The organism is Paenibacillus periandrae (genome assembly GCF_022458865.1).
In the GTDB taxonomy this organism is placed as follows: Bacteria; Bacillota; Bacilli; order Paenibacillales; family NBRC-103111; genus Paenibacillus_S; species Paenibacillus_S periandrae.
This window is the reverse complement of record NZ_JAJNMU010000029.1, coordinates 1-57,671: the sequence shown is the minus strand read 5'-3', so window position 1 is coordinate 57,671 and position 57,671 is coordinate 1. Positions and strand designations below refer to the sequence as shown.

At 45.8% G+C, this 57,671-nt stretch carries 52 protein-coding genes and 3 pseudogenes; 47 read left to right on the top strand and 8 right to left on the bottom strand.

From position 1 onward, the window contains the following. Positions 1-16 precede the first annotated feature (16 nt). A complete protein-coding gene (locus LRL21_RS36485; RefSeq protein WP_240420725.1) occupies positions 17-508 on the bottom strand; it encodes a ferritin family protein in 492 nt (163 codons plus the stop codon). A 191-nt stretch (positions 509-699) separates the two neighbouring features. Between LRL21_RS36485 and LRL21_RS36480 the strand changes: the two genes are divergently transcribed. Then, positions 700-1,197 carry a CYTH domain-containing protein gene (locus tag LRL21_RS36480; RefSeq protein WP_240420724.1) on the top strand — a complete coding sequence of 166 codons (498 nt, stop codon included), beginning with the start codon at positions 700-702 and terminating at the stop codon, positions 1,195-1,197. Between the two features lie 60 nt (positions 1,198-1,257). Beyond that, complete coding sequence (locus LRL21_RS36475; protein WP_240420723.1) at positions 1,258-2,214, top strand: 3'-5' exoribonuclease YhaM family protein; 957 nt, start codon at positions 1,258-1,260, stop codon at positions 2,212-2,214. A gap of 200 nt (positions 2,215-2,414) precedes the next feature. Here the strand turns inward: LRL21_RS36475 and LRL21_RS36470 are convergent, their stop codons facing one another. From LRL21_RS36470 to LRL21_RS36460, 3 genes are read right to left on the bottom strand one after another with little or no spacing between them, the layout of a single operon-like run. After that, the gene (locus LRL21_RS36470; RefSeq protein WP_240420722.1) at positions 2,415-5,462 is read right to left on the bottom strand and encodes an efflux RND transporter permease subunit; all 3,048 of its coding nucleotides are present in this window, start codon (positions 5,460-5,462) and stop codon (positions 2,415-2,417) included. Between the two features lie 56 nt (positions 5,463-5,518). Continuing rightward, a complete protein-coding gene (locus LRL21_RS36465) occupies positions 5,519-6,196 on the bottom strand; it encodes a zf-HC2 domain-containing protein (RefSeq protein WP_240420721.1) in 678 nt (225 codons plus the stop codon). Then, a complete protein-coding gene (locus LRL21_RS36460) occupies positions 6,181-6,681 on the bottom strand; it encodes an RNA polymerase sigma factor (protein ID WP_240420720.1) in 501 nt (166 codons plus the stop codon). Before LRL21_RS36460 ends, LRL21_RS36465 begins: the two co-directional genes overlap by 16 nt. A 122-nt stretch (positions 6,682-6,803) precedes the next feature. On the opposite strand from LRL21_RS36460, the gene LRL21_RS36455 reads away from it, so the two are divergent. Then, a complete protein-coding gene (locus LRL21_RS36455; RefSeq protein WP_240420719.1) occupies positions 6,804-7,037 on the top strand; it encodes a hypothetical protein in 234 nt (77 codons plus the stop codon). A 5-nt stretch (positions 7,038-7,042) separates the two neighbouring features. Here the strand turns inward: LRL21_RS36455 and LRL21_RS36450 are convergent, their stop codons facing one another. Next, entirely contained in the window at positions 7,043-7,378 is a 336-nt protein-coding gene (locus LRL21_RS36450) for an ArsR/SmtB family transcription factor (RefSeq protein ID WP_240420718.1), read from the bottom strand. A gap of 112 nt (positions 7,379-7,490) precedes the next feature. Here LRL21_RS36450 and LRL21_RS36445 point away from each other — a divergent pair, with 112 nt between their 5' ends. Continuing rightward, complete coding sequence (locus tag LRL21_RS36445) at positions 7,491-8,870, top strand: MFS transporter (protein WP_240420717.1); 1,380 nt, start codon at positions 7,491-7,493, stop codon at positions 8,868-8,870. Positions 8,871-9,016: 146 nt separating this feature from the next. Here the strand turns inward: LRL21_RS36445 and LRL21_RS36440 are convergent, their stop codons facing one another. Beyond that, positions 9,017-9,628 carry a nitroreductase family protein gene (locus tag LRL21_RS36440; protein WP_240420716.1) on the bottom strand — a complete coding sequence of 204 codons (612 nt, stop codon included), beginning with the start codon at positions 9,626-9,628 and terminating at the stop codon, positions 9,017-9,019. 343 nt (positions 9,629-9,971) lie between these two features. On the opposite strand from LRL21_RS36440, the gene LRL21_RS36435 reads away from it, so the two are divergent. The 24 genes and pseudogenes from LRL21_RS36435 (at position 9,972) to LRL21_RS36315 (ending at position 35,171) form a co-directional block, all read left to right on the top strand. Next, positions 9,972-10,745 (top strand): alpha/beta hydrolase family protein, encoded by a 774-nt coding sequence (locus LRL21_RS36435; RefSeq protein ID WP_240420715.1) that lies wholly within the window; start codon positions 9,972-9,974, stop codon positions 10,743-10,745. A gap of 102 nt (positions 10,746-10,847) precedes the next feature. Further along, positions 10,848-11,063, top strand: coding sequence for a hypothetical protein (locus tag LRL21_RS36430; protein WP_240420714.1), 216 nt, complete (start codon positions 10,848-10,850; stop codon positions 11,061-11,063). A 257-nt stretch (positions 11,064-11,320) separates the two neighbouring features. Next, positions 11,321-13,159 carry a UbiD family decarboxylase gene (locus tag LRL21_RS36425; protein ID WP_240420713.1) on the top strand — a complete coding sequence of 613 codons (1,839 nt, stop codon included), beginning with the start codon at positions 11,321-11,323 and terminating at the stop codon, positions 13,157-13,159. A gap of 151 nt (positions 13,160-13,310) precedes the next feature. After that, a complete protein-coding gene (locus tag LRL21_RS36420; protein ID WP_076234095.1) occupies positions 13,311-14,174 on the top strand; it encodes an aldo/keto reductase in 864 nt (287 codons plus the stop codon). Positions 14,175-14,342: 168 nt separating this feature from the next. Next, a complete protein-coding gene (gene bacA, locus LRL21_RS36415) occupies positions 14,343-15,143 on the top strand; it encodes an undecaprenyl-diphosphate phosphatase (protein WP_240420778.1) in 801 nt (266 codons plus the stop codon). Positions 15,144-15,298: 155 nt separating this feature from the next. Then, on the top strand, positions 15,299-16,306 hold the full coding sequence (locus tag LRL21_RS36410; RefSeq protein ID WP_240420712.1) for an acetylxylan esterase: 1,008 nt from the start codon (positions 15,299-15,301) through the stop codon (positions 16,304-16,306). 134 nt (positions 16,307-16,440) lie between these two features. Beyond that, positions 16,441-17,106: a GntR family transcriptional regulator gene (locus tag LRL21_RS36405; RefSeq protein ID WP_240420711.1), complete on the top strand. Its 666-nt coding sequence runs from the start codon at positions 16,441-16,443 to the stop codon at positions 17,104-17,106. Positions 17,107-17,126: 20 nt separating this feature from the next. Then, a complete protein-coding gene (gene ilvD, locus LRL21_RS36400; RefSeq protein WP_240420710.1) occupies positions 17,127-18,818 on the top strand; it encodes a dihydroxy-acid dehydratase in 1,692 nt (563 codons plus the stop codon). Positions 18,819-18,980: 162 nt separating this feature from the next. Beyond that, on the top strand, positions 18,981-19,229 hold the full coding sequence (locus tag LRL21_RS36395; protein ID WP_240420709.1) for a TetR family transcriptional regulator: 249 nt from the start codon (positions 18,981-18,983) through the stop codon (positions 19,227-19,229). Between the two features lie 133 nt (positions 19,230-19,362). Next, positions 19,363-19,842, top strand: coding sequence for an NUDIX hydrolase (locus tag LRL21_RS36390; RefSeq protein ID WP_240420708.1), 480 nt, complete (start codon positions 19,363-19,365; stop codon positions 19,840-19,842). Between the two features lie 666 nt (positions 19,843-20,508). Continuing rightward, a pseudogene (locus tag LRL21_RS36385) lies at positions 20,509-20,781 on the top strand (dihydroxy-acid dehydratase); the annotation flags it as partial. Between the two features lie 162 nt (positions 20,782-20,943). Then, positions 20,944-21,540 (top strand): TetR/AcrR family transcriptional regulator, encoded by a 597-nt coding sequence (locus LRL21_RS36380; protein WP_240420707.1) that lies wholly within the window; start codon positions 20,944-20,946, stop codon positions 21,538-21,540. A gap of 162 nt (positions 21,541-21,702) precedes the next feature. Then, positions 21,703-23,079, top strand: a complete 1,377-nt coding sequence (locus LRL21_RS36375) for an LLM class flavin-dependent oxidoreductase (RefSeq protein ID WP_240420706.1) — start codon at positions 21,703-21,705, stop codon at positions 23,077-23,079. A 155-nt stretch (positions 23,080-23,234) separates the two neighbouring features. After that, complete coding sequence (locus tag LRL21_RS36370) at positions 23,235-24,569, top strand: LLM class flavin-dependent oxidoreductase (RefSeq protein WP_240420705.1); 1,335 nt, start codon at positions 23,235-23,237, stop codon at positions 24,567-24,569. A 41-nt stretch (positions 24,570-24,610) separates the two neighbouring features. Further along, positions 24,611-25,906, top strand: a complete 1,296-nt coding sequence (locus LRL21_RS36365; protein WP_240420704.1) for a homocysteine synthase — start codon at positions 24,611-24,613, stop codon at positions 25,904-25,906. Positions 25,907-25,986: 80 nt separating this feature from the next. Further along, entirely contained in the window at positions 25,987-26,754 is a 768-nt protein-coding gene (locus LRL21_RS36360; protein ID WP_240420703.1) for an ABC transporter ATP-binding protein, read from the top strand. Positions 26,755-26,777: 23 nt separating this feature from the next. Further along, a complete protein-coding gene (locus LRL21_RS36355; protein ID WP_240420702.1) occupies positions 26,778-27,566 on the top strand; it encodes an ABC transporter permease in 789 nt (262 codons plus the stop codon). A gap of 26 nt (positions 27,567-27,592) precedes the next feature. After that, complete coding sequence (locus LRL21_RS36350) at positions 27,593-28,669, top strand: ABC transporter substrate-binding protein (RefSeq protein WP_240420701.1); 1,077 nt, start codon at positions 27,593-27,595, stop codon at positions 28,667-28,669. 20 nt (positions 28,670-28,689) lie between these two features. Continuing rightward, on the top strand, positions 28,690-30,063 hold the full coding sequence (locus LRL21_RS36345; protein WP_240420700.1) for an LLM class flavin-dependent oxidoreductase: 1,374 nt from the start codon (positions 28,690-28,692) through the stop codon (positions 30,061-30,063). Positions 30,064-30,108: 45 nt separating this feature from the next. After that, entirely contained in the window at positions 30,109-30,693 is a 585-nt protein-coding gene (locus tag LRL21_RS46475; RefSeq protein ID WP_338044728.1) for a rhodanese-like domain-containing protein, read from the top strand. Between the two features lie 59 nt (positions 30,694-30,752). Further along, positions 30,753-32,123, top strand: a complete 1,371-nt coding sequence (locus LRL21_RS36330; RefSeq protein ID WP_240420699.1) for an LLM class flavin-dependent oxidoreductase — start codon at positions 30,753-30,755, stop codon at positions 32,121-32,123. Between the two features lie 50 nt (positions 32,124-32,173). Continuing rightward, complete coding sequence (locus LRL21_RS36325; protein ID WP_240420698.1) at positions 32,174-32,455, top strand: YciI family protein; 282 nt, start codon at positions 32,174-32,176, stop codon at positions 32,453-32,455. Between the two features lie 26 nt (positions 32,456-32,481). Beyond that, positions 32,482-33,852, top strand: coding sequence for an LLM class flavin-dependent oxidoreductase (locus LRL21_RS36320; RefSeq protein WP_240420697.1), 1,371 nt, complete (start codon positions 32,482-32,484; stop codon positions 33,850-33,852). Then, positions 33,849-35,171: an amidohydrolase family protein gene (locus tag LRL21_RS36315; RefSeq protein ID WP_240420696.1), complete on the top strand. Its 1,323-nt coding sequence runs from the start codon at positions 33,849-33,851 to the stop codon at positions 35,169-35,171. Before LRL21_RS36320 ends, LRL21_RS36315 begins: the two co-directional genes overlap by 4 nt. 13 nt (positions 35,172-35,184) lie before the next feature. Here the strand turns inward: LRL21_RS36315 and LRL21_RS36310 are convergent, their stop codons facing one another. After that, positions 35,185-36,261, bottom strand: coding sequence for a glycosyltransferase (locus tag LRL21_RS36310; protein ID WP_240420695.1), 1,077 nt, complete (start codon positions 36,259-36,261; stop codon positions 35,185-35,187). A 24-nt stretch (positions 36,262-36,285) separates the two neighbouring features. Beyond that, positions 36,286-37,587: an FkbM family methyltransferase gene (locus tag LRL21_RS36305; RefSeq protein WP_240420694.1), complete on the bottom strand. Its 1,302-nt coding sequence runs from the start codon at positions 37,585-37,587 to the stop codon at positions 36,286-36,288. A gap of 278 nt (positions 37,588-37,865) precedes the next feature. On the opposite strand from LRL21_RS36305, the gene LRL21_RS36300 reads away from it, so the two are divergent. The 19 genes and pseudogenes from LRL21_RS36300 to LRL21_RS36215 all read left to right on the top strand — a co-directional run. After that, the gene (locus LRL21_RS36300; RefSeq protein ID WP_240420776.1) at positions 37,866-38,798 is read left to right on the top strand and encodes a hypothetical protein; all 933 of its coding nucleotides are present in this window, start codon (positions 37,866-37,868) and stop codon (positions 38,796-38,798) included. A 2-nt stretch (positions 38,799-38,800) separates the two neighbouring features. Beyond that, entirely contained in the window at positions 38,801-40,588 is a 1,788-nt protein-coding gene (locus LRL21_RS36295; RefSeq protein ID WP_240420693.1) for a sensor histidine kinase, read from the top strand. Then, on the top strand, positions 40,585-42,144 hold the full coding sequence (locus LRL21_RS36290) for a response regulator transcription factor (RefSeq protein ID WP_240420692.1): 1,560 nt from the start codon (positions 40,585-40,587) through the stop codon (positions 42,142-42,144). Before LRL21_RS36295 ends, LRL21_RS36290 begins: the two co-directional genes overlap by 4 nt. Positions 42,145-42,362: 218 nt before the next feature. Next, the gene (locus LRL21_RS36285) at positions 42,363-43,724 is read left to right on the top strand and encodes an ABC transporter substrate-binding protein (RefSeq protein ID WP_240420691.1); all 1,362 of its coding nucleotides are present in this window, start codon (positions 42,363-42,365) and stop codon (positions 43,722-43,724) included. 63 nt (positions 43,725-43,787) lie between these two features. After that, positions 43,788-44,654, top strand: coding sequence for a carbohydrate ABC transporter permease (locus LRL21_RS36280; RefSeq protein ID WP_240420690.1), 867 nt, complete (start codon positions 43,788-43,790; stop codon positions 44,652-44,654). 62 nt (positions 44,655-44,716) lie between these two features. Then, complete coding sequence (locus tag LRL21_RS36275) at positions 44,717-45,547, top strand: carbohydrate ABC transporter permease (protein WP_240420689.1); 831 nt, start codon at positions 44,717-44,719, stop codon at positions 45,545-45,547. 28 nt (positions 45,548-45,575) lie between these two features. Continuing rightward, the gene (locus LRL21_RS36270) at positions 45,576-46,355 is read left to right on the top strand and encodes an SDR family NAD(P)-dependent oxidoreductase (protein ID WP_240420688.1); all 780 of its coding nucleotides are present in this window, start codon (positions 45,576-45,578) and stop codon (positions 46,353-46,355) included. A gap of 75 nt (positions 46,356-46,430) precedes the next feature. Beyond that, positions 46,431-47,777 (top strand): family 4 glycosyl hydrolase, encoded by a 1,347-nt coding sequence (locus LRL21_RS36265; protein WP_240420687.1) that lies wholly within the window; start codon positions 46,431-46,433, stop codon positions 47,775-47,777. A 17-nt stretch (positions 47,778-47,794) separates the two neighbouring features. Further along, positions 47,795-48,772: an aldose 1-epimerase gene (locus LRL21_RS36260; RefSeq protein ID WP_240420686.1), complete on the top strand. Its 978-nt coding sequence runs from the start codon at positions 47,795-47,797 to the stop codon at positions 48,770-48,772. A 5-nt stretch (positions 48,773-48,777) separates the two neighbouring features. After that, complete coding sequence (locus tag LRL21_RS36255) at positions 48,778-50,502, top strand: dihydroxy-acid dehydratase (protein WP_240420685.1); 1,725 nt, start codon at positions 48,778-48,780, stop codon at positions 50,500-50,502. Positions 50,503-50,594: 92 nt separating this feature from the next. Then, positions 50,595-51,377, top strand: coding sequence for an IclR family transcriptional regulator (locus tag LRL21_RS36250; protein WP_240420684.1), 783 nt, complete (start codon positions 50,595-50,597; stop codon positions 51,375-51,377). A 31-nt stretch (positions 51,378-51,408) separates the two neighbouring features. Beyond that, positions 51,409-52,215 carry an HpcH/HpaI aldolase family protein gene (locus tag LRL21_RS36245; protein ID WP_240420683.1) on the top strand — a complete coding sequence of 269 codons (807 nt, stop codon included), beginning with the start codon at positions 51,409-51,411 and terminating at the stop codon, positions 52,213-52,215. Positions 52,216-52,239: 24 nt separating this feature from the next. Then, a complete protein-coding gene (locus tag LRL21_RS45900) occupies positions 52,240-52,365 on the top strand; it encodes a hypothetical protein (RefSeq protein WP_275901082.1) in 126 nt (41 codons plus the stop codon). 50 nt (positions 52,366-52,415) lie between these two features. Next, positions 52,416-52,988 carry a hypothetical protein gene (locus LRL21_RS36240; protein WP_240420682.1) on the top strand — a complete coding sequence of 191 codons (573 nt, stop codon included), beginning with the start codon at positions 52,416-52,418 and terminating at the stop codon, positions 52,986-52,988. A gap of 262 nt (positions 52,989-53,250) precedes the next feature. After that, positions 53,251-53,501, top strand: a pseudogene (locus LRL21_RS36235) (RrF2 family transcriptional regulator); the annotation flags it as partial. A 69-nt stretch (positions 53,502-53,570) separates the two neighbouring features. Then, positions 53,571-54,497 carry an NAD(P)/FAD-dependent oxidoreductase gene (locus LRL21_RS36230; protein ID WP_240420681.1) on the top strand — a complete coding sequence of 309 codons (927 nt, stop codon included), beginning with the start codon at positions 53,571-53,573 and terminating at the stop codon, positions 54,495-54,497. A 111-nt stretch (positions 54,498-54,608) separates the two neighbouring features. Next, positions 54,609-56,009: an MDR family MFS transporter gene (locus LRL21_RS36225; protein ID WP_420832531.1), complete on the top strand. Its 1,401-nt coding sequence runs from the start codon at positions 54,609-54,611 to the stop codon at positions 56,007-56,009. A 2-nt stretch (positions 56,010-56,011) separates the two neighbouring features. Continuing rightward, the gene (locus tag LRL21_RS36220; RefSeq protein WP_240420679.1) at positions 56,012-56,905 is read left to right on the top strand and encodes a class I SAM-dependent methyltransferase; all 894 of its coding nucleotides are present in this window, start codon (positions 56,012-56,014) and stop codon (positions 56,903-56,905) included. Between the two features lie 186 nt (positions 56,906-57,091). Next, a pseudogene (locus LRL21_RS36215) lies at positions 57,092-57,547 on the top strand (SF0329 family protein); the annotation flags it as partial. Positions 57,548-57,671: the final 124 nt, after the last annotated feature.

Sequence of the window (57,671 nt, the reverse complement as noted above, 5' to 3'; positions counted from 1 at the left end):
CAGGGGTTTTTGTTTGCTATGCTTTATTATTAACGGAACGGTTCGTTTGATTCAAAGTAAACAAATAATTGTATAGACTTGCATGCTTCAATTCATCTAAGATGATCCCAAATGCGGTGTCTCGATAAATACCAGGAGGCAGGCCGAACCATATTTTTCGATATTTCTCAACTGCAGCCAATTCACCTCGAAGAGCTCTCTGTAATCCTTCGATATAGGATTCTACCCGCTCATATTTTTCATTACTGATGCCTGTTATTTCATGACCGGTTATCTCTTTATACATGCCTCGGAACATACGATTATGACCGCGTTCATCATCACGTATTGAAGCAATTATCGATGATTGCTCTGAGTTTGGGGCCATTTTGATAAGTTCATCGTAAAATAACTCATCATTTCGCTCACCTTGGACGGCTTCTCTTATTAAATTTAATGCTTGCGAGGTAGATACGGACCATACTGGCTTAAACGTGGATCTATTCCAATAAGGATTGATCACATACATACAAAAAACCTCCAGCTGTTCATTTTATGATTGATAACAGACTATGTGCAAATGCCTAATTGAGTTACAGGTCTCTCGCTATGCAATTCCATTGTCAGCAATTAAGAGTCATGCCAGTCAATCAGTATCGACAACCACAGGTTTTAAATCTATAATGTAATTCGTGCATAATGAGAAAAGGGGGGTCGCTAATGGGTATCGAGATCGAAAAAAAGTTTTTATTACCAGCGTTCCCGCAGGCTGAGCTGGATCAGGCGAATGTTACGTTGATTTCAAAGCAAACGATTTATCAAACTTACCTAGCTTTTTCCAAGGATGAGGAAATCAGGGTTCGCCAGCTGATAGATGTTGACGGAACCTGCCACTATACGCATACATTCAAGTCAGGACATGGCATGGTTAGAGAGGAAATCGAATATACCATTTCAGAGACTATTTATCAGCAATTATTGTCTCGTTCAGGGTTGGTTCCATTGGAAAAAGTGCGTACTTCGGTGGATCATCAAGGTACTTTATATGAAATAGACGAATACAAGCAAATCGCGCTTGTGGTCGTTGAGGTCGAGTTTCCCGATCTCCATGCTGCGCAAAGGTTCGAGGCACCGGATTGGTTCGGCAAGGAGCTTGGGCAAGAGGAAGAATTCCGCAACAAAACGCTGTGGATACAGCTTCAGACAGCATCCATCTAAGGATTAATCTGATTATCCAGAAGTTGACTTTTCTATGAAAAGTCCTGAGGAGGAATAAACATGTCTTTAATCAAAACCTTAAATTCACAAGATGAATTCGTTGGGTTTTATCTCATCAAGGAGCTTGAAATCAAACAAACCAATTCCACGCCCGCGAAGGACTATCTGGATATTGTTCTGTGTGATGCAACAGGACAGCTTCCGGCAAAGTACTGGGATGCCAGTGCGACAGATAAGGAAACTTTTTTTCCTATGGGACTGGTTCGTGTTCAGGGATTAGTTCAAACCTATAGAGAAAAGCTGCAGATCAAAATCATCAAAATACGCAAAGCGACCGATGATGACGGTGTATCCTTGACTGATTTTATTCGTTCGGCACCGATCCGTCCCGTCGATCTGATTTATACGATCAAGCAAGCGATGGATAGCATTCAAGACAAGGAAATGCATGCAATAGTTTCATTCTGTGTAAAAAAGGTTGAAGATAGACTGATGCATTATCCGGCTGCCAAAACGCACCACCACGCCTATTATGCGGGTTTGGCCTACCATATGGTTCGGATGCTCGAGCTTGGACAATTTATTTGCAGGCAGCGGCCATTTTTGAACCCGGATCTGTTGACGGCTGGCATTATTCTGCATGACATTGCCAAGCCGGAGGAGATGACTGCCCAACTTGGGATCGTATCCGAATACAGTGTCCATGGAAAGCTGCTGGGTCATATTTCAATGGCTTCGAACTGGATAACAGAAGCAGCCATTCTTTGTAATATAGATCTAAATTCGGATCGTGTTCTGGCGCTTCAGCATATGGTTCTATCACATCATAATTCAGGTGAATGGGGCAGTCCTGTACAACCACAAATTCCGGAAGCGATTGCTCTTCATCACATTGACACCATAGATGCCAAGCTCCAGATGGTAGAGGATGCATTGGATACAACACCAGAAGCCGAGAATTGGACCCAATCGATCCGCGGGCTTGAAAATAAGGCCATTTACAGGATGAAATTGTAAAAATCTTATTCAGTCTGCAAAAGAATAATCCACTCACCAATAAGATTACATAACAATTATTATGTAAACTAAATAAATGGACTCTATAATTATCATCGATATAAATATCTGAATTATCCTCCATAATACGTAAATAGCAGCCCTTGAAGGCTGCTATTTGGGGTTGTACCTGCCCGCAAGCGTATGGGATATAATGTAAATTACATGCGAGTCCACTTTGAAGAGGCTCTTTTTTTTATCATGGAATGGAGTAGCTCATACATAATCGGCACAACGACCAGCGTCAGCAGCGTGGAAGTAGTTAAACCTCCAATAACGACAACTGCCAATCCTTTCGAGACGAGAGCACCTTTGGAAAAACCCAGAGCCAGCGGCAGTAAGGCCATAACGGTTGCGCTTGCGGTCATAAGGATCGGCTTTAGGCGTGTCATTCCCGCCTCAATCAACGATTCGCGAATGGAGAGACCTTGCCGGATAAGCTGTTGAGCCCTGTCTATAAGCACAATGGCATTGGTAACGACGATGCCAATCAGCATCAGAAATCCGATCAAGGAAGTGACATTCACAGACTCGCCAGTCACCAAGAGTCCCAGCAAGCCCCCGATTGCTGCCAACGGCAAGGTAAACAGAATCGCCAACGGAGCGCTTGTGTTCCCGAAAGTCAGCACCATGATAAGATAAACGAATAAGATCGAAGCCGCCATAGCCAGAAACATTTCTTTGAAGCTTTTATTAATCTCGCCTGCGACACCTTTGATTTCCCGGCTTACGCCTAAAGGCAGCTCCAACTTGGCAAGCTCAGCCGAAAGCTTATTGCTAACGCCACCCTTGTCATTGCTGTTGATTTTAGCCGTAACGTACAGCACCTGCGATTGCATTTCCCGGTTGATGATGGCTGGAGCGTCAATTTGTTTGAGCCAAGCGATATCATTGATTTGAACACGCTTTCCATCGGCTGCTTCAAGAAGGATGGAACCGAGTTTATCCAGCGAATTTTTATATTTGTTATCGAGCATCACCTTGGTTGTATAGGTTACCTGATCGAATTTGAGATCGCCCAGCTCATCTTCTTTTAACCAGCTTTTCACCGTTTCAAGCACTTGAGATACCGTGAAGCCGTACAGCCTCGCCTTATTCTGGTCAACAGTAACCTCGACTTCGGTCCTCGTGTCGCTTAAACCGTTTTTAATCTCGTGAAGCTCGGGAAACGTTTGCATAATAGCCTCAACCTGTTTGGCTGCCTGCTGCAAATACAATGGGTCGTCCCCGGTTAGCAGGTACGCGAAATCGACTCCCTCACTGCCGGCGCCATCAACCGCAAAAACTTTGCCGTTCACTTTATAATCCTGGGGAAGCTGTTTTTTTATCTTTTCCCGGTATTCTTTGAAAACCTTCAGCGTATCCAGCTTAGGGTCCGCTTCCGTATAAATGTCCGCCCAGCCGTGTCCAATGATCGGTTCGTTGTATTTAAAAATCGGACTGCCTGCAGCATCCTTGGCTTCTTTCAATAAGCTTTCGATTTCTCGGGATACGGCATTTGTCAGTTCCAGTGATGCTTCATAAGGCATTCTTACGTTAAACACCATCTGTTTCTCGGAAACGTTGGTCGGCATGAAAGAGATCGCCAAATTGGGGATGGCCAGTACAATGGATAGCACGAACAGGATGGCGGAAAACAACAGTGTCTTCATACGATTATTTAACGACCATAAAAGCGCTTTACGGTAATCACTCAGATAAAGGCCAGCTTTGGTTTCAACAAGCGGAGAGAGGGAATTCCCCTTCAGCACCATCAGCTTCACAAGCAACGGAATGACCGTCAAGGCAACCAGCAGGGAAGCCAGCAGCGCGCAAATTAAGGTCAGTGCAAACGGCCGGAATACTTCTCCGACAACGCCGCTCACTAAGCCTATAGGCGCGAACACACCAACCGTTGTTAGAGTTGAAGAAGTGATGGCAGAAGCCACCTGCCGTGTTGCCAGCCTGATGACCGACTCGTTCTGTTCCTGAGCCTTTTGCAGCTGGCTGTAGATACTTTCAATAACGACTATGCTGTCATCTACAACCCGTCCAATCGCAATTGCCATACCACCCAACGTCATCATGTTCAATGAGACACCCAGCGGATTCATAAGCAGCAGCGTAATCAGAATCGACAGCGGTATCGATACAAGCACGATCAAGGTCATGCGCCAATTTCGTATGTATAAAAGAATCATCAAGGAAGCCATAACCGCACCCAGCACGCTTTCCTGGATCATCCCGTGTACAGACTCATTAACGGATGCCGCACCGTTCAGCACGGTATGGATTTTGAACCCCTTCGACGATGTTTCCCACCCGGCGATCAGCTTGGTTAACGAGGCGGCGAATTGTACAGTATTTGCCTCTTTGGTTTTATACAGCAATACACCGATAGCCGGCTTGCTGTCCAATCTGACTATGGTTGGAAGCTCGTTGGTTACCTCCACCTTGGCGATTTGCTTAAGCAGGAGCGTATCTCCACCTGGCGCTGGAATCTTCATATTTTCTAGATTATATATGGAGTCCAATTGTCCTTTGACGCGAACCATCTGGTTATTTCCGTCAAAATCCACCTTACCTGCCGAGCTGGATACGAGTCCTTCTCGAATCAGATCGGATACCCGCGGCGGCGTAAGACCGTAGCTGTTGATCGCCCAAGCGTCCAATTTAATTGCTAGTGCGGCTTCTTGAGTGCCGAACGAATCCGCATGATCGAAACCGTTCAGTCCTTCAAATGCCGGAAGGATGGTAGCTTTATACGCGGCATCCAACTCAGCCTGACCCGTTCCCTCTTCACCGTATACCGCCAAATAATAGACGGGATCGGAAGCAATGCTGCGCGTTAGCACGGCTGGTTTCTCAGCACCGAGTGGAAGCTTGACGTTCGCGATCAGACGCTCCACCTCCACACGGACATTTTCGGATATTTTGTTCGGCTCCAGCCGGATATCAATTTGAGAATAGCCATCCTGCGAAACCGAAGAGAGGCTGGTGAGTCCTTCAAGCCTAGCGACGGATTTCTCCAGCGGCTTAGTCACTAGCTCTAATACATCCTTGGGCGGGGCTGTGTACGGTGTGGCGATAGTAACAACCGGGAAAGAGATGTCAGGCATATTTTCTACCTTCAATGTAGTAGCGGAATAACCGCCACCGGCGATCAGCAGCAGGACAATAATAAAAATAGCCGAAGCATTTTTCATAGAAAAATCCGTTAATGTGTTCATGCCGTCCTCCCGCATCAGCGCCGTGCCGACAATGTATATGATTCTAACATTTGGGCCTAACGGTTCTTTGTACGAGTCGTTTGATAGTGCGCTTCTTGCTCTGCATTGGCCTTAGGAAGCTCCATTCCTTTTTTCCAAATGAGGATCCTGTCGCTTTGGCCATTACCTTCATAGTAAATGGCTGTTTTCTCCTGAGCTGAATTAGAATTGCTCAACGGCGACCATTTCTCGGGAATTAAGATGATGTTTTTGCCATCGGAGGAATTAAGCCGTCTGTGCTCATAAATCCGGATGATTTCCGACTCTCCGTCGCTTTGGGAGGACGTGTTGCTAACATAGCCGTTCACATTGGCAGAGATGCTGTAGTGAATGGAACCGTCCTTCATTTGATAAACGTCTCCTATGGTAATATCACGGCCTGAAACGGGAAAGTCTCTGGTGCCGATGAAATAAAATACGCATAGCAAAACGATGACTGATACCAACACGCTCATGCCGGCTACTTTCCACTGTCTAAGTTTGATTTTTTTCAGAAAGTTGATCTGTTTCGGCGGAACGACCTTCATTCCATTCGTTTCTTCCATCTCACTTGTCATGTTTTCCAGTGCTTTTCTGCAATCTGCGCAAGAAGCAAGGTGATCTTGAATGGCCTTGTTCGTAATGTCGCTGGTCAGGCCCTCAATATAGTTGGGCAGGATATCCTGTATGATGCTGCAATTTAATTTTGAATCCATTCCGATCGTCCCTTCATTATTTTTTGTTTGCCGCGATAAAACGTTACCCGGGCCCAAGCCTCGCTTTGACCTAAAATTTCTCCGATTTCGGAAAAACTCAATTCCCCGGAAAGACGTAAATACATGACTTCTTTTGTTTTCAAGTCCAATTGGTGCAGCAGACGGAAGAGCGAAAGCTTCTCCTCCTTGTGCAGAACATCTTTCTCCACATAATTCCCGGCTTGAAAGGTGATATCCAACTCATCCATAGAAACGGAATTCGTTTTTTTTCTTTTGTTGAGCTCCTTATACCAGCAATGCTTAGCGATCTGACACAACCAGACAGAGATTTTACATTCGCCCCGGAAGGAATGAATGGATTTCATCGCTTGGTAAAACGTTTCCTGTGTGAGTTCCTCCGACAAATCGGCATTTTGCGTAATGCTGAATAAATATCGGTAAACCGTCTGAGCATAGGTTTCATAAAGCTGCTCAATGCTTTCCATTTATACACCTCCCACTACATAAGTCCAAAAAAACGGGATTTCGTTACAGCCTTATAGAAAAATACTTGTGATCTTGTCTCTTTACGGTTTGGGAACGAATACCTGTTTAAAGGTGAGCTGGCATGATTGAAAAACGCATATCCGCAAAAAAGAAAGCCCGGGAACTGGCGAAGTATGTTCGCGCAGAACGACCGGACTATGCTTATTTAATAAGTTTAAGAATCGAGCTGGAAATTAAGGTTCAAAATCATCAAAGGTGCCCGAGTTTAATTAGCATTAAACTTGTATACAAAGATTGTCATTACTGTCAGATCGGACAGTGGAACCCGAAAGATTTTGGCGAAATATTCAGATAAGACTATCAGTTTGTAGCAACTGGAATGTAATCTCCAGAGGTTCGATGAGCTTGAAGTATGGAGGCAAGCAGTCCAGGAAAACGGGCTTCGAGATCTTCAGTGCGAATCGAGAGGAAGCGCTGTGTTCCTTGCACACGGACATGTACAATCCCGGCTTCACGCAGTGTACGGGCATGATGGGAAACCGTTGACTTCACGACGGGCACATCAATATCGCCGCAGGTCCTTTCGCCGGATTTATATATCGTATCGACAAGATAAAGACGGATTGGATCACTCAGGGCATAAAGGACGGAAGACAGATGGATATCGGCTCGGTCTGGATGAAATAATATTTTCATGTGTGATCCCCCTTTATTCTGCAAAAACTGATGATTGCATTTTATCATATCTCATGATATATTTCAATTGTTCGATTGTAATAGAACTATTAAATACGAAAGAGGGTTCCCGATGACTACAACATCTATTCCGTCATCAGCTTTCGAAGCTGATAAGCCCTTCCTGAAGGAAGGGAAGGTGACATTACTTCTTGGATTTTCGATTGTTCTTGTCATTATGAATACAATGATGTTCAACTTGGCGCTGCCGGACGTATCACGCGCTTTCGGGATCTCGACAGCTTCAACCTCATGGATCGTAACTGGCTATTCGATCATTTTTGCTATTTCGACGATTACGTTCAGTCGACTGTCTGATTTCATTCCGATTCGTCGTTTATTTATTATCGGACTTGTCTTGCTTGGAGTCGCCGCGGTCGTTGGATTTTTTAGCGACAGCTTTATACCGTTATTGATCGTGCGAATTGTTCAGGCAGCAGGAGCGGGCTCAATTCCTTCGCTCTCGCTTGTTCTGGTAACCCGCTATGTTCCCCTGGAGCGGCGCGGCAAAGCCATGGCAACTGTGATGTCTGCTGCTGCGCTGGGTCTGGGTCTCGGTCCCGTAATTGGTGGGGGAATCGTGGAATATTTAGGCTGGCATTTTTTATTTGTCGTTACGGCAATTGTGCTCGTGTTGATTCCTTTTTATTGGATTCTTCTTCCGAAGGAGCAACCGTCTAAAGGCTCCTTTGACGCGTTAGGCGCGTTTTTCGTAGGTGTAGGAACTACAGGACTGCTGCTGTTTCTAACAAACCAATCCTGGACATCACTAGCAGCAGGTTTAGCGGCGCTTGCTCTGTTTATTATCCGGATCAATCGGGCAGCAGATCCTTTTGTTCAGCCGATATTGTTCCGTAATCGTGCTTACTTGACGTTAAGTGCAGTCGGAATCGTGACTTATCTGTGCAGCTTTGCAACTCTGTTCCTGATGCCGCAAATTCTGGTTCACCGGTTCGAGCTTAGTGCGAGCGTCTCCGGACTTATCATTTTCCCAGGTTCCTTGCTTGCAATGCTTTTATCACGTCGAGTGGGTCGAATTATTGATAACTACGGCAATGGGGCCATTATACGTTATGTACCCTTGTTAGTACTTGTTTCTGTTGTACTATTCGCTTTATTTGCCAGCACCTCATATATCGCAGTGATGTTTATTTATATGCTGCTCAGCGTTGGTTTTACTGTCCTGTCAAGTGCCATTTCCAATGAAATGTCGCGTATACTGCCGAAATCACAGTTGGGTTCGGGACTTGGACTGTTCCAGCTGCTGCAGTTCTTCAGTGGGGCATTCGGGGTGGCTATAACGGCCAGTGCTTTAGTATGGCAGAAACAATTACCATTATCCATCGCTTACGGCAATATTTATTGGGGATTGGCGATCATCGTGCTTGCTTCAATTGGTTGTTCGCACCTGTATCGTCGCTATAGTTTGCGGTCCGTGCAACAATCTGGATAAATGTGGATGTATAGCGAATCTTCTTACAAAGTTCTCAAACCAATAAAATAGAACAAAAAAGATTACATAATATTTATTATGTAATCTTTTTTTCGTATGCAGAAACGACATGATCGAATAATGCTGAACAGACTTTCTGCATCTTTTTATGGATTGAACTTCCCATCGACAATACTTTCACTCAAGGGCCTACGGCCATTCGGTTGTTCTTTATCCTGAAAGCTCTCATGAAGTGCTTTCTTCGTTCCAGGATAGCCGAGTGCAATTACTGCATGCAGCTCGATTTCATCCGGCACATCCAAAACAATACGGGCCTTGTCTTTATCATAGCCACCCACAGCACGCGTCGTAAGACCCAATATTCGTGCCTGCAAAGCAATAGATGCCCAAGCTGCCCCAGTATCAAAGGCATGCGAGCGATTCGGCTCTCCATCAGCTCGAAGCTTATCGGAGGCCAACAATAGAAGCACCGGGACAGAATCAGTCCAAAGTCTGTTGTTCGGTCTGATAAACTCCTCAAATCGTTTCCGCTGCTCTGGTGTCCTGGCGACAATAAAACGCCATGGCTGCAAATTACTTGACGATGGAGCCCAGCGGGCAGCCTCCAGAATTGTATACAGCACATCGTCCGGCACACTACGAGTCTCATAAGAACGTGAGGACCAGCGATTTAAAAACAATGGATTAACCGGGTAATCAGCCTTACGGATAGCGTCAACCTCAGGTAAAATACTTTCTACAAATACAGATGTAGTCATACTTGATCTCAGCCCTTTCTCTCATTCCGTAAATTAAAAAAGAGACCTCCTGTATAAGGAAGTCTCCGAAAATACGGTCGACTAGTAGTTTTAAATCACAGTAATCGTATGTGATTAATAATTTAATGTTATCAATCGGAATTAAAAGTGTCAATGGAATTTTTAATTGACAGCTCATCAATGGATTGTTATATTCTTATTAATCATATCGGAATAATTATTTATCATCATTTCTTAGAAGCTTTTGGTGTTTCATAACAGGTTTGGACACCGTTAAAACGGAGACATAGATATCCCTTTTATTATTTTATTTCGTATTCTTTTAAAAGAAGGAGTGAACTGTATGGGAAATGCCGTTGTTGTGAAGAAGGATTTTCGGATTGATCTTGAAAACGAGTTGTTTATTCGTGGAGAGGTTACGCTTGTTGAGGATCAGATTAAAAAACCGGTTTTGGTGATCAGCCACGGGTTTAGAGGCTATAAAGATTGGGGATTTTGGCCTTATGTTGCAGCTTGGTTTGCAGAACGCGGATTTTACGTAGTACATTTTGACTTTTCGCGTGTGGGTGCCCTGAACAGTGGAGCCGACGAGGCTTCCGTTCAAAAGCTGAGTACAGTGTCCAGAGAATTATCTGATTTGGATGCTATACTGGTTAATCTAAGAGAGCACAAGCTGCCTTTAGGTGAGCAAGCCGAAACAGAACGTATCACTCTGCTTGGGCATAGCAGGGCAGGTGGAAGCAACATCATCTTCGCTGCCGAGCATTCTTATATTGGCTCAGTTATCGCCTGGAACGGCGGACCTCCTCCTAAGGCAGCTGCCGGCAACCCTAACCCCTTTATTAATGCTGATGTGGAGCATAACAAGCAAAGATACGATACGACTCGTCTTCTTGCTTCTCTTACAGCTCCAGTGCTTATTATCCAGGGAGGCAAGGACCGGGAAGCTTTGCTTGAGGGACAGCAACTATTGAAGGAAGCAGCTCCAAATCACACCTATGTCAGCATACCCGATGCGGATCATTCTTTTGGAGGAGAGCATCCATTTCACCACACAACCCCGTATCTGGAGGAAGCATTAGAGGTTACGCATAGCTTTATAACAAAGCATTACTAAAATGTTGATTAATTGATATTTTTAAAAATGGCTGACTGGAACACCAGAAGCATGGACTTTAAGTCCATGCAAATTTTATGTTATAACGAGAGGAAGGATTAAATGATGAAAGCAGATATTACGTTTGACGAAGCTTTGGTGAATGTTAATTTGATGGGGACTGACCAGAAGCAAATACCTTTTTTACTAAATGCGCTTAAGAAGAACACATTAACCGTATCCAATATAGAAAAGCCTCTTGTAAAAATTGATTTATTCGACTCAGAAGCTTTTCTTTATTCACTCGACGGAAACAAGTATCGTATTCCTATATTTTGAAAGCTGGCTTATGATAGATGAGCTTGAGTCGTGACGGATTCAAAAAAAGATTACATAATAATTATTATGTAATCTTTTTTTGTTCTATTTTTGTTCGTATGGAGGAATCTATGGATATCTATGGTATGGTAGGAGTAGCTATTGTAATAAACGGACCAGGCAGTTGAAATCCGTATAGGCTAGCTGTATATTTTAAACAACATGAATCTCAAACAGCTTGAGGTTCCCTGACAATAATCAGAGATTGGAGCCGTTTCATGAGTTATAGCAATTTGGAAGATTGCATCATTGATTTAGAAAAGAACGGACATTTGATCCGTATTCAAGAGGAAGTCGATCCTTATCTGGAAATGGCTGCGATTCATATGAAAGTATATGAGGCGGGCGGCCCTGCATTGTTGTTTGAAAATGTGAAGGGCTCGAAATTCCGGGCGGTATCCAACCTTTTTGGTACCATAGAGCGCAGCAAGTTTATTTTCCGGGATACGTGGGATGCTGTACAGAATGTAATGACTCTACGTAATGATCCAATACAAGCATTAAAGAATCCACTTGCCCACATCAATACCGGACTTGCAGCCTGGAAAGCTCTTCCTATGAAAAAATCCGAAAGCTTACCAACTGGCTTCCAAGAAATCAGCATATGTGACCTGCCGCTCATACAACACTGGCCGATGGATGGAGGTGCTTTTATCACCTTGCCTCAAGTGTATACGGAGGACCCGGATAAACCGGGAATTATGAATTCCAATCTGGGTATGTACCGTGTGCAGCTGAGCGGCAATGACTATGAGATGAACAAGGAAATTGGTTTGCATTATCAGATTCATCGCGGTATTGGCATCCATCAGGACAAGGCGAACAAACAAGGAGTCCCTTTAAAGGTAAGCATCTTTATAGGTGGACCTCCGGCACATACCTTATCAGCAGTCATGCCCTTGCCGGAGGGGTTAAGTGAGATGACCTTCGCCGGATTGCTTGGAGGGCGCCGGTTTCGCTACAGCTATGTTGAAGGACATTGTATTAGTCTTGATGCTGATTTTGTCATAACCGGAGAAATTCATCCGGGTGAAACGAAGCCAGAGGGCCCTTTTGGCGACCATTTGGGGTATTACAGCCTGACCCATCCATTTCCGCTAATGAGAGTACATAAAGTGTATGCGAAGACCGATGCGATCTGGCCGTTCACTGTCGTTGGTCGTCCGCCGCAGGAGGATACGGCATTCGGAGAACTGATCCATCAGTTAACAGGTGATGCGATCAAGCAGGAAATCCCTGGTGTGAAGGAGGTTCATGCTGTTGATGCCGCCGGTGTTCATCCCTTGCTTTTTGCAATCGGCAGTGAGAGGTATACGCCCTATCAATCAGTGAAGCAGCCTACCGAGATATTGACTATCGCCAATCGTATTCTGGGAACCGGACAGCTGAGCCTGGCCAAGTATTTATTCATTACAGCTGAAGAGCAGCAGCCTGTGGATACGCATCATGAAGTGGGTTTTTTAACATATATCCTGGAGCGAATTGATCTGCATCGAGACATACATTTTTACACGAATACTACAATCGATACGCTTGATTATTCAGGCACCGGGTTAAATAGCGGCAGTAAAGTCGTTATCGCAGCATATGGAGATGTCAAAAGGGAATTGTGCAGAGAGGTGCCCGAAGCTCTGCAGCAATTAAATGGGGGAGGGCAGGCACACTTGGTGATGCCAGGTGTCGTGGCGCTTCAAGGGCCTAAATTTATCGATTATGCCCATGAGCAGTTGTACTTGCAACAATTGTGTGAGGCTATTCAGGCAAAGGGAGCTATTCCGTCATGCCCGATGATTATTTTGTGTGACGATAGTCCGTTTATGAGCGCGACCATCAACAATTTTCTATGGGCGACATTCACACGCAGCAATCCTGCCAAGGACATTTATGGTGTGAACAGCTATTATGAGAACAAACATTGGGCCTGTGACAATATGATTATTGATGCCCGGATTAAGCCGCATCACGCACCGCCGCTCATAGCCGATCCAACGGTTGAGAAGAACATCGAGCGTTTTTTTGCCCAGGGTGCCAGTTTGGCTCAATTTAGTTCAAGGTAAGCTCAAACACTTGAACAGTCTCGGCTTTTGGGAAACGTTCAGATGGTTTATACTGATATAGAAATGAGTTTGTACGAGCTGGTAAACCTTATCCAAGCAGATGGCTGCGAAGACCGTTTTGCTTGGCAAAACATGAGGGAGGATTGTATTTATGGAAAATCGTAAATTTGGACAAACCGGACAACAATTTCCCATTCTTAGCTTTGGGGCCCAACGTATTGTCGATGAGCACAATTGTACCGAAGAGGAAGCGATCCAGATTGTAAACAGAGCCATCGATGAAGGCATTACCTACTTTGATACCGCTCCGATTTATTCTAAAGGACAATCCGAGGAGAGGCTTGGGTTAGCTTTGGGCAGCCGCAGATCCAAGGTGTGGATTGCAACGAAGACGATCGACAGAACACGCGACGGTTCCTTGCGCTCTATCGAAGCCAGCTTGAAACGGCTGCAAACGGATCATGTAGAGGAATGGCGTCTGCATGATGTAAGAACGATGGAGCAGCTTGAGCAGTGTTTTGCCAAGGACGGTGCCCTGCAGGCTTTAATTGAGGCGAAGGATCAAGGAATTATCAAGCATATTAGCATAAGCGGACATACGAATCCGAATGTACAGCTTGAAGCTATTGAACGATTCCCGTTTGATAGCGCACTGGTGGCCTTGTCTGCCGCGGATCATTTTATTTACAGCTTTGCTGAGGAATTTTTGCCAAAAGCGAACAAAAAAGGCATGGCCATTATCGGGATGAAAGTTATCGGTCTCGGAAGACTTGCTCAGTGGTACGAAAAAGCACTGCGTTACACATGGTCGCTGCCGATCTCGACAGCCATAATCGGAATGGAATCGATGGAGCAGTTGGAGAACAATTTAAAAGTCGCCAAGAGCTTTGTGCCGATGACCGACTTGGAGCGGCTTGAATTTTTCAAAGAAATTATCCATATGGCCAACCCGGATGTGCTGCGTTGGAAGGCCAAGGATTGGAGCAATAAGGAAGAGTGGGCTGAACGTCTCTAATCCAGTTCGGATAATCGTTCGCAGCTTAGCATAAAACAAGAAGTCCCGTTGATTCCTCGTCGGGACTTTTTGTTGTGTTCTACAGCCATTACATTCATAATTTGCTCTGACCGCTAGTAACCTTTAAACTATAGAAGGTTGTACATACAGAAAAGGAGTTGAACGAAACTGGAAAGTACCTGGATTGCTATTATTCTTGGAATTGTTGAAGGGCTTACTGAATTTTTACCTGTATCATCTACAGGGCACATGATTTTAACAGCAGACCTCCTGAATTTCGTTGGAGAAAAAGCAAAAACCTTTGAGATTGTCGTACAATTAGGAGCTGTGCTGGCAGTCGTAGTCTTGTATTGGCGCAAATTAATAGACATCCTGCGTGTTGGCTTTGGACGACGGGGCTCACAGTCCCGATTGAACCTCATCCACATTGGCTTGGCTATGCTCCCGGCCGTCGTTATTGGCTTGGCGCTGCACAGTACGATCAAAAAATATTTGTTCGGACCCTCAACTGTGCTCATTAGTCTCATTGTCGGAGGACTTCTGTTAATCGTTGCTGAAAAAGTAAAGCGTGCCATTACCGCAGATACGGTTGATCAGATTACCTACAAGCAAGCTTTAGGGATCGGTTTTTTTCAATGCTTGGCTCTGTGGCCGGGATTCTCCCGCTCAGGCTCTACGATTTCCGGAGGAATGCTGCTTGGAACGAGCAAAAAGGCGGCAGCTGAATTCACTTTTCTCGTTTCCGTTCCAATGATGTTCGCCGCTACAGGTCTTGATTTATATAAAAGCAGAGAGTTTTTGTCGATGGATGACTTTGGAATGTTCGCAATCGGGCTAGTAACCGCATTTATTGTGGCATTAGGCGCAATCGTAACCTTTTTAAATTTGATCAAAAGACTGCAATTGACCTGGTTTGCTTACTATCGTTTTGCGTTGGCCATTTTGTTTTATTGTTTCGTTATTAGATAGTTTATCAGGCAATGGAGAGACCGTCCTTTTTCGAGGGCGGTTTTTCCTATTTTCGGTTATTTTAGGACTCCTCACCGGATTCAAAATCAGCTATAGTAGTACATAGCCATATTGGTTTTCCTTGTAATGACCATTTGAAGAAAAGAGGCAATCTAATGAATCATAACGACCCCAGCCACTACGAATATCCAAGTGCAATTCAAAAGCGTATAGATGAGCTGCTGCAGCTTAATCCGCCGCTGACCGCACGAGATGACCTGCAAAGCTATTGGCAAACAACCTTAGACACATTTAAAACAAAACCATTAAACGGACAGCGTGAACAACAGTCAAGCCCGCAGCCTTATATTGACACGTATCGGGTTACATATGAAGGCTTTGATGACACACCGATTCATGGCTGGTATCTGATACCGAAGTTCGCGAAGCAGGATCATCAAGCAAAGCTTCCTTGTGTCGTCATCTATCAGGGGTACAGCGGCGGAAGCGGCTATCCGGAGGCTTACAGTCAATGGCTGCTGATGGGAATCGCCGTATTTGCCGTTGATGTTCGTGGGCAAGGGGGAGAAACAGGCAATCAGCTCCCCCAATCGTTCGGGATGACCAAGGGCTGGATCACACAAGGTATTTTGGACAAGGACACGAGTTATTACAAAGCAATTACGATTGATAGTCTGAAAGCGGTAGATTGGGTAAGTGAGCAGCCGGAAATTGATTCCACCAAAATTGCCATCGTCGGAGGCAGCCAAGGAGGTGGGTTGGTGCTCATTACAGCGGCTTTAAGTGATAAGCCCACAGCGGCAATTGCCAATATTCCGAACATGTGCCATATGGACCATGGCTTGCTGCATTCAACAGGCTCCCTCACGGAAGCGGCTACATTCATCGCCCAATTCCCGGATAAATTAAATCAGGTACTGGAAACACTCAGCTATTTTGATATGTTAAATATGGCGCACCAGATCAAGATCCCGATTATGATCTCGGTTGGACTCAAGGACACCGTTTGTTTGCCGGAAACGATATTCCCTGTATACAATCGAATACGCAGTGAAAAGCAGCTCCATACGTATCCGTTCACCGGACATAGCGTAGTAACAGGGCATAATCGTCTCATGCTCAATTTTATAGAAGAAAAATTACTTAACGATACTAATCATTAATGACATGAAAGCTCCAGACCTTTGGCGAGAACAAAGGAACTGGAGCTTTTTTAAATTGGCAATTCTAAATAAAAGTTGTAATTAATATATGTATGCGATATATTGCATATAACAAAAGACGGAGGATGATGTCTATGCCGGTACCGCAAAATTTTTCTTCACCTATTCGCATGTCAGCCAAAGAACGCGCGTTATCCCAAATTCAAAGATGGATTATTGAAGGGACACTTCTCCCTGGGGAAAAGCTGCTCGACGCAGAACTGGCAGAATCTCTTGCCGTCAGCAGAACGCCGATCCGGGAAGCCTTTCAGCTGCTGGAGGTGCAGGGACTTGTTGAAATGCATCCTGGCAAGGAAACGAAAGTAACGACGATTCAAAAGGATGATATATTGAAAATGTATCCGACGCTGGCAGCGCTTCATGCTCTGGCCGCGGAATTTACATCGGCACTCATATTAACGCAGCATATTGAGCAGCTTAAACAATTGAATCAACAATTTGCTCAGGCGATCGAGCAGGGGCAGCCTTATCAGGCGATGGAGCTGGATGAACAGTTTCATAATCTGATAGTGGAGCTATCGGACAATAGCTACATTTCTTCCTTTAGCGCATCGCTTCAAATTCATATTAGAAGGTTCAAGTATGTGTTCCTGAAGCAGCCCATCACGGCAACGATGGCTTCCGTCAAGGAGCATGCGGCTATAGTCGAAGCGTTGGAAAAGCAAGATTCGGCAGCCGCCTCCGCGATGATGAAGCAAAACTTGATAAGACCTATGCAGGAACTGTACGCAATTATTTAATTTGGAAAGGGTGAAAGGTGATGTCTGACAAAAAAGATTTGAGAATTCGCAGCAAGGTGATCAGTGAGGGAGTTAACCGGGCACCAAACCGTGCCATGCTGCGTGCTGTTGGCTTTACGGATGAGGACTTCAAGAAGCCGATGATCGGCGTAGCCAGTACGTGGAGCGAGGTAACTCCCTGTAATATGCACATCGATCAATTAGCTGTTCAAGCCAAAAAGGGAGTGCAGGCGCATGGCGGAGCGCCTTTGATTTTTAATACGATCACGGTATCGGACGGTATTTCGATGGGACATGAGGGTATGCTGTTCTCACTGCCGAGTCGTGAGGTCATCGCCGATTCTATTGAAATTGTTACGAACGCGGAGCGTTTTGACGGACTTATTGCAGTGGGAGGATGCGATAAAAACACCCCTGCCTGCCTAATGGCTATTGGCCGCATCAATGTACCTGCCGTATATGTGTACGGAGGAACGATTCAGCCTGGGAAGCTGGATGGCAAAGACATTGATATTGTCAGCGCATTTGAAGCGGTTGGGCAATATCACGAGGGCAAGATTAATGATGAACAGCTGCATGCCGTGGAGTGCAACGCTTGTCCAGGACCGGGGGCATGTGGAGGCATGTATACAGCGAATACGATGGCTGCTGCCGCCGAGGCTTTAGGAATGAGCTTGCCCGGATCATCCTCCACACCAGCTATTTCTCCAGATAAAGCGCTGGAGTGTGCGAAGGCCGGGAAAACTGTGATCGAGCTGCTGGAAAAGGGGATTACACCAAGAGATATTATGACAAAGCCAGCATTCGAAAATGCGATAACGGTTGTAATGGCGCTGGGCGGCTCTACCAATGCAATTCTGCATCTATTGGCGATAGCCCATTCCGTACAGGTCGATTTAACATTGGACGATTTTGAACGAATCCGGTTACGAGTGCCGCATCTTGCTGACCTGAAGCCAAGTGGAACGTTTGTCATGCAGGATCTGAACGATATCGGTGGTGTTGCCGGAGTCATGAAGCTGCTGCTGGAGCAAGGTCTTCTCCATGGGGATTGTATAACCGTAACGGGCAAAACCTTGGCCGAAAATTTGGCTGAAGCCGCACATTTGAATGTCAATCAGACGATTATTCGTCCTTTTGATAACCCTTTGAAGCCGAATGGTCCATTGGTTGTGCTTCGCGGCAACCTGGCACCGGATGGTGCCGTAGCCAAAATGTCAGGTCTTAAAAAGCTGCGCTTTTCCGGGCCTGCGCGTGTTTACAATGGCGAGGAAGAGGCAACAGCAGCTATCGTGAACGATGAAATACGCAAAGGGGATGTACTCGTCATCCGATACGCTGGACCCAAAGGAGGACCGGGAATGCCTGAGATGCTTTCTGTCACTGCGTTGATCATTGGCAAGGGGCTGGGCGGGGAAGTGGCGTTGCTAACCGACGGCAGGTTCTCGGGAGGCTCTCATGGTTTTGTGGTTGGCCATATTACCCCGGAAGCGCAGGTTGGCGGACCTATTGCTCTCCTAAAAGAAGGAGATATCGTGACAATTGATAGCGAGACACAGGAGATGACGTTCGAGATCAGTCCAGAGGAGCTGGAGCAGCGTCGACGAGCGTGGATTCAACCACCACTTAAAGTCTCTTCCGGAGTTCTTGTAAAATACGCGCGCCTCGTCTCTTCGGCTTCACTGGGTGCGGTCACGGATTTGGTGGATTAAATGTAAGCAGGGCCTAAGTCAAATTCACATGACTTGGGCTTTTTTTTATTGACTAAATACCCAAAAACTCGCCAAACATGAGAAGCATCATGTATACTGGATGGATATCCAAAATATGAACCGAACCGTATAAAGGTCTCGATGTTAGGAGCCAGTCTGCCAATGAACCAGCAAGATGCAAAATTAAGAATATTATTGACGGCCAAGGAGTTGTTTGCCAAGCAAGGTTTTGATGGAACCAGTGTGAGACAAATTGCGGTGACCTACACCAAGAAAGCAAGCCGTCCTAGGCTGCAAACACTCTGTAAGAAAAAATCCTTAAAACCGAGGGACTGGCAGTTTAAAGAAACATTTTTTGCTAGAAGAAGCGATGACGGGTTGAAAGTCGATGTAGACAGGCAGCTAATATAAGTATTTAGGGTGTTGGAAAGAATATGGCTAACGGGTAGCTTAGCGAACTGGGGAATGAAGGAATTAAGTAACATAACCTCGAACTATAAAAGAGTAACATACTAGTAGCTTCTAGGAAGGAAAGGTGAACTAAATGTTAGCCAAGATTATCAATCTAATTCCTAGAGATATTCTAGTTTTTCTATATAAACATACTCCATTCCAAAGATTTAAGAATTGGGTCGTGTATCGAACACAGCACCAGTTTCTTGTTGCTGTGCTTGGTATTTTTACAAACGAAGCTGGGCAAATATTAATATTAAATCATACTTATCGAAAGGAGCCCTGGGGGATACCAGGAGGGTGGATGGAATTAGAGAATCCGGAAAGTGGTTTAAAAAGAGAAATAACTGAAGAAACAGGGCTTAGTGTAGAAATAACAGGGTTGGCAAGAGCAATTTATAATCAAAATCCCAATCGAGTGGACTTGATATTCAAAGGAAAAGTGATTGGAGGAACATTTACTCCCTGCTCAGAAATCTCTGAAATCTGTTATTGTAATATTGAAAATTTGCCGGATGGATTGCCTAATGCACAAAAAATACTTATAAAAAATATACTTAATCAAGTTTAATACTATTAGGCACCCATGAAAATTAACTTCGATTACACCGTAAAAAGACAATACTGAAAAGAGACGGCTCATTCACTTTTTAAAAAGGAGCAGCGCCTGGGATATGGATGAACCGTAGGTCAGGAGACTTCCGAAATGCTCATGTTATAACCTAAGTTTTCTAGTCTTCGAACTGGATTTCATATAATAGATGTTTGTTTTGTTAATCAAAAAAGTCTACTAAGTAGTATTTATATCGCGATAGACGTTTTTTACATTCATCAATGCGAGTAGCATTAAAGAAGGGCATGGAATACGAAAGAGAGGTAATATTTAACACTAAGATAGTGGTCTCATATTCCATTGAAAGATGAGAAGGGACTTTTTATAGGTATATCAAAGGAGTCGGCTACTTCGACTACAGCGGCCGGCTACGACGACCTTGGTCTTCAAGAAGAATTTCGAAGAAGCGATTGAATTTTCACTAAAGTCATTCCATACAATTCCATAACAAGTTTAGCTTTTTGTGAAACTTGCATGCAAAACAATTTTCATAGTTATTTACATCAGTTCAAATTGCTTGATCAATGTCCTTTTCATTTAGAAAAACTTTATAATAGATGCCCAAACTGCAAAAAGGAGGATATTTATGCATTTATTATTTCAAATAGACAACCATTTTCTTGTAGGTTCTCGGGAGGCTCTCATGGTTTTGTGGTTGGCCATATTACCCCGGAAGCGCAGGTTGGCGGACCTATTGCTCTCCTGAAAGAAGGAGATATCGTGACAATTGATAGCGAGACACAGGAGATGACGTTCGAGATCAGTCCAGAGGAGCTGGAGCAGCGTCGACGAGCGTGGATTCAACCACCACTTAAAGTCTCTTCCGGAGTTCTTGTAAAATATGCGCGCCTCGTCTCTTCGGCTTCACTGGGTGCGGTCACGGATTTGGTGAATTAAATGAAAGCAGGGCCTAAGTCAAATTCACATGACTTGGGCTTTTTTTTATTGACTAAATACCCAAAAACTCGCCAAACATGAGAAGCATCATGTATACTGGATGGATATCCAAAATATGAACCGAACCGTATAAAGGTCTCGATGTTAGGAGCCAGTCTGCCAATGAACCAGCAAGATGCAAAATTAAGAATATTATTGACGGCCAAGGAGTTGTTTGCCAAGCAAGGTTTTGATGGAACCAGTGTGAGACAAATCTGTAAGGAGGCGGGTACCAATCTCGGCATGATTTCTTATTATTTTGGTGGTAAGGATCAAATCTTTGAAGCTTTGTTCGAGACCTTTATGCCAATGGATCGAGTTGACAAGATGGTAGATGCCGAGAAGGACGATCCTGAGGTAGAGCTGCGTAATATTATGAGAGAAGTGCTTGCTTTCCGACTAAGGGACCCGGAGATCATCAGTATATTACGGCATGAGACGCATTTGATTACAGCCCGTTTCCTGATTGTCCAAAAGCATATTTTGCCAATGTATGAGAAAATTCGTGATATTCTGAAAAGAGGCCATGATCAAGGGCTGTTCAGCTTTCATTCATTGGATACGACTCTGCTTTTTGTTATGGGTTCGATATTTGCACATTCCAGTCGCAGGAACATTGCCACTGTTGCAACAGAGGATGAGCTGACTTATGAGGATTTACTGGCTGAGCTTACCTGTTATGTGTTGAGAGGTCTGGGCGTGAATACCGATATGAAATAACATGATTTGATCCTGTATTTTTACAATATAACATACGTTTGTTTGATTTATACAAACGTATGTATAATTCTTGTTGACAGTTACTAGAGATGGTTGTATTCTGTTAATTATTAATCATACCGGAATAGTATGATATTAATGGATAAGAAGGGCAGGCACTGTATGAGCAAACGAATTGGATTGAATTTAATCGAGCATAGCTCCCCGACTGGGGCAACTTATTTGTGGACTCATCCGGATGATCATACGGACCGATATAAAGATTTATCGTACTGGGTTGAGCTGGCTCAACTGCTCGAACGTGCCAAATTCGATACGGTGTTTTTTCCGGATGCACTCGGCGTCCTGACCACCTATCAGAACAGCAGCGACGTAGCTGTGCGTGAGGCAATGAGTGTACCGAAAAACGATCCGACCTATTTCATTCCAGCGATGGCTTCGGTTACAAGTCATTTGGGTTTTACCGTAACATGTTCCATTACTTACGATCATCCTTATTCACTCGCTCGTAAGATGACGACGCTTGATCATCTGACAGACGGTCGCATTGCCTGGAACGTGGTTACCTCAAATTTGAAGAGCGCTGCTTTAAATTTTGGCCTGACAGACCAGTTGGACCATGATGTGAGGTATGACCGGGGAGACGAGTTTCTTGAGGTCTGCTACAAGCTATGGGAACGCAGTTGGGAGGACGATGCGGTAATTCGTGACCGACAGGCTCGCATTTATACCGACCCATCGAAGGTGCACGATATTCAGCACGAAGGTAAATTTTTCCGTGTACCGGGCATTCATCTATGTGAGCCTTCTGCGCAGCGGACTCCGGTTTTGTTTCAGGCAGGCTCATCGGAACGAGGCAGGGAATTTGCTGCCAAGCATGCAGAATGTATTTTTCTGAATGCCATTACGTCCGAGGAAACAAAGTTCCTGACCGCTGACATTCGCAGGCGTGCCGAGCAGTTGGGACGCGATCCGAAAGGTATCAAGTTCTATCCCAGGCTGCTTCCCGTTATGGGTACAACCGAAGAGGAGGCTAAGGAGAGGCTTGCCGATTATTTATCCCATGTTAGCACCGAGGGCACACTGGCTCTGGTTTCTTCATGGACCGGTATCGATTTGTCTGCCTATAAAGAAGAGGAGTTGCTGCAGTTTTTGGAAAAAAGAGGGAGTGGAACCCAGCATACAGCGGATTCCTTGCACCGGTATGACAAGGACAAAAAATGGACACTCGCGGAACTCGCCAAGCTGTTTGCTTTCGGAGGCTTAGGGGGTGTAACGGCGGGCACACCGGAGCAAATTGCCGATTACATGGAACGTTTTATCGATGAAACGGATGTGGACGGCTTTAACATCTCGTACATGGTCAGACCCTCGGGCATTGTGGAATTTGCTGAGCAGGTCGTTCCGATTTTGCAAAATCGCGGTCGTGTGCAAACCGAGTACCAGACAGGTACTTTGCGCCATAAGCTGTTCGGTTCAGGCAATCAATTGCCAGCTGATCATCCAGGTAAACAAGTACAATTATTTTCCATAAATTAACTTATACATACGTTTGTATAATTTTAATTGACAGAATTTTATGCATCCCTTATATTGATATTAATTAAATCGCATCGAAATACTTGGAATAAAAAATAAATAGAGAGGAGATCGATGAAAGCTGATCATGATCAGCGGACATGGTGGTGATTAGAATGGCAAAGCGTATGCGATTAAATGCGGTAGAAATGGCCAATCCCGTGCAGGATAATGCTGGATTATGGCTGTACCCCGGTAATCGGGTAGAACGTTACAAGGATTTGGATTATTGGATTGAGCTCGCTCAAACTCTGGAAAGAGGAAAGTTCGACGCTTTATTTTTTGCAGATATACTTGGGGTGTACGATGTCTATCAAGGCAGCAGAGATACAGCGGTACGGGAAGGAATGTATTTTCCTATAAATGATCCATCCTATGCGATCCCGGCCATGGCAGCTGCTACTGAACATCTGGGGTTCGTACTGACGGCTTCGTTATCATACGAGCATCCCTATGCTTTGGCACGAAAGATGTCGACGCTTGACCATCTCACTGACGGTCGATTGGGCTGGAATATGGTGATGTCCAATCTGGATAGCACAGCTCGTAATTACGGTTTGGAGCAGCTGGATCATGATGAGCGGTACAATCGCGGAGACGAATACCTGGAAGTATGCCATAAGCTATGGGAGAAAAGCTGGGAGAACGACGCTGTTGTGCGTGATCGAATCAACCGCATCTACGCCGATCCCGCTAAAGTACATGAAATCGGCCACGAAGGCAAATATTTTAAAGTGCCGGGCATCCATTTATGCGAGCCTTCTCCACAGCGTACACCGGTGCTGTTCCAGGCAGGCTCCTCCGATCGAGGGCGAGAGTTCGCTGCCAAACATGCCGAGTGCATTTTCCTCAATGCAATGACAGAGAATGAAACGAAATTTCTTGTCCAGGATATCCGTCAGAGGGCTGAGCGATACGGACGTAATCCCGAGGAGGTGCTCTTTTTCCCGAAAATCAACCCGGTGATCGGCGCTACGGAGGAAGAGGCTCAGCAAGAGCTGCATAACTTGTTGGCATATTCCAGTCCGGAAGGTGCGTTATCCCTATTATCGGTGTGGACTGGCGTAGATTTCTCCACGGTCAGCTCCGACGACCTGCTGGCTTTTATTCGTAAGGGCGAGCAGCGCAGTGGAACCAATTATTTGTTTGAGTTTTTCAAGCGAAATGGCGGGGACGAGGAATGGGGGATTGAACAACTGTCCAAATATTTTGCCTTTGGCGGTGTAGGGTCATTACGTGTCGGTACGCCTGAGCAAATATCCGATCAGCTGGAACAGTTTATGGATCATACGGGAGTAGATGGCTATAACATCGCCTATGCGACCCGATCGGAAACGTTCGAACAATTCGTAAGCAAGGTCGTTCCGGTGTTACAACACAGGGGACGTGTTCAAACCGAGTATACCACAGGTGTGTTTCGCCACAAGCTCTTGGGCCAGGTTATGGAATGAATGTCACGACAAGTTAACCATTATGAGGAGGATGAACGAATATGACAGAGAAAAGAAAATTACAATTGGGCACCTTGGCTATCCATGCGGGGCAGGAAGTAGATCCGGCAACGAATGCACGAGCGGTTCCGATCTACCAGACGACATCCTATACATTTCGCGATACGGAGCACGCAGCCAATCTGTTCGGTCTCAAGGAGTTTGGCAATATTTATACACGCCTGATGAACCCGACAACCGATGTATTTGAGAAACGAATTGCGGCACTGGAAGGTGGCGTCGGGGCATTGGCAACTGCATCCGGTCAGGCAGCTATTTCGTTTTCCATTCTAAACATTGCCGGAGCCGGGGATGAGATTGTGTCGGCAACAAGCTTATATGGCGGCACCTACAATTTGTTTTCCCAGACATTGCCCAAGCTTGGTATCACCGTACGTTTCGTCGATCCGTCTGACCCGGAAAATTTTAAAAATGCTATTAACGAGAAAACGAAAGCAATATTTGCCGAAACAGTCGGTAATCCCAAAGGTGATATTCTCGACATTGAAGCAGTAGCTCAAATTGCACACGAGCATGGTATCCCGCTAATTGTCGACAATACATTTCCGAGTCCTTACCTGCTTCGCCCCATCGAATTCGGAGCTGATATTGTAGTTCATTCCGCGACAAAATTCATCGGTGGTCATGGAACCTCAATAGGTGGAATTATTGTGGATAGCGGCAAATTCGATTGGACGGCTAATGATAAGTTTCCTGGCTTGACACAGCCGGATCCAAGCTACCACGGTCTTGTCTACACAGATGCACTGGGCCCGCTCGCATATATTATTAAAGCCCGAGTTCAGCTGCTTCGTGATTTAGGAGCCTCGATCTCACCATTCAACTCATTTTTGCTGCTGCAGGGGCTGGAGACGCTGCATCTTCGGCTGGAACGTCACAGCGAGAACGCGCTGAAGGTTGCTCGTTATTTAGAACAACATGAAGCTGTCGAGTGGGTTAATTATCCAGGACTGGAAAGTCATCCTTCTCATGGACTTGTCACCAAATATTTGCCTAACGGTCAAGGTGCTATCCTTACGTTCGAAATCAAAGGCGGTATTGAAGCAGGCAAAAAGCTGATAAATGCTGTGACCTTATTCTCGCATCTGGCGAATGTCGGGGACTCTAAATCGTTAATTATTCACCCTGCAAGTACGACGCATCAGCAGCTGCAGGAAGCTGAACAGCTATCGACTGGCGTTACACCGGGGCTGGTTCGATTATCGGTTGGTACAGAAGGGATCGAGGATATTCTTTATGATTTACAGCAAGCGATTGAAGCCAGCCAGCGGGCGTAACACGAAGGCTACAATTAGGAATGGATTGCGTCAAATCCGACTATAACCATAAGTTAAGTTATTTAAGAGGGGGAAACAGCATGCATAATACAGCTCAACCCCTTGTCCAACTGGAACGAGTGGAGAAGAAATATGCTAATCGTACCATTGCCGTACAAGACGCAAATCTTCTGGTGCGAGAAGGTGAGTTTATTTCCTTTGTCGGTCCATCCGGCTGCGGCAAATCAACGATTTTGCGGATGATTGCGGGCTTGAGTGAACCGAGCGGAGGCAATCTGCAGGTGATGGGTGGTACAGCGGATTCAGTGCGAAAAAGCGGACGCCTTGCTTACGTGTTTCAGGATGCAACGCTTATGCCTTGGTGCAATGTACTGGATAATGTTGCACTGCCGCTTGAGCTTAAGGGGATATCACGCAAACAGCGGACCGAGGAATCGCTGCGTGTGCTGGAGTTGGTCGGGTTGAAGGATTATTCCAAATCATTACCTCGGGAGTTGTCTGGCGGTATGAAGATGAGAGTGTCTATCGCCCGCTCGCTCGTTGCTCAACCGGATCTGCTATTGATGGATGAACCGTTTGGTGCGTTGGACGAACTTACCCGACAGACGCTGCAGCAGGAATTACTCGGTATCTGGTCGGCCAATCCGCGAATGACCGTATTGTTCGTTACACATAACGTATTCGAAGCTGTGTACCTTTCAACACGAATTGCTGTGATGACACCACGACCAGGCCGAATCGTCGGTCAAATTGATGTACACACCTCGGCTCCACGACAGGAGGATTTTCGTACCAGCCCTCAATTCAATGAATTAGCTTCCCGGGTCAACGCAGTTCTTCGACATTAATTTACAGAGAGGGGGAAGTGCATTTGTCAGGACGATTGCGTTCCGGATTGTTACCGCCTTTATTAGCCTTTGTCCTATTCATTGCCGGCTGGCAATTCATTCTGCAGCTGCTGGGTACACCTGTTTTTTTACTGCCCAAACCGACTGATGTGTTTGCAGCTGTGTTGGATAATGGGGCTGATTTGTGGCATGCGGCATTAACTACCGCTTTTGAATCGGTGCTTGGGTTCGTCCTTAGTCTGATCATTGGAGTCGCCGGTGCTATTCTGTTAGCCAGCTCAAGAATCATCGAACGCAGCGTGTATCCTTATGCAATCGTATTACAAACGATCCCTATCGTTGCGATTGTCCCGATTATAGTCATCTGGTTGGGGCCGGGGCTTAATGCGATTGTCACTATAGCGTTTCTTATCGGATTTTTTCCGATGCTGTCCAATACGCTGATCGGGCTTCACTCCACCGAGCAAAATTTAAAAAACCTGTTCTATCTCTACAATGCCAATGGCTGGCAGAGGATGTGGAAGCTCCGTATTCCTGCTGCTTTGCCATATATCGTTGGCGGGATGAAAATATCATGCACATTGTCCGTTATCGGGGCGATTGTAGGTGAGTACATTGCCGGTATCGGTGGCAGCAATGGCGGACTTGGCTTTTCAATTACTTTTGCAGCCATGCGGCTGCAGACACCTTATCTATTTGCTTGCGGCCTTACCGCTTCACTGCTTGGCATCTCATTTTTTCTTTTTGTCAATGCACTTGCAAAAAGGTTATTAAGCTCTTGGCATGAATCAGAGATGAAGACGGAAAACTAATCACTTACACCTACGGAGGGATAACCATGTTGAAAAAAAATGTAAGCTTGCTCATTATCTCCTTATTATCATTCCAGATATTGGCCGCTTGCGGAAGCACGCCCAAACCGGCTGCCGCCCCTACGGCTCCGTCAGAGCCAACCAAGGCACCTGCAGCCGCAACAGCACCACCGGCAGGCAGCACGGCTCCGGCTTCAGACTCCATTTTAAAAGAAAAAACGAAGGTTACCCAGGTTCTCGACTGGTTCGCCCAATCCACACATGCCGGTCTGTATGCTGCTTCAGCCAAAGGCTTTTATAAGGACAGCAACCTGGACGTGACTATTAAACCAGGTGGTGCGCAGGTATCGGCTGTACAGATCGTAGCTGCCGGGCAGGCAGAGTTCGGACTTGCCAGTGCCGATTCTATCCTTATTGCGAGGGAGCAGGGTATTCCTATCGTGGGTGTAGCAGCCTTTTTGCAGAAAAGCCCATCAGCGATTTTCTTCCACAAGGGCGACAATATTAAAAGCTTTTCTGATCTGAACGGTCGTACGGTGTATGCTGCTTTAACGGCTGCATATTGGACTTATTTAAAGAAATCCTACAAGCTGGACAGTGTTAAAGAGGTACAGTTTACTGGCCAATACACGAATTTCGTTAACGATCCAAAGGCGCTCACACAAGGCTATACGACCAATACTCCCTATAGCCTGAAGCAGCAAAATATTGATGTTGATGCCCTGCTCGTTGCTGATTCCGGCTACCGTCCGTATTACAGCATTATCATTACTTCCGAAAAATATTTGAAAGAGCATCCGGACGTCGTTAAAGCTTATGTGCAAGCATCAGTCAAAGGCTGGGACTACTACAAGGATAATATTGAAGAGGTAGCTAAAGTGTTAAACGAAGCCAATAAGGAAAATTCTGTCGATTACCTCGTGAATGAAGGAAAGCTGCAAAAAGATTTCATCTACGGTGGAGATGCGGCGACCAAAGGTGTAGGCTATATGTCGCTGGAACGGTGGCAGGAACTGAGCAAACAATTGCAGGATATCGGTCAACTGAAGAAAAATGAGGATGTTCAACAAGCATTCAATACGAGTTTCTTGCCGAAAAAATAAAAAAAGGCGGATTTCCTACTATGAATAAAAGAATCTATTTGAACGCTGTCACGATTTCCGGTCCAACCGCATCACCAGGCTTATGGGCTCACCCGGAAGATCGGAGCTATGAGTACACCAGTCTGAAGTATTGGGTTGAGCTGGCCCAAACCTTGGAACGAGGCAAGTTCGATGCTATCTTTTTTGCTGATATGCTCGGTGTGTATGATGTATATCAGGGCAACATGGATACTGCGATCCGTCAAGCGATTCAGGTTCCATTAAATGATCCCAGTTACTTGATTCCGGCGATGGCCGCAGCGACCAAGCATCTTGGCTTTGCGGCTACCTTCTCCACAACGTATGAGCATCCCTATGCATTGGCACGCAAGCTGTCCACGCTGGATCATTTGACTAAAGGCAGGGTTGGCTGGAATATTGTCACCTCGAATCTGGACAGTGCTGCCAAAAACTACGGCTTGGAAGAGCAGCTTGGTCTGATAGAGCGCTATGATCGCGGAGATGAATATATGGATGTCGTCTACAAGCTGTGGGAAGCAAGCTGGGAGGAAGACGCGGTCGTGCAGGACAAGGCGCGACGCATCTATACCGATCCCTCCAAAGTGCACGATATCCATCATCAAGGCACATTTTTTCAAGTTCCAGGCATTCATCTAAGCGAGCCGTCACCCCAACGGACCCCGATGTTGTTTCAGGCTGGTAATTCGGCAAGAGGCAGAGAATTTGCCGCCAAGCATGCGGAATGCATTTTTCTGAATACGCCCACGATCGAGGCTACCCGCTTCATCGTGCAGGATATACGTGAACGGGCTGAGCAGCAGGGACGCGATCCTGCTAAGGTGTTATTTTTTCCTAAGCTCACGCCGATTGTAGGACGTACCGAAGCTGAAGCGCAGAGCCGTTATGAGAGCTTTCTTCAATATTCCAGCACTGAGGGCATATTTGCACTGTTAGGAGCATGGTCAGGAATCGATTTCTCCAAGCTTGGTGATGACAAGCTGCTTGAATTTGTCGAGAAGCGCGACAATCGCGGTATTATTGAGACGTGGAAACGATCCGATCCGGACAAGAAGTGGTCCGCAGAGGAGCTGGCCAATTTCTTCGCCTTCGGTACGAGTTCATTAACTATCGGGAGCCCGGAGCAAATCGCCGACACCATTGAGGATTTTATCGCACAGACCGGTGTTGACGGGTTTAATATCGGTCACATTATCCAGCCGGGAACGATTAATGCATTTGTCGATTTGGTCGTACCCGAGCTTCAGCGCAGAGGACTTGTGCAAAGGGAGTACGGGGATGGGACGTATCGGGAGAAAATTTTCGGTGAAGGACCCTACCTGCGAGACGATCATCCAGGTCGGCAACTTGCTGAAGCTATAGGTACAAGGAAGTAAGCTGAGCATGGGCTTGTTTTAAATATTAGGTTTGGAGGAGACAGGATGGCGTATTATGCTGTATGGATGAAGCCGGCTAATCAGGAATTGGCTCCGGTGTATCTGGAAGCGCATATTGAGTATTTAAGTCAGCTGCGTCTGGAAGGCAAGGTCAGTGGCAACGGACGTTTATTAAACGGCCCGGCTGGGAACGGACTCGTTATTTATCGAGGTAGTTCCTTGGAGGAAGTACAAGCGCTAATCGAGAAGGATCCATTTGTCGTACATGGTGTTAGGGCATATGAACTGCATCATTGGGACGTCAGATGGGCCCCTCATACGGGGCTTGGCGGTATTCGTGAGATTACTGCCGCTCAACTGTGGGAACGCATAGAGAACGGCGAGAAGCCGACGATTATTGATGTCCGTGAGGACCATGAGGTTGCTGAAGGTGTCATACCAGGTGCCATACACATCCGTCTTGGCGATCTGGAGCATAGACACACGGAAATTCAACCGGCTGGCGAGATATTCTTCTTATGCAGAGGAGGCCGTAGAAGCCTGAAAGCATGCGAATGGCTGCTGTCCAACGGCTACACGGGATTGGTGAACGTGGCTGGTGGGATGACCGCGTGGAAAGAGCTGCGTTAGTTCCAAATCCTTTTAAGATAATGAAGATTGTTATTTCTCATGGAAAGTAGGATGTCAGCATGAGTAAACGGATCCGTCTCAATTTTATCGAAAAAAATTGTCCGACGGTTGATAATATTGGATTGTGGACGCATCCCGACAGCAGAGCCTCCGATTACAAGGAGCTGTCCTATTGGACGGAGCTTGCACAGCTGCTGGAGAGGGGCAGGTTTGATGCCATATTTTTCGCAGATGCACTGGGGACATTCAGTACTTATAAGAACAGCAGAGACACGGCAGTCAGCGAAGGAATGAGCTTGCCCATCAACGATCCTTCCTATCTGATTCCGGCGATGGCTGCCGTGACCGAGCATTTGGGGTTTGCCGTCACCTCTTCAATTACCTACGATCATCCTTATGCATTGGCGCGTAAGATGTCCACGCTGGACCATCTAACAAACGGTCGTATTGGCTGGAATATCGTGACATCGAATTTGAATAGTGCAGCATTGAATTTCAGCTTAACTGAGCAGATGGAGCACGATACGCGTTACGATCGTGGAGATGAATTCCTGAATGTATGCTACAAGCTGTGGCAATGCAGCTGGGAGTCTGATGCGGTTGTGCGCGATAGGATAAACCGGGTGTACACCAATCCATCTAAAATACACGAGATTCGGCATGAAGGCAATTTCTTCAAGGTTCCGGGTATTCATTTGTGCGAGCCTTCGCCGCAGCGAACGCCTGTACTGTTCCAGGCGGGTTCATCAACCCGTGGTCGTCAGTTTGCGGCGCAGCATGCGGAATGCATCTTCCTGAACGCGATGACGGTGGAGGAAACACGCTTTCTCGTGCAAGATATTCGAAATCAAGCAGAAGCAGCAGGACGTGATCCGCTGCAGCTTCGTTTCTTCCCGCGGTTTGTACCTGTTGTGGGGCTTACTGAAGCGGAAGCGAAAGCGAAGTTTGCTGAATATGTACGTTATGTCAGTACAGAAGGCACGCTTGCCCTGCTGTCCTCATGGTCTGGCATTGATTTATCTGCCTATACCCCGGATGAGCTGCTTGCTTATATCAGAAAGAAAAGCAATGGCAGCCAATACATAGCGGATTATTTGCGGCGTGTAGATGAAGGCAAACGCTGGACAACGGAAGAGCTGGCGGAGCTGTATGCGTTTGGTGGTGCGGGTAATGTAACCGTCGGCTCACCCCAGCAGATTGCCGACTATATGGAAGCGTTCGTCGAAACCACCGGTGTCGATGGATTTAACTTGGCCTATGCGGTTCGCGGAAAAAGCATCGGTGAATTTATTAATGAGGTCGTGCCTGAGCTGCAGCGCCGAGGACGTATACAAACCTCCTATAAACCGGGAACCTTACGCGATAAGCTATTCAATCACGGTCCGCATACAGCATCGGATCATCCTGCGTCACAGGTGAGAATTGATTGATGCAGCGGATGCAGGAACGGCTGAAATAATTAGAGGAGGATACGGAAGATATGCGTTATTTTATCGTGTTTGCCAAATTGCTCAAACCGGAAATTGCCCCGACCGTGGCACCTGCACATATGGCCTACATGATTGCTTTAAGAGAAGCAGGAACGGTGATCGCACACGGTCGATTGCTGGACGGTTGGGGCGGCGTAGCGGTATATCGAGCTGAATCTATCAATGAGGTACAGGAACTGGTAAACAAGGACCCTTTTATTGTAGAAGGCATCAGAAGCGCTGAAGTTCATGAATGGGATCTGAAGCTGGCTTCTGGTGTAACGATTGCTTAAAGAACAACTGAGAGGATGTGTACGTTATGGCTAAAAAACGAATCTATTTGAATGCAATAGAGAAAAGCTGCCCAACGGATACGCCAGGGCTATGGGCTCATCCCGACGACGAAGGGCATCGCTATAAGGACCTTAGTTATTGGACGGAGCTTGCCCAGTTGCTCGAAAGCGGAGGCTTTGATGCGGTCTTTTTCCCTGATGTGCTGGGACAATATGATGTGTACAAGAAAAGCCGTGATACATGTCTGGAGCAGGCAATCCAGGCCCCGATCAATGATCCGACGTATGTAATTCCGGCGATGGCCGCTGTGACGAAGCATCTCGGCTTTGCCGTTACCTGCTCTACGACCTATGAGCATCCTTATGCATTAGCTCGCAAAATGTCCACACTCGATCATTTGACCAAGGGGCGTATCGGCTGGAATGTGGTTACCTCCTTTCTGAAAAGCGCTGCCCGCAATTATGGCTTGGAGGATCAGCTCACTGCGGAAGAACGTTATGAGATTGGCGAGGAATATCTTGACGTCTGCTATAAGCTGTGGGAAGCGAGTTGGGAGGTGGATGCGGTAGTTCAGGACCGTGAGGCTCGCATCTATACGGACCCATCGAAGGTACATGATATCGGACACGAAGGAGCCCGGTTTAAGGTTCCTGGCATTCATTTGTGTGAGCCTTCACCGCAGCGTACACCGGTCATCTATCAGGCAGGAGCATCGACGCGGGGGAGGGCTTTTGCAGCAGCACATGCCGAAGGTGTGTTTCTGAATACGCCTACATCCGAAGCGACGAAGGCCATCATCGACGATATTCGCAGCAAGGCACAAGCGGCAGGACGCCGACCGGAGGACCTGCTATTTTTCCCGAAATTGACTGTCATTGTCGGGCGTACAGAGGAAGAAGCGCAACGTAAGTATCAGGATTATTTGAAGTATTCCAGCACCGAGGGGCTGCTTGCATTGCTTGGTGGCTGGTCGGGTATCGATTTTGCCGATTATGGACCTGAGAGGCTTCTACAATTTGCCAAAAATAGCAACAACCGTTCGATCATCGAGTATTTGAATGATCATCCCGACAAGCAATGGACGGTAGATGAATTGGCGAATATTTATGCTTTCGGAACAACTTCGCTGACAATTGGCTCACCTGAACAGATTGCCGATGCCATGGAGCGTTATATAGAGCAAACCGGCGCTGACGGCTTCAACATTTCGTATATTACCCGCCCCGGCAGTAATCGCGATTTCGTCGAGCTTGTTGTTCCCGAGCTGAGGCGGAGGGGGCTTGTACAGGAGCATTACAGCGATGGCGTTCTGCGTGACAAGCTATTCGGTCAAGGACCAAATCTGCCCGACCAGCATCCCGGACGTACACGGTCAGTACTGGGTGTTAAAGCATGAGTCTTCTGGGCAGGTTGCATCTAATTAATGCACGATTGCCTTTGGCTGAAGGATCTCCAGCACTGCTATATGAATTAACGGCTGCCAATGGGCTCTGGCAGTCAGTGACTCCACAGCAGGAGCAAGGGATAATTCGGGATCATGGCAGTATCCCTCTAGAGGATATACAGCTGACGGGCAGCACTTCAGCTTCACGGACCATAGATCTTGGCGGGAAAATACTGCTGCCCGGACTTGTTGAGGCGCACGCGCATCTTGACAAGGCGTTTACATCAGGAATCGTCAGAAATGAATCAGGCACACTCGGTGAAGCGATTCGTAACTATAGTGCTGCGGTTCCACAATTTACGCGTGAGGCGCTTGTAACCCGAATCCATAAAGCCGCTTTGCGTGCTGCTGCGGGTGGTGCGACAGCCATTCGCTCGCATGTGCATTTCCCGTTCGAGCATGGTCGGGAAGCTGCTTTTCGCTTGGTTCATGCGGCTCTGGAGGCGAGGGAGCTTGTGAGCGGAATCGTAGATATCCAGTATGTTCTGTTCGTTCCAAGCCGGGGACACACACCCGCCATGTGGGAAGCCGTCGACGAAGCCATGCAAGCGGGGATGGATGCAGTTGGAGGTGCGCCGCACATTGCTGATGAACCGGGGGCATATCTAGAGCAGCTTGTTGCTATTGCCAGGAAATATAACAAAGACGTCGATCTGCATGCAGATGAGACGGATGACCCTCAGGTACAGACTGTATCAGCGATTGCGGCTGCTGCCATACGTAATGATTATCAGGGCAGAGTGGTGGTCGGTCATTTGTGCTCATTGAGCGCCATAGAGGAGAGTCGTGCAGCAGCGATTATCGATAATATGGCTTTGGCTCAGTTAAAGGTCATAACGCTGCCTGCTACCAATTTATACCTGCAGGGCAGGGGGGATAGGGGTTTAGTACGTCGCGGTGTAACGCGAGTTAAGGAGCTGATGGCCGCAGGCATTCCTGTTGCTACCGCATCGGATAATGTGCAGGATCCATTTCATCCCTACGGAAGCGGTGACTTGCTGCAGATGGGGCTGCTAACTGGCTATTCTCTTCAAATGGGAAGCGCTGACGATGCGCATACGCTCCTTCGTATGCTGTCGACGATCCCAGCATCGTTAATCGGTCTGAAACGATATGGGATAAAGCCAGGTTTACCAGCTCGCTTCGTCGTATTCGATGCAAGCTCGCCAATCGAGCTTTTCGCTGAGCTGCCCATAAACCGTTGGATATACCGCGATACGCGTTGGTTATATCACAGCCGTCAATTATCGGAATGGAATTCGACATTGTGAGGAGGTTGGTTTTTCATAAACGTGTTGAGAACATATGTGATAATTTGGATTGCACAATGACCTTGGAATCAAATCGATTTTTGATTTTGGTTGCACCATTTATGCCGATTTCCAAGGCTTGCTGAAAGTTTTCCTTGATCCAGAGCAAGGTATCCGTTATTGATTTCATGTCCGCTTCGACTTCTAGATAGTCCACATTTTTTTCAAGAATAAAATGGTCATTACGAGGATTTGTCGATACTAATATGCAACCTGTTGCCATCGCATCCAATGCCGCTGTTGTTGGAAAACCATCAAGAGCAAACTCATCATGAGTGCCACTGTAAATGAATACATGTGATTGCTCATAAATCATCTTAATCGTTTCAGGATTTAGAAGGCCCCAAAAAGTATAGTTTGTATGGGTTAGTAGATGGAGATCATGTTCCCAATCGCCTATGATGTTTAGATGATATTGGTCATCAAGCTGATTGAAAACTTGTGCCAATAACGGAAAGCCTTTACGCTCGGCACGATGAGCGGAGAAAGTTATTTGTATGGGATTAACAGTGGATTTAGAAGTATAAGTGTAAAAGTCTGTATTGATCACTACCGGAGAATAGATGCTATTGGGAATGACATGTAATACTTCAGCAATGTTCGTAAATATGGTTGAGCAATGATGGGATGCTATCCGCAGAAATTCTTCAGAAGTGGAGGGACCCAAACCACCGCCGGGATATAGTGTCGTGTGGAGGTTCATACCATGTTCCTGTATAATTGGCATAATATTTAAACCAGGATTCGATCCAGGCATATAGGTTCCATCAGTGAGATAACATCTCCCTTGCAGACTTAAAACCAGATTTAGAAACACACAATAAATATCCGTAATTCCCTCTTGTTTCGCCAATGCTGCAAATAATTCGAATGGGTAAACTTGTGCAGGAAATTCATCCGTATATCTATTTGTAGCAAAAAAAAGCGTATCAGGTTTTTGATTATAAAACTCCATATTTTCCCAATAGCGAAACCCACTCTGTTTCCAGGGAAATGTAGTATCGATTACCGCAAGGCGACGTGTTGTGCCAGACAAAGGTTCGTTAATCATTTTTCGTACAAGCTCCTCCCATTCTTACTTAGGGACCGCATACAAAATCGTTTCCTGAGCATAGATAGTGTAATGACCCAAATAGAATGTGTAATCCAAGTTCAATTGAGCTATGAAATTAACGACAGCAGCAAAATCCTCGATTTGATGATAGATGGCAATAGCAAGTATCGGACGAAAGCTTTGAATGGCTTGAGCAGCCCCTCTCAAAGCATTCATTTCTGCTCCTTCGATATCCATTTTGATGAAATCGATTTTCGTTATATGATGTTCGTTGACCAAATCATCAATAGAAATCGTTAAGGCTTGATCATTGGAATCGTTCGTTTTGGTGAATGAAACCGAGCTTGCCGCTCCTTGATCCGTGTAGTATAGCAATTCATTGGATACATGCCAAAGAGGGCGTTTAATGATCGTAATCTGTTGTTTAAGCTTCGCATTCAGATCCAGATTTTTCCCCATAATTTCCAAATTACTTGGTATGAATTCAATAGTGTACACGTGCCCGGACTCGCCAACTTCATGAGCAAAGTATAGTGCAGTATCTCCGAAACACCCGCCTGCGTCGATAACTACATCAGATTCTTTTGCTTTTATGACGGGTGCAAGCTTATCGTACTCATACTGTCGGTCCATAAAAGTAGCGCTGACTCCAATGGAAATGCAGAACAGCCGAAGATCAAATCCAATTTCATTTAAATCAAAAAGGGGAAGGATCCATCCGTGATATTGAGTTAGAATGGTCTCCGTGGTACGAATAAGATGGCGTAGGGATTGCCGCTGATTCCAGTATTCATTTGTATGGAGAGGCAGCTTTATTTTTTTATTGCTCAATAATCGAAAAGACAACACGGAAATTAACAATTCCCGAGATGGCTGATCCTCCAGATGATCAAACAGTTCAATAATTCCTTGTAAATGTTTCAGAATTTCCTTTTTCTCGATTTCGGTATTCACCACTATGGGGTCCATAGGAATCGGAACCGACATGAGCTCAAACAGCTCCATGTCTATATTGTAATAATAATCATTTAATGAATGTGCCAGCAGCTTTTGGATAAGTAAATCTAGAAACTCAGAAGACTCAGCCTGGTTGGGATGTGTTTGCACAAGACGTTCGGATTGAAATAAAAGCGACCTTGCTTTTTCTTTGATGTGAATGTCTTTGGAAATACCGAGAATCGTGGAAAAACAGAGCTTCGCCAAGGTTTGCCGACCACTCGAATGATAGATCTCACCCAGCTTCAACAGGACATCCACATCGTGTATATGGTAAATCAAGCTTTCTTTTAATGTTCTTTCCAGCAAGGCTAACTCATCCGGCATATCTTAATGACCACCTTTCCAGCTAGGCAGAGAATTTGAAAATTAGCTATACGTAACAATCCTTATGCGGTAAATCCATATTGTATTCCTTGACAGGCAGGGAGGAAATAGCAGCTTTTTTGAATCTTTCTTTTTAAATCCCTAAATTAAATAGTTCAGCATAATGACTCGTGATCAAAATACTGATTGACAATCAAATTTCTTTATTTTATGATGAACTTGAATTTATACATAACATGGGACTGGCATCTGCATATTGCCGGAATGAGAGGAGCATGATGATCATCGAACAGACAAGAGCTGCATTAGAAAAGCTAGGTTATCCAGGAGGCGATTTACACCAACTTCCAACTTCGTTGAAAGCGTTTACAGATGGAGCGCATTACCGAATTGAAATTCCATCAGTTGAAGGGCCTGCTGTTTTCAGCGCTATTGTTGAAGAGATGAAGAAGTACAATATTCCTATCCATCGCGTTTCGCAGGGTAGTGGAATTATGCTGCTTACCGACGAGGAAATATTGGAAATGGCGCAGATCGGGCGTGATAATCAGATAGAGGTTAGCTTGTTTATCGGTCCGCGAGCTACCTTTGATATCGGTGCACAGGCTTTAACATCAACAGGTAAAAGTATCGCGTTGCGCGCAAGCGGCATGGAACAGGTTGTCTATGCGCTGGAAGACGTGAAACGCGCCTGCAGGCTTGGTATTCGTGGAATTTTGGTAGCGGACGAAGGTGTATTGTGGGCAGTTAACGAATTCAAGAAATCAGGAGATTTACCGGCAGATTTGGTTGTGAAAGGTTCTGTATCATTAGGAGCTTGCAACCCGATCTCCATTAGCCTTGCACAAAATGCAGGAGCTGATACCTATAATGTAGCAACTGATATGACTCTTGCACGGTTGGCTGCAATCCGGCAGGCCGTAGATATTCCGCTCGATTTGTATATAGAGGTCCCCGATGACTTTGGCGGGTTTGTCCGTTATTATGAGGTAGCCGAGATTATTCGTGTGGCCGCTCCGGTTTATGTAAAATTCGGGCTTCGAAATGCTCCAAACATATACCCGTCCGGCACGCATCTGGAAGATACCGCGGTAAAGCTTGGGCGTGAACGGGTGCGCCGCGCCAAAATCGGCTATGATTTCATTCAAAGGTACGGCAGCGGCTTCATAACTTCCGAGCCGGGGGCAGCTGGACTTGGCATTCCAAAGTAATTATGAGAGTTAAAAGGAAAAAGAGCTGGAAGCTGATAACGCTCAGTTTATTGTCTGTATGTATCGTGCTGCCGATTTTATTTCAGGGTTATTTACTAGGGAATGAATCCGCACAAAAATTAGAATTGCTTTATAATAAATCGATATCTAAAAATATGGACTCCTTATCTATTAATCTGGACTTATATATCAATCATATTGAAGATAATTTGCGCGCTTTCTCACAGGATGCGGAATTGCTGGAATTGTTGAATACCCGGGAAGAACAAAAAAATAAAATATCTACAAAGCTTGATTCTTTCTCCACAGTATATCGAATTCGTGTGCCGCTTGATGTCGTGGTCATAAGCAGGTATGGAGAGGTTTTCAGCAATTCGCCCATTTATGAGACAGAAGCGCTGCGACTCAAAAAAACCGTCCAATCGTTTCCTTGGTATGCGGACAATCTTGGATACGACAAAAAGGTGATTTATCATGAGGTTTCAAACGATTTTCACGATCATCTCACCCGTAATAATGCTGTATATATTGTTAAAAACCTGGTTTATGGAAATGAGCATTTAGGCTTGATGGTTTTACAAATGAATCAAACGTTGATCCAACGTTTGATTTATCAAATCCAATTAAGTCCGGAAACCGTAGCTTTTATAAGCAGTCCTAACAAGGAAATATTAATTCCAAACGAGGGTAAAGAGGTTGAAACTGCTCTAGCCCAAGAAGTGGTAAGCAGATGTATGGAAGCGGGAACCGATTATGCCGGATTTCATTTTCCATGGAAGGGGAAGGAATATTTCAGCTCCTGCCATTATATATCGTATTTGTCCTGGTATCTGGTGGCTGTGATCCCGAAGGAAATGGTCGTTACGGAGAGCAGAGAGGTGTGGCTGTATACGTTCATTGTTACCGGCGCATCGATTTTTCTGATTTCATTCATCCTGTTGTTATTAGCGCAAAAGGTGATGATTCCCATCCTGAAGCTGGCCAGACTGGTCCGCCAGTACCGGATCAATGATTTATCCGGCCGATACGAATATCAAGGGGTCGAGGAGATTGAAATCTTATCATCAGGGATTAACCAAATGCTCGAAAGAATGCAAATACAGGTTCAAAAAATCAAAGAGGATGAGAAACAAAAGCTGGAATTGGAATTAAACTTGCTTCAATCACAGATCAGGCCGCATTTTTTACATAATGCAATTAATTCCGTTCGATGGATGGCAGAAATAAAAGGGGAGAAATCCATTGCCCATGCGCTTGTTAATCTGGCCAGTATGCTGCATTACACCTTAAATAATTACCAAGTGATTTGGAGTACTGTTGCCGATGAAATGGCTTACGTTAAAAGCTATATTGCCTTTCAGGAAGCAAGAATGATCATACCTATTGAAACGGAAATTAGGCTGGATCCGGATACTCGTGATGTCGCTATTCCAAAGCTTTCGCTGCAGCCCTTTGTAGAAAACTCGATTCAGCATGGGTTCACTTCTCTGGAGAAAAGGAAACCCAAACTGGGGATTACCTGTGTTAAAATAGGGAAAGAGGTTATCATCACGATAGAGGATAACGGAATCGGTATGAGCCCCGAAATGATTCCGCAAATTCTGGATATTTCCGGGCATAAGAAAGCAGGAGAGGCAAATTCGGGAATCGGTATCAAAAATGTAATTCGTAGGCTGCAGCTCAAATTTGGTGGTACGTTCCATATTCATGCGGAAAGCAAGCCGGATGCAGGCAGTAAGTTCATTATAATTATTCCCGATATTCACAATGATGAGGGTGAACGTGAATGAAAGTGATGATTGTCGAAGACGATATGCTTGTGCGCTTGGGCATCAAATCGATGATTCCATGGAAACAGATGGGAATGGAGATTGTCTGCGAAGCGCGGGACGGATTGGAAGCGGTTGAGCTGTTCACAGCATATCAACCGAATATTATTCTGGTTGATATTGGTATACCTAAATTGAACGGGCTTGATTTCATTGAGCGTGTTAAGCCGGCAGATCCGTCCTGCGAGTTCATTATTTTGACCTGCAATAAAGATTTCGAAATGGTCCAACGGTCTCTCCGTCTGGGAGTACGCGATTTTGTGCTTAAATCTACGATGGAGATCGAAGAATTACAAGCAACCCTTGAGAAGGTGGCCCAAAGCATCCGTGAAAAGAAAGTAGCAGTTAGCGGTACTGTCGAGCACTTGATGAAGAATGATGTGGACACGATGAAAAAAAATGTGCTTTTAAGAGGCTGGTTGAACGGAGTTCATGTGAATTACAGTCTATTTCGTGAAAAGCTGGCCCGATGCGGCATTGCTACCCTATATCCAAATTTTCAAGCATGGGTCATTCAATTGGAAACCCGGATTCGTAATGGAGCCGGCTTGGAGCCCGCGGATATGGAAAAAATCGGTTATGCGATTGAAAACGTTGCCGGTGAGCTATTCAGAGAGGCGCTGATTGGATTTGTACCCGATGTCAGGCAGCGCCGTTGGCACGTTATGTTCCATTATCCCGGCCATACCGGTGTAAATCCACTGCTCTTAATTGATGCTATTGAACGTTATTTGGGATTTGATATTACAATTGCGTGCAGCGAGTTGTACACGAAGTGGGATCATTGGGATGTCTCTGCTCCAAAAGCGGAAGAATTACTGGAATTAAAATATTATTTGCCCGAAGAATCTTTGTTTTTCGATCAGGTACTGAGCGATGTGCTGCCCGATTCAATCATCGAACGAAAAAAAGAATTTAGCTTAAGACTGTCGCTGCTGCAATTAAACGATGCAATCGCATGTATGCAAAGCATAGGCTCAGATCTAAAAAGTCCGTTCCCAAAGCCGAAAATTATGAAAAATATGTTCCGTGAAATGATGTTGGAAATTGCCCAATTAAGGGAGAGGCATGATCCTGAGGCGAATTCATCAGGGATGCCATTCCGTGAGCATCAAACTTTGCGCGAAGAGCTCCATAATATTTCCACGCTGGTCCGCGAAACCGGCGAATCGTTATTTCACGACCGTTATACGCTTGAAAGAAAACAATATATTGAAGCGGCCAGGCATTTTATTAACGACCATCTTTTCGAAGATGTCAGCCTGAATCGCATTTCTGAGCAGGTCAGTATGAGTCCGGCCTACTTTAGTAAATTATTTAAGCTCGAAACAGGGCAAAGCTTTACCGATTATGTGTTAGCGGCCAAGCTCGACAGAGCCGAACAAATGATGCGCGAAGGAAAATCAGTAACGGATATTTCAGAAAAGCTCGGGTATTTAAATTTGAGTTCATTCACCCGCATGTTCAAAAAAATAAAGGGGGTCGCTCCTTCACACTATAACTCAAGCGGCAGCTAATAGGTTAAGCAGTGTTATTCACACGCTCCGATCAATCTTTGGAATCCAAAAGTTGATCGGGGTGTTTTTGTATAACATGATAAATGAACATGAATAAAAGATAAATGGATGTAAAACCGGATATAAATTGATAAGCGCAACGCAGTACCCTGTCATTCTAATCGAATATCTTACACTTTATAATAAAATAGAAATAACAACTAAGGGGGAGTCATTCAATGGGGGCACCAATAAAAAAGCTTTCCATATTAGGGCTTACAGGAATTATGGCATTCGGTTTCTGGGGATGCTCGGCAGGGCAAAGCGGCAGCGGGACAGCTGCAGTTTCGAATACAGACAGTAAGCCACAGCCTAGTAAGGATCCCGTTAAGATTGTTTTCTGGAATTCAGGCTATCCGACAATTGATGCCAATAATAAAACAAAGAAGAGAGAGGACTTTTACATTTTTCAAGCTATCAGCAGATTTGAGAAAGTTAACCCGGGAGTTACGGTCGAGGTTCAGGACGTCCCCTCCAACGAAGAGATGTTTACCAAATTCCAGACGGCCAGCATTGCCAAAAATGGCCCGGATTTGACCGTCTTATGGTCAGGTACCTATATGTTAAGATTTAAGCAGTTTCTTGAGCCGATGGACTCGTATTTTAAAAAAGAAGAACGCTCGCGGATTACAGGCTGGGAGGCGGTGGCTGAGGGCTTTAAGGAGGATGGCAAAATCTACGGTGTGCCCTTCTCGACTGACGGTATATTTGCACTCTTTTATAATAAGAAGATATTGGCGGATGCCGGCGTGAACCCGGAGCAAAAACCTCTGAAAAATTATAATGAATTTGTGGCTATGCTGCAAAAAGTAAAAGATAAGGGCACAACACCAATCGGCCTTCAAATGCCTGTAAATTTCTGGCATATTCCATCTTACTGGATTGCGCAAACGGTTACACCAGCTGGTCTTGGCGAGCTCGTTCAAGGCAAGAGGAATTTCTCTGATCCCAAGCTGGCAGAAATTATGAAGGCTTGGAACCAGCTTTACGATAAGGGGTTAGCTGTATCAGATACGTCCAATCAAGCAAGGCAATTATTTTATAAAGGGCAAGTGGCGATGGTGCTGGCGGGAAATAAAACAATAACGGAAGCCCGTAAAGCGCTTGGTGATGATTTGGGAATTATGAAGGTGCCTGATTTCAATGAGGATGTGCAGATTCATGACGGTGGTGTTGGTGGCGTCGGAAATGCATTCGTCGTAACGAGCTATTCAAAGAATAAAAAGGAATCCGTAGATTTCATCAAATTTTTGATGAGTAAAGAAGAACAAATCAATAAAATTAAATCAGGCGAAGGCTCGCTAACCGTTGTTAAGGATGTCAATGTCAACGAGTTTATCGATGAACCGCTGATTCGGGATATGCAGACAGCTGCAAATAAGCCAAGTGCGATCTTCTGGCCGGACAATATTTTTCCTTCCGAGCTGACAAGTGAAATTGCCTCACTTCAATCCTTGGTATTCACGGGTAAAATGACCACAGATGAGTTTTTGAAAAAAATTGATAAAAAGCGGGATGAGGTTTTAAACTCGAATAAATAGGGCTGAGGCGGGCTTTGTCGGGTTGTTCCGGTAAAGCCTCTATCATGCGGGAGGGGAATAAGGTTGAATCAACGAAGGGAATCCCTGATCGGATATTGGTCCTTAATTCCAGCTTTTCTTGCCATTGCTGTGTTTAAAGGCTATCCGATGTTGAATACGTTTTATTACAGCTTTACCAATTGGGATGGTGTTACTAGCAGGTTTATAGGCTTCAACAATTATTGGGCAATTTTAAGCAACGGCGACCTGCTGCTGATGTTAAGAAACAATTTCATCTTTTTAATCAGTGTCCCGGGTATTCTGATCATTTGCTTGGTCGTGTCTGTTTTAATGTTTGAAGAGGTGCCGGGCTGGAAAATTTTCCGTTCCGTTTACTACTTTCCCACGATCCTATCGTCCGTTATTATCGGATTTTTGATGAAATCGATGTTCTCCTCCAGGGGAGTTGTTAATGCTGCTCTAGAATCTTTTGGACTGGAGCACTGGATAGTGGATTGGTTGAATGTCGTGCCAGCCGAATTCATGATTTTAATTTTTTGCTTCTACTGGCAGACGTTGGGACAGGGAGCTTTAATATTTTTGTCCGGAATGTCTTCCATATCGAACGAAATATTCGAATCAGCCAAAATCGATGGAGCTAATTGGGGACAGAGGCTCTTTCGTATCGTAATCCCATTGTTGTACCCGACGATTTTTTATTTTACGGTAACGAATATTATTTATGTATTTATCGGTCTGTTCTCGCTTATATATTCGGTAACCGGAGGCGGACCTGGTTATGAAACGACACCGATTGACTACATGATTTATTTGATGGCCTTCAAGAGCGGGAAAATGGGGTATGCTTCATCGCTTTCGATGTTGTTGTTTATTATCGTCATGTGTATAACCTGGGTGCAGCTGAAGGTATCGGAAAAGCTGAATGATTAGCTAACTTGTTCCAATGCTTTTTTCAGGAAGCCTTGCACATGCAAAGCTTGAAGGAGGTAACTATGCATACTTTAGGGCAAAAGATAAGCCGCTTGTTCATTTTTCTCATTTTGCTTGCATTAGCTTGCATAGCGGTTTATCCGCTGTTGTATATGCTGTTTAGCAGCATGAAAACTTCGTTGGAGTTTATCCAGTACCCTGCTGCACTGCCTAAAACGTGGTATTTTGATAATTTTCTGGCTTTATTTTACCGATTTTCTTTAGTGAAGCTGTTTACGAATACGTTAATTTGTGTGCTTGGAGCTTTTGTGCTTACACATTGTATCGCTCTACCGGCCTCCTATGCGTTTGCAAAGATTAACTTCTCACACCGCACCGTGTTGTATACGACAGTAATTGCCACAATGACGATACCCAGTATTACTTTTGTGATCCCTAACTTCTTATTGATGTCGCGTTTGGGCTTGGTTGATAACTTCATATCCGTTATTGTCATTTGGGGTGTTTCCGCTGTGCCGGGCAATGTTTTTCTAATGACGTCCTTAATGCGGGGGCTGCCCAACGAAATTATCGAGGCCGTGAAAATAGACGGCGCAAATTACTGGCAGCTCATGTCCAAAATTGTTGTTCCTATGAGCATACCAGGTATTGTTACAGTGTCGATTTTTAATACCACCTCTTGGTATAACGATCTAATGACCCCGCTTATTTATTTGCAATCGGATAACATGAAAACGGTGACAGTTGCCGTGGCAACCATCCTTGGACGATTTAGCTCTGAATATCCGCTGATGTTGGCTGGTCTGGTATTGACCTCGTTGCCGCCGATTCTAATCTATGTAAGCTTACAGGGCTATATCCGCAAAGGGCTTGTGATTGGCGCTGTTAAGTGAAAATTGCGTAACGAAAGGACGTATATTGATGGTTGAAAAAACGGGAAGGGTCGCTGGTAAAGTAGCGATTATAACAGGAGCGGCATCAGGTATCGGTAAAGGTACTGCATTGCTATTTGCTGAAGAGGGTGCCAAGCTGGTGCTCGTTGATTGGAACGAAGCTAATTTGCAGATGACTGCCAATGAAATTCGTGCAGCACAAGGCAGCTGTGTGACCATTACTGGTGACGTTTCACGATTAGAAACAGCAGACAGGGCTGTTCAGGCGGCCATCCATGAATTTGGTGGACTGGATATCGTGTTTAACAATGCAGGGATTATGCCGATCGGCGACATTGTTGATTATCCGGAGGAAACCTGGGACGAGGTTATGAGAATCAATGTAAAGGCGATGTTTCTGATGTGTAAAAAAGCGATTCCGGAAATGCTCAAGCGGGGACGGGGTTCCATTATTAATACATCTTCTGTGATGGCGAGCCTTACAGAGCCGGGATATACCGCTTATACGTCATCCAAGGCGGCGATTATCGGGTTAACCAAAGAGATTGCGGTTTCCTATGCCGAACGTGAGGTCCGTTGCAACGCAATTTGCCCGGGATGGGTGGAAACAGATATCAATGTGAAGCTGGCTGATAGCATGGGCGGGATAGAGAAGCTGTACCCCATTATTAAACAGCAGCAGCCAAGCGGTCGTATGGCTACTCCACGGGAAATCGGATATGCGGTATTATTCCTTGCTTCCGATGAAGCATCTGCGGTTACAGGCTCCGTTTTGAGCATAGACGGTGCGGCATCTGCAGCCATATAGAGCATGAATATAAGGCATTACATCTACCAGCTATACGATTATTAATGATATGAGGATGAAGACGGAGGAAAAATAATGACAAAAATCAGTATCATTGGTGCAGGCTCTGCTGTTTTTTCTTTGAATTTAATTCGTGATATTTGCCTGACCTCAAGCTTAGAGGGAAGTACGATCAGCTTTATGGATATTGATGAGGACCGACTTCACAACGCATATTCCTTATGCCGCCGCTACGCGAAAGAAGCAGGCATTCACTTGAACTTGGAGCAAACCGTCGATCGGCGTGAGTCGATCCGTGATGCCGATTTCGTCTTGAATGCAGCTCTTGTTGGCGGACATGACCGGTTTACCCAAGGCTGGGAAATCGCCAAGAAGCATAACTACCGGTTCGGTGGAAGTCTGCATGTAATGCATGATGAAGGTTTTTGGATTAACTATGGGCAGTTGAGCTTGATGGAATCAATTCTTAAGGACATTCTGGAGATTAGTCCGAATGCATGGTATATGCTGGTCGCTAATCCGGTGATGGCTGGAGTCACTTACTTAAGCCGGAAATATCCGCATGCGAAGCTGGCAGGCTTCTGCCATGGTTCTAACGGAATTTATAACGTTGCTGCTGTTCTGGGACTTGAACCGGAGCATATTACTTATGAGGTTCCGGGCATCAACCATTTCATATGGCTGACCGAATTTCGGTATAAAGGGAAAGATGCGTTTCCAATATTGGATAAATGGATAGAAGAACAATCGGAGGAGTATTTCAAAACTTGCAAAAATTGTGACAGTATGGGACCTAAAGCGATTGATTTGTATAAAAAGTTCGGCGCTTACCCCATTGGCGACACCGGCAATCCCGGCGGCGGCGCTTGGCCGTTCTGGCACCATGCGGACGGGGCAACACAAGAGAAGTATAAGGATGATCCCGATGCATGGTTCGCTGCTTATTTGAGAAACGGCGCAGAAAAGGTCCGGAGAATTCAGGAGGTAGCTGAGGATGAATCCAGGCTAGTGCTGGAAAGCTTCCCGCCGAAGCATTCCAGAGAACCGATGATACCTTTTATTGAAGCAATTGCGTGTGACATTCCCCGGGTTATTATTCTTAACGTGCTGAACGAAGGAAATTTCGTACCGGGTATTCCGCTTGATTTCCAGGTAGAAATCCCGTGTTATGTCAATGCGGCCGGAGTTGCAGGGATACGAACAAAAGGGCTGCCTAAACCAATCATCGAATATGCCTTAAGAGATCGTGTGGCATCTGTGGAGACGGAATTAGCTGCATATGAGACCGGGAGCTATGATGATTTGGTTAAACTCGTGTTGATGGATCCATGGACTCGTACGGAAAGCCAGGCAAGAAGTTTGATCGATGAAATTTTATTATTACCGGGACTGGAAGCGATGAAGAGCCATTATCAGCAATAAAAGAAACGGGGTATGCCATGCTTGCATCAGTTAACCATATTGATTATTTCGGTGAGCCGGCTGTTTCGCTGCACAACGAGCTGCTGGAGCTGATTCTGGTTCCCGGCTGGGGCAGCAACTTGATTTCATTGAGGCATAAAGGTAAGAACATCGAGCTGCTGAGAACGCCGTCGAGCGCAGAAGAATATCACTCGGACCCCATTCTTTACGGTATTCCGGTATTGTTTCCGCCGAACCGGATTGCCGACGGAACCTTTTCATATCTTGGAACTGTCTATCATTTTAAACTGAATGAACCGCTCGATCATAATCATTCCCACGGGTTGCTGTACGGGGAGAAATGGAAGCTTGTCGCTTCCGGGCAGGATGCAGATAACTCAACGCTGCAAACGGAAATCGATTCGACCGCGCATCCGGAAGTGTGGTCGCAGTTCCCCCATCACTTCCGGGTGAGGATGAAGTATTCCCTGGAAGCGAATGTGCTATATAAAGAAGCGATCATTACGAGCATGGACGATCGTCCCTTCCCTTGGGGTTTCGGCTTCCATACGACGTTTCGCTTTCCGTTCCGCAATGGGGATGATTTGGGGAAATGTACATTTTCATTAAACGCCGACACGCAATGGCAGCTGAATGAGCGGATGCTGCCTACGGGAGATCTGCTGGATATTGCGTATAAAGAGCAGCTGCAAAAGGGGAAAAGCCTGGTAGGTCATGCTCTGGATGATGTATTCCTTGCTTCGAAACAGGGCGTGAATAAGGCTGTTTTGACGGATGAAAATGTCGGTTTGAAAATAACCTACCAGTGCGACAGCCATTTCGGACATTGGGTCGTTTATAATGACGACTCGAAGCAGGGATACTTGTGTCCTGAGCCTTATACATGGGTAACTAATGCGCCAAATCTGGATTTGCCAGAGGCTCTTACAGGATTCAGAGTGATTCAACCAGGTGACACTGTCACTCTCCAAACGAAATTGATCATAAAAGGGTGATGACCATGCAATTGCGAAGTGCACAATGGTTCGAACATCCTTCGCCGGAAACCCGGTTTCAGCATCGTTCTGCGATGCGAGCCAACGGGAACATTCCCGTTTCGTTTATAGGTAAGCCTATTATCGGAATATTCAATTCCTGGAACGATTTGAATAGCTGCAATGCACCTCATAAGGAACTGGTCGAGTTTGTGAAAAGAGGCGTATTATTGGCGGGAGGATACCCGGTAGAGCTGCATACGATCAGTACGCCGGCTGATTTCATGAAACCTTCCGATCTTCCTTACCGCAATCTGATGGCGATGGATGTGGAAGAAACGATTCGTTCGCTGCCTCTGGACGGAGTTGTTCTGCTGTGTGAATGCGATAAAACAACACCAGCCCAGTTAATGGGTGCAGCCAGCTGCGATTTGCCTGCCCTTCAGCTGGCTGCCGGACATCGTTCTTCCTCGTATTTTAGAGAGAAAAAGATTAATTATGGAACAGACCTATGGTCGTTTATGGATGATTACAAAGCGGGTTTGTACAATGACGAAGATCTGCAGGAGCTGGAAGCTTGTATATCCTGCTCGCAAGGAGGGTGTCCCGTTATGGGCACGGCTTCTACGATGAAAAGCATCTCGGAAATGCTCGGTATGATGCTTCCAGGCACAGCGGCAATTCCAGCGGCCCATGCCGGGCGCAAACATGCTGCAGAGCTGACAGGGAAGCGGATCGTGGAGATGGTTCGGGAGCAATTAATTCCTTCCCGCTTGATGACAGAAGCCGCGTTCCGCAATGCAATCAAGCTGCTGGCAGCACTTGGAGGATCGACGAATGCAGTCATTCATTTGATTGCCATAGCGGGAAGACTGGGAATCCATATTGGTTTGGATGAATTTGCAGAATTGTCAGCGGATATACCTTTAATCGTTAATCTTCAGCCAAGCGGTGAATATAACATGGATGACTTTTATGCTGCCGGAGGATTAGGCCCGGTAATTTCACGGCTATTGCCGCTGCTGGAGGATAACTGCTTAACTGCACTTGGTACGACCGTCCGGGAACAATACAAAACCGCTGCTGTTAGATTAGGCAACGTCATCACTGACTTGGAGGCGCCGTACAGGAGAGAATCTGGTATAGCGGTCTTAAAGGGGAATCTGGCACCGCACGGTGCCATTATGAAGAGGTCGGCCAGCAGTGAGGCATTGCAAAAGCACCGGGGAAGAGCTGTTGTTTTTGATGGTTATGAGCAGATGATGGAGCAAATTGACCGTGATGATTTGGAGGTGGACCGTGACTCGGTACTCATCCTGCGTAATTGCGGGCCAGCAGCTGAAGGCATGCCAGAATGGGGAGCCATTCCGATTCCGCAAAAGCTGCTTCGTCAAGGGGTACGTGACATGGTGCGGATCAGCGATGCAAGGATGAGCGGCACAAGCTACGGTACAGTTATCCTCCATGTATCTCCTGAAGCGGCCGTTCGGGGTCCGCTTGCCGTTGTGCAGAACGGAGATTGGATTGACTTGGATATCGCCTCGGGAACACTTCGGCTGGATGTGTCTGCTGAAGAAATAACATCCCGGTTACAGCAAAGTAGTCCGTTACCCCGGCGGCACGTAAGGGGTTATCTACGCCTCTTTGCCGATCATGTGCTGCAGGCGCATGAGGGATGTGATCTAGATTTTCTGCGTCCGAACAACAAGACAGAAGCCGCCTTTGTGCCTCCGGTCGTTGGAAGAGGGTGATAGCGTCAAATTAGGCATACTTGACGAATTCGTTGAAAACAGACTACAGTTAAAGGAGATGATAAGCAGAACAAGCTATGGAGGAATATCCCTTGAAAGAAGAAAAAACAAGCTACTCGGTACCAGCTGTTGAGAAAACAATCGCGATTCTTAACCTGCTAACCGATCATGAAATAGGTATTAATGAGATCTACAAGCAATTAAATCTTCCTAAGTCCTCTACATTCGTGATTCTCAGTACATTGGAGAACAATGGTATTATCGAACGAACGGATCAGGGAAAATACCGGCTTTCCAGTGCTGTCTTCCATTGGGGTATGGGCTATTACAAAAATGTGGATATTGTCGGCATAGCAAGACCCCATTTGCGCAGATTAATTCAAGATACTCCCTTCAGCGCTCATCTTGCAGTTTTAATTGACGGGAAATCGATATTTATCGACAAGATTGAAGATCATTCATTTGTCAGATTTGCTACTTATGTAGGTCAGGCGATACCGTTTTATTTATCCTCAGCCGGTAAAGCCTTGGGGATCGGAATGACAGATGAAGAAATTATTTTGTCTCTGCAGAAGCATGTGCCGGTCAAGCTGACAGACAAATCACATGTAACAACTGAGCAGATTTTGGAGGATATTCGTACAGCACGCAAGCTGGGATATTCAACGGAGGATGAGCAGTTTGAAAAAGGTATCCGCTGTATTGGAGCCCCGGTGTACAATTTTACCGGCCAGATTAAATGGGGTATCAGCATTATTGCATTAAGCAGGGATTTGCCGGAGGACAGCTTCGAGCGAATCGGGGGGCAAGTTAAGGAAACCGCAGCAACTATTTCTTCGGAGCTGGGCTACCGGCACAAAGCTAATTTTCTGTGAAGGAAGGGGTTATACAATGAACGGTAAGGAAATGGCGAAAAGTTTGAAGAACGGTGAAAGAGTGTACGGAACCTTAATTATTTCGAATTCTCCACGTTGGCCGTTGGAGGTAGCGAAGCTAGGCCTTGATTTTGTATTTCTGGATGCAGAGCATATGCCATTGGACAGAGAGCAGCTGTCATGGATGTGCCGTACCTACAGGGCCATGAATTTGGCGCCTGTTGTGCGCATTCCATGCCCCGATCCTTACCAAGCCAGCATGGCATTGGATGGCGGCGCTTGCGGGATTCTTGCTCCCTATATCGAAACGGCCGAGCAGGTTCAGGCTCTACGTGCTGCAGTGAAGTTTCGCCCCTTGAAGGGCCAAAAGCTGCGCGATATTATGGACGGCAAGGAATTCCCGGAGCCGTTGCTGGCTGATTATCTACAAGCATACAACGAAGAAAATCTTCTTCTAGTCAATATAGAAAGCAAGCCCGCGTTGGATGCGCTGGATGAAATTCTTGCTGTACCAGAGCTGGATGCCGTAGTAATTGGCCCACATGACCTATCGTGCAGCCTTGGCATACCTGAGCAGTACGGCCATCCTCAATTTACGGAAGCTGTTCAGCTGATTATTCAAAAAGCGAGGTCAGCCGGTGTGGCAGCAGGTATCCATTACTTTTTCGGAGTCGACCAAGAGATTGCCTGGGCCAAAGAAGGAATGAATCTGTTAATCCATGCTTCTGATATGACAGCATTTTCCACTAATATGTCCCGGGAGATTCAATTAATTAAAGACGCTTTGGGAGATCATTCCGGATCAGGAACTATAAATGAAACAAAAATCCATATTTAAACAAACCGGGAGATGAATTAAGAGATGTTAGATCTTTCCAAAGCGGTGATTTTGTCGATTGAAAACGCTTCCAAAAGGGAAGCAAAAGCAACGGAAGTGTTAATCGATGAAATCGCAAAAAGAAGCAGCGTTACGCTTTCTCAAGGTTGATCTCTTACAGATGATGATAAGCCTTTCGCAGATCATTGACCTCCTACGGATTGGATACGTGGGTTTGGTATCCGAATATGGCAGAAGATTATTCCGATTTGGAAACGATACGTGCGGAGCTCGCAGAACGGGAAGAAATCTTTAGTAAGTTACCCCATATTCACTCCATTTTAATACCTGGAGGGGATCCTGGTGATGTTGAAGCGGACTTGCTGTTTCAATGGTCGGGGCAGGTGGCAGAGATTCTTCTTCAATACCATCCACAAGCGAGGATTTGGCTGGCACCACAGATTATGAAAAGCGAGCTTGCTTATGACTGGCTGGAAACTTTTTATACGAAGGTATCCGAGGAGCCGGAATGGCTTGGCGGCATCGCATTCGCTCCATGGGAGCGTACACCTTTGCCTGAGCTGAGAGCTAGGATTCCTGACAAATATCCAATCCGTCGCTACGAGGATATTTGCCATAACTTCCAGTGCCAATATCCTGTTCGGCAGTGGGATATTGCCTTCGCTATGACGTATGGGAGGGAAAGCATCAATCCGCGCCCCATCGCATTTAAGCATATCGGAAGGATGGGAGACCAGTGGGTATCACGGCGGCGACTGGCTGTGTGTGCTTGAATATACGCTAAGCCTTCGCATGTCACCGACTTGGCGTTTTTCTTACTATAAGCCCCAACAGTCCGGGTTCTTTCACCCATGCAAACCGTTATTCAACCTCCATTTCGAATTAAAACGTGATAGCTACGCTGATGCCATGCCGTTATAAGATGGTAAATAGCAGATTTTCGACTAAAAAAGTCATTGCAAATTGAAGTTGATTCGATTATTATAGATAACGCGGGTCCATAATAGCGTTATATTTAGGAAGGAAGGAGGGACCATGCAGTTTTCTAAAGTACAGATTACGCTCTACACGCCTTACTTCATTTGGGTCACTCGGATCGTCGCAACAATGTTGGAATCAAGGAATTATCTGTGACACTTGGCGTTTCTGAAAGCTATTTATCCAAAATCATGTCCAAGTTGAGTCATGATGGAATCGTACGTGCGGTACCGGGAGCGAACGGCGGTTACGAGCTGGCAAGAACGGCCGAACAGATTACTTTTCTTGATGTGATTCAAGTGATTGAGCTAAACAAGAAGTGATTTGCTTTTTGCACTCTAATTAAGGACATAAAAGGTCTATAAAGGATGGTAATAATGACGAAAAGACAACATCTCGATGTGGTGATTATTGGCGGAGGCCCCGCAGGGTTGAACGCTGCCCTTGTGCTGGGGAGGGCGAGGAAAACTGTAGCCGTGATTGATGAAGGCCGTCCTCGCAACGCGGTGACTCGCGAAACCCACGGATTTCTAACTCGCGACGGAATAAGTCCTAGTGAATTTCGGAAAATAGCGAAGGAAGAGATTAGCGCCTATCCCTCCGTGTTTTTCGTCGCGGATACAGCCTTGTCGATTGCGGGAACGGATGGACATTTTCAAATTACGACTGCATTGGGACATAATTATACAAGCAAAAAGCTGTTATTTGCCGTTGGAATGAGAGATCGGCCACTGGACATTCCTGGGCTGGCGGAGGTCTATGGGCAAAGCGCCTTTGTATGCCCGTATTGCGATGGCTGGGAATTAAGAGACGAGCGGCTTGTCGTCATTAATCAAGGAGAAGAGCTTATGCACTTCGCTCCATTGATATCAGGCTGGACGGACCGTTTTACCATCTGCACGAACGGTCCTGATGAGCTTACGGATGCTCAACGCGAGGAGCTCCAGCTCAATCAAGTACCTTTGTTCGACTCGCCTATTCAGTATATTGACTCCCAAGACGGGATCGTGCGGCAGGTAGTTCTTGAAGACGGTACGACGATTCCTTGCAGAGGGATTTTTTTCAAACCAGATCTGGTTATAGGATCTGACTTACCGAAAGCCATCGGATGCCATATTGCGGAGATGGGAAAGGTTGTTGTCGATATCGTGGGGAAAACGAACATTAGGGGCGTCTATAGCGCCGGGGATGCAGCATCGCGAATGCATCAAGCTATTGCAGCGGCTTCTATGGGCGCATTGGCCGCCGCAACCATAAACAATGAACTGAATGTAGAGGCTTGGAAAACGGATGAACATTTTTGAGGCCCGGATTACTATTACTTAATGTCAGGAGTTGATGAAACGATGAATACATCGGATACAAACGCGGCGTCAGCGACGATCGATTTTAAAAACCTGAAGCGAGGTCCGATCATGTTTGCGCTTATACTCGGAATGTTCGTTGCCGCTTTAAACGAGACACTAATGGGAAATGCCCTCCCCGAACTGATGAAATCGTTCGGAGTGTCTGCGGCGACGGCTCAATGGCTGGCTACCGGCTACATGCTCGTCGTCGGCGTGCTTGTTCCGGTGACAGCGGTATTGCAGCAATGGTTCACAACCCGGCAAATGTTTCTTTCCGCGATGGGCTTGTTCTTAGTCGGTACGGTCAGCTCGGCGTTTGCGCCGGAATTCGGCGTGCTGCTGGTCGGACGGATTATTCAAGCAATAGGCACCGGCATGCTGATGCCGCTTACAATGAACACCATCATGGTTATGTACCCTCCTGAAAAGCGGGGAGGCGCGATGGGGATGTTCGGACTCGTCGTTATGTTTGCGCCGGCGATTGGCCCGACCATTTCGGGTTTGATCGTTGACGGGCTATCGTGGCGCTGGCTGTTCTATCTTGTGTTGCCATTGGCACTGATCTCAATTATCGTCGGAGCCGCCGTTCTGAAGAATGTGTCGGACATTACGAAACCGCGAGTTGACCTGTTATCCATCGGGCTCTCGACGATCGGTTTCGGTGGAATTGTATATGGGTTCAGCAAGGCCGGGGAACACGGTTGGTCAGAGCCGGAGGTGATCTGGACGATTGTGGCGAGCGGTACTGCCTTGATATTGTTCGTCTGGCGGCAGCTGTTATTAAAGATACCCGTCATGGATATGCGGGCATTTCGGTATCCGTTATTTTCGCTTGTCGCAGTGCTGCTCGTCATGCTTATGATGACTTTTTTCTCGACAGCAATCATGCTGCCGTTGTTTATGCAGGGAGTGCTGCTGTTGACGGCGTTCAAATCAGGCTTGATTCTGCTTCCTGGAGGGATTGTGAACGGGATCATGGCTCCGGTGGCTGGAAAGCTGTTCGATAAATTCGGACTGCGTGTGCTTGTCATCCCCGGACTTGTCATTGTGTTCTTCTCGTTGTGGCTGTTAACCCAGTTCGACGAAGCGTCAAGCACCGGTTTTCTAGTCACCGTGTACATTGCGATGATGATCGGTGTCTCGCTGGTGATGATGCCCGCACAGACAGCTGGACTCAACCAGCTGCCGCGTCAGCTGTATCCGCACGGTACGGCGATCTTAAACACGCTGTTGCAGGTAGCCGGTGCGATCGGCACTGCCTTGTACATCAGTATCATGTCCAATGGACAGAAAAATTACTTGAGTGGGTCGAGCGACCCCCAGTCTCCTGGGGAAATAGTCAAAGCGCTTGCAAACGGCATTAATAACGCGTTCTGGGTCGGCGTTGTCATCGCGCTTGGTGCACTTATTCTCGGTTTGTTCCTCCGCAAAGTGAAATCCCCAGAAACAAAAATGAAAGGTGAGGTATGATCATGAACGATTTCTTTAATGAAGAGTTATGGGAACAAGAATGGAAAAACCATGGAGATTCCATCATGAACAAGATGAACAAGGCCGGAATTACACCGGCCAAAGCTTTTGATTATAAAGCCAAGTCTTTTAACGAGCAGTCATTTAATGAAGAGGGAAGGAAACGAACCACACGAATCATAAACTGGCTTGAAGGTCAAGGGGTCCAATTCGACAACACCTCTGTGCTAGATATTGGTGCTGCCTCAGGAGTATTTACAGTGCCGTTTGCGGAACGTGGAGCCCGTGTAACCGCCGTAGAGTCTTCTCTTCCGTTGGTCGAACTATTGGGTGAAAACACTGCAAAATTTACCGAAAACAAGGTAGATATTGTACCCACACCTTTTGAGGATATTGACGTGCAGTCCAAGGGCTGGAGTCATGCTTTCGATTTAGTTTTTGTCTCCATGTGTCCGGTCATTTATAATTGGGGTAATGTAGAAAAAATTATCCGTTGTGCGCGTAATTTTTGTTACATCAGTATGCCTGCGGATTCCACAGAGTATAGTCTGTTTAATGAAATCTGGCCTATCGTCACCGGTTCAACACTTAAAAAGAAACCTATGGAAATGGGCTATTTGCTCCATTTGCTTTATCTCAAAGGCTACTCCTATGAGTCACTGATAACGCGAGAAACGAAAACGATGGAACTCTCCAGAGAAGCAGCATTGCAGGAAATAATGAACTGGCTCCGCAGTCAAGGTCAGCCTGCAGATGATCGTAATTTGAAAAAGGTGGCTGACTATTTGGACCGAACGTATCCGTCCGGCAAAGTGGTTGTCCAGCAGAGCGGACGTTTTGGCAAGGTATTGATTCGATTGAAGGATCAGAGCATGTACACGAGGGAAGATTTGTAAAATTGCGAGAAGAGGGAGCCTATCAGCTTTTCGAACAACGCATTTAACTAACTGACCGCTTATGTTATAATTGCTGAAAATCAAAAGGTGAGTAGACGCTGATTGTGCATAGGTGCAATCGGCGTTATTGCCATTTATCAAACATACCTCAATAGGTAAATATAATATAGAACGTAGGAGGTTTACATGACCTGGAGCAAATTGAAGCAGAATCTGGAGAGTTTTCTCTGTCCAGCGTTACATGGAAGGGTCGAATACCGTTCAACCAGCTACCGTTATTTACCTGATAAAGCAGGACTTTGTTATATTGCGGTAGATAAGAGGAACGTACTCAATATGAGTGATAAAACTACCTTAATCAGATGGTATCAGACGGAGTTGGAAATTAAGAATGATTCAGATATCCAAATTCCTATCAACGATGAAGAAATTGAAATGGTTAGACAAGATACCAAGGGGAACGTTCCGGAGGATCGTCTAAAAATAATTGCAAAAGGCAGAAAAATATCAGGATATGCAAAAGAGCTTTTGGCGGCACAGTCATCATTAAGTAAATCAGATTTTATCGTTGTAGCTAATAAGTTTTTATCCATTTCTATTGAGGAAAGTATAGAGAGCAATGATATCTTATTAAATATTCTATATAGATTGAACTCATAAAATTGAGAACCGCCTAATCGGGTAAAAGATAGTAATGAACCGAAAAGGGCGGGGATCGAAGTGACAAATGAAGAAGAGATTGAAAAGCTGACAACGGCCATGAAAG

What these genes read in the sequence shown, in the direction of transcription:
- LRL21_RS36485 (WP_240420725.1), bottom strand. Translation starts at nt 508, where the DNA reads ATGTATGTGATCAATCCTTATTGGAATAGATCCACGTTTAAGCCAGTA.
- LRL21_RS36480 (WP_240420724.1), top strand. Translation starts at nt 700, where the DNA reads ATGGGTATCGAGATCGAAAAAAAGTTTTTATTACCAGCGTTCCCGCAG.
- LRL21_RS36475 (WP_240420723.1), top strand. Translation starts at nt 1,258, where the DNA reads ATGTCTTTAATCAAAACCTTAAATTCACAAGATGAATTCGTTGGGTTT.
- LRL21_RS36470 (WP_240420722.1), bottom strand. Translation starts at nt 5,462, where the DNA reads ATGAACACATTAACGGATTTTTCTATGAAAAATGCTTCGGCTATTTTT.
- LRL21_RS36465 (WP_240420721.1), bottom strand. Translation starts at nt 6,196, where the DNA reads ATGGATTCAAAATTAAATTGCAGCATCATACAGGATATCCTGCCCAAC.
- LRL21_RS36460 (WP_240420720.1), bottom strand. Translation starts at nt 6,681, where the DNA reads ATGGAAAGCATTGAGCAGCTTTATGAAACCTATGCTCAGACGGTTTAC.
- LRL21_RS36455 (WP_240420719.1), top strand. Translation starts at nt 6,804, where the DNA reads ATGATTGAAAAACGCATATCCGCAAAAAAGAAAGCCCGGGAACTGGCG.
- LRL21_RS36450 (WP_240420718.1), bottom strand. Translation starts at nt 7,378, where the DNA reads ATGAAAATATTATTTCATCCAGACCGAGCCGATATCCATCTGTCTTCC.
- LRL21_RS36445 (WP_240420717.1), top strand. Translation starts at nt 7,491, where the DNA reads ATGACTACAACATCTATTCCGTCATCAGCTTTCGAAGCTGATAAGCCC.
- LRL21_RS36440 (WP_240420716.1), bottom strand. Translation starts at nt 9,628, where the DNA reads ATGACTACATCTGTATTTGTAGAAAGTATTTTACCTGAGGTTGACGCT.
- LRL21_RS36435 (WP_240420715.1), top strand. Translation starts at nt 9,972, where the DNA reads ATGGGAAATGCCGTTGTTGTGAAGAAGGATTTTCGGATTGATCTTGAA.
- LRL21_RS36430 (WP_240420714.1), top strand. Translation starts at nt 10,848, where the DNA reads ATGATGAAAGCAGATATTACGTTTGACGAAGCTTTGGTGAATGTTAAT.
- LRL21_RS36425 (WP_240420713.1), top strand. Translation starts at nt 11,321, where the DNA reads ATGAGTTATAGCAATTTGGAAGATTGCATCATTGATTTAGAAAAGAAC.
- LRL21_RS36420 (WP_076234095.1), top strand. Translation starts at nt 13,311, where the DNA reads ATGGAAAATCGTAAATTTGGACAAACCGGACAACAATTTCCCATTCTT.
- LRL21_RS36410 (WP_240420712.1), top strand. Translation starts at nt 15,299, where the DNA reads ATGAATCATAACGACCCCAGCCACTACGAATATCCAAGTGCAATTCAA.
- LRL21_RS36405 (WP_240420711.1), top strand. Translation starts at nt 16,441, where the DNA reads ATGCCGGTACCGCAAAATTTTTCTTCACCTATTCGCATGTCAGCCAAA.
- ilvD (WP_240420710.1), top strand. Translation starts at nt 17,127, where the DNA reads ATGTCTGACAAAAAAGATTTGAGAATTCGCAGCAAGGTGATCAGTGAG.
- LRL21_RS36395 (WP_240420709.1), top strand. Translation starts at nt 18,981, where the DNA reads ATGAACCAGCAAGATGCAAAATTAAGAATATTATTGACGGCCAAGGAG.
- LRL21_RS36390 (WP_240420708.1), top strand. Translation starts at nt 19,363, where the DNA reads ATGTTAGCCAAGATTATCAATCTAATTCCTAGAGATATTCTAGTTTTT.
- LRL21_RS36380 (WP_240420707.1), top strand. Translation starts at nt 20,944, where the DNA reads ATGAACCAGCAAGATGCAAAATTAAGAATATTATTGACGGCCAAGGAG.
- LRL21_RS36375 (WP_240420706.1), top strand. Translation starts at nt 21,703, where the DNA reads ATGAGCAAACGAATTGGATTGAATTTAATCGAGCATAGCTCCCCGACT.
- LRL21_RS36370 (WP_240420705.1), top strand. Translation starts at nt 23,235, where the DNA reads ATGGCAAAGCGTATGCGATTAAATGCGGTAGAAATGGCCAATCCCGTG.
- LRL21_RS36365 (WP_240420704.1), top strand. Translation starts at nt 24,611, where the DNA reads ATGACAGAGAAAAGAAAATTACAATTGGGCACCTTGGCTATCCATGCG.
- LRL21_RS36360 (WP_240420703.1), top strand. Translation starts at nt 25,987, where the DNA reads ATGCATAATACAGCTCAACCCCTTGTCCAACTGGAACGAGTGGAGAAG.
- LRL21_RS36350 (WP_240420701.1), top strand. Translation starts at nt 27,593, where the DNA reads ATGTTGAAAAAAAATGTAAGCTTGCTCATTATCTCCTTATTATCATTC.
- LRL21_RS36345 (WP_240420700.1), top strand. Translation starts at nt 28,690, where the DNA reads ATGAATAAAAGAATCTATTTGAACGCTGTCACGATTTCCGGTCCAACC.
- LRL21_RS46475 (WP_338044728.1), top strand. Translation starts at nt 30,109, where the DNA reads ATGGCGTATTATGCTGTATGGATGAAGCCGGCTAATCAGGAATTGGCT.
- LRL21_RS36330 (WP_240420699.1), top strand. Translation starts at nt 30,753, where the DNA reads ATGAGTAAACGGATCCGTCTCAATTTTATCGAAAAAAATTGTCCGACG.
- LRL21_RS36325 (WP_240420698.1), top strand. Translation starts at nt 32,174, where the DNA reads ATGCGTTATTTTATCGTGTTTGCCAAATTGCTCAAACCGGAAATTGCC.
- LRL21_RS36320 (WP_240420697.1), top strand. Translation starts at nt 32,482, where the DNA reads ATGGCTAAAAAACGAATCTATTTGAATGCAATAGAGAAAAGCTGCCCA.
- LRL21_RS36315 (WP_240420696.1), top strand. Translation starts at nt 33,849, where the DNA reads ATGAGTCTTCTGGGCAGGTTGCATCTAATTAATGCACGATTGCCTTTG.
- LRL21_RS36310 (WP_240420695.1), bottom strand. Translation starts at nt 36,261, where the DNA reads ATGATTAACGAACCTTTGTCTGGCACAACACGTCGCCTTGCGGTAATC.
- LRL21_RS36305 (WP_240420694.1), bottom strand. Translation starts at nt 37,587, where the DNA reads ATGCCGGATGAGTTAGCCTTGCTGGAAAGAACATTAAAAGAAAGCTTG.
- LRL21_RS36300 (WP_240420776.1), top strand. Translation starts at nt 37,866, where the DNA reads ATGATCATCGAACAGACAAGAGCTGCATTAGAAAAGCTAGGTTATCCA.
- LRL21_RS36295 (WP_240420693.1), top strand. Translation starts at nt 38,801, where the DNA reads ATGAGAGTTAAAAGGAAAAAGAGCTGGAAGCTGATAACGCTCAGTTTA.
- LRL21_RS36290 (WP_240420692.1), top strand. Translation starts at nt 40,585, where the DNA reads ATGAAAGTGATGATTGTCGAAGACGATATGCTTGTGCGCTTGGGCATC.
- LRL21_RS36285 (WP_240420691.1), top strand. Translation starts at nt 42,363, where the DNA reads ATGGGGGCACCAATAAAAAAGCTTTCCATATTAGGGCTTACAGGAATT.
- LRL21_RS36275 (WP_240420689.1), top strand. Translation starts at nt 44,717, where the DNA reads ATGCATACTTTAGGGCAAAAGATAAGCCGCTTGTTCATTTTTCTCATT.
- LRL21_RS36270 (WP_240420688.1), top strand. Translation starts at nt 45,576, where the DNA reads ATGGTTGAAAAAACGGGAAGGGTCGCTGGTAAAGTAGCGATTATAACA.
- LRL21_RS36265 (WP_240420687.1), top strand. Translation starts at nt 46,431, where the DNA reads ATGACAAAAATCAGTATCATTGGTGCAGGCTCTGCTGTTTTTTCTTTG.
- LRL21_RS36260 (WP_240420686.1), top strand. Translation starts at nt 47,795, where the DNA reads ATGCTTGCATCAGTTAACCATATTGATTATTTCGGTGAGCCGGCTGTT.
- LRL21_RS36255 (WP_240420685.1), top strand. Translation starts at nt 48,778, where the DNA reads ATGCAATTGCGAAGTGCACAATGGTTCGAACATCCTTCGCCGGAAACC.
- LRL21_RS36245 (WP_240420683.1), top strand. Translation starts at nt 51,409, where the DNA reads ATGGCGAAAAGTTTGAAGAACGGTGAAAGAGTGTACGGAACCTTAATT.
- LRL21_RS45900 (WP_275901082.1), top strand. Translation starts at nt 52,240, where the DNA reads ATGTTAGATCTTTCCAAAGCGGTGATTTTGTCGATTGAAAACGCTTCC.
- LRL21_RS36230 (WP_240420681.1), top strand. Translation starts at nt 53,571, where the DNA reads ATGACGAAAAGACAACATCTCGATGTGGTGATTATTGGCGGAGGCCCC.
- LRL21_RS36225 (WP_420832531.1), top strand. Translation starts at nt 54,609, where the DNA reads ATGTTTGCGCTTATACTCGGAATGTTCGTTGCCGCTTTAAACGAGACA.
- LRL21_RS36220 (WP_240420679.1), top strand. Translation starts at nt 56,012, where the DNA reads ATGAACGATTTCTTTAATGAAGAGTTATGGGAACAAGAATGGAAAAAC.